Genomic DNA, 54172 nt, shown 5'->3' on the forward strand with positions numbered 1-54172 from the left:
GGGGTACCCGTATCAAGTGGTCACCCGAGCTGGACTCCTCTGCCCTGCAGCCACGCCAGCGGGTCGAGCTTCCGGCCGGCTTGGTCCCACAGCTCGAAGTGCAGGTGCGAACCGGTCGAGATGCCGCGGTTGCCCATCTCGGCGATGACCTGACCGGCGCTCACCCTTTGTCCTTCACGGACGGAATAGCTGTTGATGTGACCGTAGATCGCGGTGGTCCCGTCCGTGTGCCGCACCCGGATCCAGAGACCGAACCCGCTCGCGGGACCGGCTTCCAGCACGACACCGTCCATGGTGGACCGGATCGGCGTGCCGATCCGGTTCGCGATGTCGAGGCCGTAGTGCGTCGTTCCCCAGCGCGGGCCGTAGTTCGACGTGATCGTGCCCGTGGTCGGCGCGAACACCTTGATCTTCCGCGCCTGCTCGGCCTCGTAGGCCGCCTTGCGCCGGGCCTCCGCCTCGGCCTCCCGCTGCTCGGTCATGCGCATGCTCTTCTTGAGCTGGCCGACCTCGTCGTGCGTCGGCGCACGGGTCAGCAACAGGGTCGGAGCGACGTCGTCCCCGCCGAGGCCGGACAGGTTCGCAGCCAGTCCCACACCGGCGTTCACCTGCGGAGCCGGCTCGGGCACGTCGAGTTGCAAGGCCGAGACCGCGGCACCTGCGGCGACCCCGGCGATGACCAGGTGGGCAGACAGCCGTGGACGGGCTGCTGCGGCGTGTTTCGCCACTGGTCAGCCGACGATTCGGCGTGCGCCGATGTAGTGGCCGTCGCCGCGGAGGGCGCGCACGTCCACGAGCTGGCCTTCGGTCGGAGCGTCCACCATCTTTCCTTCGCCGACGTACATCGCCACGTGGTGGATCGCCGCGGGATTGCCGGTTCCGTCGTCGTAGAACACCAGGTCACCGGGCAGGAGTTCGTTCTGCGCGACGGGTTTGCCCACTCGGTACTGATCCACCGCCACACGCGGGATCGTGATCCCGGCCGCCGCGTACGCCCACTTCGTCAAACCCGAGCAGTCGAACGCGTTCGGACCGTTTCCGCCCCACAGGTACTGGGAGCCCCGCTTGGACAACGCGGCCTGCAGCGCCGTGTTCGCGGCACCGGGCGGCCCGAGGTAGGTGCCGGTGTCCTTGACCTGACCCATGCCCAGCGACGACTTCTGCGCGGAGGTGAGGTTTCTCACCGCCTTGCGCAACTCGCCGATGCGACCGTCGAGGTCGGACTTGCGCTGCTTGAGCTCGTCCGCGTGCTTGGCGGCCTCCTTCGCCGACTGCTCGGCACGCTGCTGCTGCTCATCCGCCTTCGCGACCGCCGCGGACAGCGAGTCGAGCGCTTCGGCGTTGTCGGCGGCCAGGAGCCGGAGTGCGGACATCCGGTTGAGGAAGTCCTGCTGGGAGTCGCTGACGAGCAGCGCGGACAACTGGTTGAACCGCGCTCCCTGGAACGTCGACTCCGTCAGCACGTCGACCCGGCCACGCAGTTGCTCCGCAGCCTGCCGCGCCGCGTTCAGGTCCGCGGTCGCCCGCGTGAGCTCCACCTGCTTCGCGTCCAGGTTCTCCTGCGCCTTGAGGACCTCGTCGTTGAGCTTCTCCGCCTGCCCGCTCAGCTCCTCGTACTGCTTGACCGGATCGGCCGCCGGCTGCGCTCCCGCCGGAACGGCTCCCGCGAGCACCAGAGCCGCGGCAGCAGCCACCGAACCTCGAAACCTGCTTCGTTGCAACATCACGTCGGCGCAAGCTACGGGAACATCACCGCCACTGTCTACTATTCGACTTAGTAGTTCACCGGGATTGAACCGATCCGGGTGCCAGACCCGTAGAACGTGTCGATGAGATCTACTAGGTACGGTAGTTGCATGGTCGCCGGCACACGTCACACAGCCACTCGGTGGCTGCTGCTGTGCGTGCTGTTCCTCGGCGTGGTCGGGATGCATCACGTCGCCACCAGCGGCGACATGAGCTCCGGCCACGACATGGCGCCCGTGACCGCACACCACCAGCACTCACCCGAGGAGCCCGCACCCTCCTCCCCCGGCCACGACATGCTGCATTTGTGCGTCGCGGTGCTCTGCGCGGTCACGTCCCTGCTTCTTCTCGCCTGGTTGCTGGTGCGCTCGACACCCCGCGAAACCGCTCGAACTCCCGGTTCCTCGGCGTGGCCGCGCGCACCCGGTCGCCCACCACCCGTCGGTGGCCGCGACCTGCTCAGCTCGGTCTGCGTGTTGAGGTTGTGATCTGCCCGGCTCCCACGCGATCACAGTCCACAAAGCACAGATGAGGAACACCGAGAATGAAGAAGTCCTTGATCGGGATCGCCGCCGCCGGGGCCGCCGTTGTCGCGCTCGTCGCAGGGTGCGGCGGGAACGACACGGCCGGCATGAACCACAGCTCGTCGACCGCTCCCGCGGCCACCGGCAGTGGTCAGGCCGCGGGCAACAACGCCGACGACGTGACGTTCGCACAGGGCATGGTGCCGCACCACCAGCAGGCGCTCGACATGGCGAAGCTCGTGCCGTCGCGCAGCACCAACGCGAAGGTGCTCGACCTCGCCAAGCGGATCGAGGGCGCACAGGATCCCGAGATCCAGAAGATGAACGCGTGGCTCAAGGGGTGGGGCGCGGCCACCTCGATGCCGGGCATGGACCACGGCTCGATGCCCGGCATGTCCGGGATGATGAGCGCCGAGGACATGAAGATGCTCGAGCAGTCCAAGGGCGGCGCGTTCGACAAGATGTGGCTCGACATGATGATCAAGCACCACGAGGGTGCGGTCGCGATGGCGAAGACGGAGTTGCAGAAGGGCAGCAACGCCGACGCCAAGAAGCTGGCCCAGGACATCATCGACGCCCAGCAGAAGGAGATCACCGAGATGCAGGGCCTGCTGAAGGCGGTCTGACGCGGTGAGCGGCGGGCGGCGGACGTGGAGGGAACCACGTCCGCCGCCCAGCCGGCATACGCCGCGAGGCAGGACATGGGTGCGCACGCCCCGATGACCTGCTACGTGCCTTCGTATGATCTGCCCAGACGGCCATCGCGTACCCTTGGCCTGCGGAAAGGGTGGGCCATGCGCGGACTGGGTGAACTGGAAGCAGCGGTGATGGACGTGCTGTGGCACGCCGGTGAGCCGCTGCGGGTGCGTCAGGTGCTCGAACGCCTCGACACCGGCAAGGACCTCGCCTACACGACCGTGATGACGGTGATGGACAACCTGCACCGCAAGGAATGGCTCACCCGTGAGCGAGACGGCAAGGCCTACCTGTACGCCGCGACCGTGACCCGCGCCGAGGCCGCGGCGAACGCGGTGCGCGAGATCCTCAGCGCCTCCGGTGACCCGCAGGCGGCCCTGCTGCACTTCGCTCAGACGGCCTCCGACGAGGAGTCCGACGTGCTGCGCAAAGCGTTGCGGAGGAAGGCCTCGAAGAATTGATCGTCGCCCTCGCACTCCTCCTCGGATCCGCTCTGGTCGGCTGGCTGGCGCCACGTCAGCTCGTTCGGCTCGCGGACCCGGTGGTGGCGCTGGTCGCGTGGCTCGTTTCCGTCGTCGCCGTGATCGCCACGGTCGCCGGCGCGATGTTCCTGCTGTTCCTGCCCGACCACGGGCTCGGGGCCCTGACGGTGTTCCACCACTGCTGGGACTCGCTGCAGCACGGCAGCGGCCCCACCGTCGAGGCGGTCAGCGGCTTGACGGGTGCGGCTCTGCTGACAGCCCTGCTCGCCCGTGTCGCCGTCGTGGGCCGCCGCACCGCACGCAGGCGGGCGCACGAGGGCCGGCAGCACCTGGACGTCCTGCGGATCGCGGCCCGCCGGGATCCGGGCCCGCACCCGACGCTCTGGCTGGAGCACGACCGCCCACTGGCGTTCAGCCTCGCCGGAAAACCCGGCGTCGTCGTCGCCACGGACGGACTGCACCGCCACCTGACCCCGGCGCAGGTCCAGGCCGTGCTGACCCACGAACGGGCGCATCTGGAGGGACGCCACCACCTCCTGGTGACCATCGGCGACGTCGTGGCCGCCACCCTGCCGTTCCTGCCGCTGTTCAAACGGGCGGCGATCGCGGTCCGCGAGTTCGTCGAGATGGCGGCCGACACCGCGGCTGTCCGCGCTCACGGTGCGGAGAACGTGCGCGTCGCGTTGCTGCGAGTCGCCGGGCACGGTGCACCTGGCGCGGCACTGGCGATGAGCAGGGACGCGGTGGAGACGAGGCTGGCGCGGCTGCAGCAGCGACGACACGCCCCGAGCGCGGTGCGGAGGCTGCTCTCGTGCGGTCTCGCCGGTGCCGCGGCCATGGCGTTGCCCGCCATCGCGGCCGTCGGCGCGTTGACGGCCCTGATGCTGCTGGTCTGCCCGTACGGCTAGAGCGGAACAGGCACCACCTACGTAGCCGGTTAGTAGATAATGCTGCTGGACGGCGACGGAGGCGTGCGATGCAAGGACTCGGCGAGCTGGAAACAGCCGTGATGGAAGTGCTGTGGCGTGATCCCGGCCCGCAGCGGGTTCGCGACGTGCTGGACGCGCTCAACACCGAACGCGACCTCGCCTACACCACGGTGATGACGGTCCTGGACAACCTGCACCGCAAGGGCTGGGTCTCCCGGGAACGAGACGGCAGGGCGTACCGCTACGTCGCCACGAGAAACCGGGAGGACGCGGTGGCCAACGCGTTGCGCGCACTGCTGGACTCCGCGAAGGATCCGGAGTCGGTGTTGCTGAGGTTCGCGCGGTCGGTCTCACCGCGCGAGTCCGAGGTCCTGCGCCGCGCCCTCGACGACACGGCGGCGGACCAGTGATCCTCGCCGTCGCGCTCCTGGCAGGCGCCGCGATCGTGGGGTTCACAGCGCCCCGTTTCCTGGAACGCATGACCGCCGGCCAGGTCGCGCCGTCCGTGGTGATCGCGTGGTGGTTCGCGACCGGTCTCAGCGTGCTGCTCACCGCGCTCAGTGGCGTCGTGCTGATCCTCGTCCCAGGTCACGGGCCCGCGCGCTGGCTGCTCGACCGGGTGCACGAGTGCTGGTCGGCCATGACCCACGGCAGCGTTCCCGCGCTCGACGACGTGCTGGGCGCGTTCGGCGCGCTGCTGATCGCCGGCGCGCTGACCAGGTTCGGCCTGGCCGCGTTCCGACGGCGGTCAGAGGCGATCAAGCTCCACCAGAGGCAACTGGGACTGCTTCGGCTCGCCGCACGGCGGGCATCCGGCGACGAGCCGCTCATGTGGCTCGACCACGGTCAGCCGCTGGCGTACAGCGTCGCCGGACGGCCGTCGTTCATCGTGGCCACCACCGGTCTCACGGATCACCTGTCCGACGACCAGGTCGCGGCCGTGCTCGCGCACGAACGGGCCCATCTCCGCGGCCGTCATCACGCTCTGACCGGCCTCGCCGACGCGGCGGCGTCGGCCATGCCGTTCGTGCCGCTGATGCGCCAGGCCCCGGCCGCCATCCGCGTGCTGGTCGAGATGGCCGCGGACTCCGCAGCGGCCGCTGCCCACGGCGCGGAGACGGTGCGCTCGGCCCTGGTGCGCGTGGCGACCGGCGGTTCACCTGCCGGGGCTCTCGGCATGGCGGACAACGGCGTCGAGCTCCGGCTCAGCAGGCTGGCACGTGCGTCACGTCCCAGGCCGTGGTTGAGCGCAGGCGCCTTGGCGGCCACGGTGGTGGCCGCACCGGCACTGCCCGCGGTGGTGGGCATCGGACTGTTCGCCGTCACCTCGACCTTCTACTGCCCCATGTGAAGCGCTCACTCCACATAGGACACGACGCTCATCATGCCCACTTCACCGTGATAGATGTTGTGGCAGTGGGTCAGCCACTGACCAGGGTTGTCGGCTTTGAAGTCCACCTCGGTGGAACGTCCCGGCAACACCAGCACGGTGTCTTTGCGCGGCCCGTCGGCTCGGACCTGGAACGTGTGTCCGTGCAGGTGCATCGGATGGAACATCCGCGACCTGTTGTCGAACCTCAGCCGGACCTGCTGCCCTTCCCGGATCGGCAACCCGTCGTTCGGGTCGTAGACCTTGCCGTTGATCGTCCACGTGTACCTGTCCCCCGGCCCTTCCAGGACGAGCTCGTGCACCACGTCAGGCTGTTTGACCGGCAGCGCGACACGTTCCGCCGCGCGAAGTGACGCCGGCATGAGGACGGGCAACGCCATCAGCTTCTTCACCAGGCCGTCCTCCACCACGACCGGCTGTGCGGCAGGAGTGCGCAGCACCACCTGGGCGTACTGGTCGCGGCCCTCCGCCACGGCGAGCACCGGGACGGAACCGGCAGGCACGGTCACGACCGCGTCGAGCCGCTCCCCCATGCCGATGAGGACGACGTCCGCCTCCTGCGCCTGCACCGGGAAGCCGTCGGTGTGGGTGATCCTGAGCCGGGAACCGGGGACGCCGACCCGGAACGCGGTGTCAGCCGCCGCGTTGATCAGCCGGAGCCGCACCCGCTGTCCTGCCTTCGCCTCGATCGCCTGCGGGTCGCGGAAGGTCCGCCCGTTGGCCAGGACGTGCGGGTAGGTGACGTCACCCGCGTCGCCGCCGAGCAGTTCCGACTTCGGCATCGTCATACCGGGCATGGAACCGTGATCCATGCCACCCATGCCGCCCATGCCGTTCTTCTTCAGCTCCTGGAGCACGGCGTCCGGTGTGCGGTCGACGCCGTCGAGCCAGTCGTCGAGGACGATCACCAGCTCGGTGTCGTAGTCCGCGCCGTCGTCGGGGTCCTCGACGATCAGGGGCGCGTACAGCCCCCGGTCGAGCTGCACACCCGAGTGCGGGTGGAAGAAGTAGGTGCCCGCGTCCGGTACGGCGAACTCGTAGGTGAAGGACGTACCGACACCGATGTCGTCCTGGGTCAGTCCGGGCACACCGTCCATGTCGTTGCGCAGCGCGATCCCGTGCCAGTGGATGCTCGTCGGCTCCGGGAGCTGGTTCTTCAGCTCGACCTTCAGGATCTCGCCTCGCCGGACCCGGATCTCCCTGCCCGGCAGCTGACCGCCGTAAGCCCACGTCTGAACCTCGACACCGCCGAGGTCCACCCGCGCGGAGACCGCGTTGAGCACGACCGATGTGCTGCGGGCCCCCGCGAGCCGCCGCGCTCGCTCCACCTCCGCCACCCGTGGCGATCCAGGCGCGATGCGCTTGCCGGCCGGATCAGCACCGGACGCACACGCCGCCAGCCCGGCCGTGGCGGCGAGACCGGCGCCGAGCCGGAGAAAGCTTCGGCGTCCGATCGGACCGCGGCTGTCAGAAGTGGTCATGCCCATCCCATCAACTCGGTTACTACTATGTTCGATAGTAGAACATGCCAGAAGTGCAGCACGTCACACGCGGACTCTGGTAAACCCCTACCCCCCTGGGGTATGTTCAACTCAGGTGCCCGCCGTTCCCCCGGTCAGTTCGGACCGGCCGCGCGGTGGACCGATCGACAGGAGCGCGACGTGCACGGCTACACCGACAACAAGGACGCCCACCTGCGCCGTCTGAAGAGGATCGAGGGCCAGGTCCGCGGACTGCAGCGGATGATCGAGAACGACGACTACTGCATCGACGTCCTCACCCAGATCTCCGCGGCCACTCGCGCGTTGCAGGCGGTGTCGCTGGGACTGCTCGACGAGCACCTCAAGCACTGTGTGAGCCAGGCCATCACCGACGGCGGTGCGGCAGCCGACGAGAAGATCGCGGAAGCCAGCAACGCCATCGCCCGCCTGGTCCGCTCCTGATCACTCCATCCCCACCCTTCTTCGAGGAGAACGACCGATGGCCGAGTCCACCTACACCGTCAAGGGCATGACCTGCGGGCACTGCGTCAGCTCGGTGACCGAAGAGGTCAGCGCGATCAGCGGCGTGCAGCAGGTCGACGTCGACCTCCCCACCGGCAAGGTCACCATCACCAGCGACGCGCCTGTCGCGGAGGACGCGGTGCGTGCCGCCGTCACCGAAGCCGGCTACGAGCTGGTCGGCTGAGACCGCTTTCGAGGGGGAAAAATCATGAAGACCGGCCAGAAAGTCGCCGCCTACGGCCTCGCGCTGGCGATCGTCTTCGGCGGGACCTGGGCGGCCGGTGCCGCGATCGGCCCGTCCGGCGGTGCACCGTCGGACGCGGCCGCCGCGGTGAACCACGGCGAGCACGAGGCCGAACCGGCGAAGATCCCACCGGGACTGTCCGTTTCGGAGAACGGCTACACGTTGCAGCTGCACGAGAAGGAGTCCTTGGGCTTCCACATCAGCGGACCGGACGGCAAGCCCGTCACGAAGTTCGCCGTGGAGCACGAGAAGCGGCTGCACCTGATCGTCGTCCGCCGGGACGGCTCACTGTTCCGCCACGTGCATCCGGAGATGACGCCGGACGGCATGTGGTCGGTGCCGCTCACGCTCGCCGAAGCCGGCACGTACCGGGTGTTCGCCGATTTCAAGCCGGAGGACGGCCAGAAGACCACCCTCGGCGCCGACCTCCAGGTCGCGGGCGCCTACCAGCCGCGCACCTACGCCGACAGCAGGACGTTCACCGTCGACGGCTACGAGGTAACCCTCAACGGTGAGCTCGAAGCGGGCAGCGCGTCGACCGTCACCATCGCCATCAGAAAGAACGGCAAGCCGGTGACGGACCTGCAGAACTACCTGGGCGCGAAGGGCCACCTGGTCGCGCTGCGTGCGGCCGACCTCGCGTACCTGCACGTGCATCCCGAGGACGGCGCCGAAGTGAAGTTCGCCGTCGAGGTTCCCACGGCCGGCCGGTACCGGCTGTTCCTGGACTTCCAGCACGAGGGCCAGGTCCGCACCGCCGAGTTCACCGTGTCGACGGTGGGCACCACGACTCCGGCCGCGCCGCAGACCCACGAGGAAGGAGAAGGTCATGGCCACTGAAACCATCGAGATCTCGATCGGCGGCATGACCTGCGCCTCCTGCGCCGCGCGCATCGAACGCAAGCTCAACAAGCTCGACGGCGTCGAAGCCTCGGTGAACTACGCGACCGAGAAGGCACGCGTCACCTTCCCCGGCGACCTGACGCCCGCCGATCTCGTGAAGGTGGTCGAGGACACCGGCTACACCGCCGAACTGCCCGCACCGCCTGCCTCGGACGCCGTCCAGGTCGAAGAGGCAGACCCGACGCGATCGTTGCGGCAACGGCTGATCACCTCCGTGGTGCTGTCGGTGCCGGTGATCGCGCTGGCGATGATCCCTGCGCTGCAGTTCACCTACTGGCAGTGGCTGTCGCTCGCGCTCGCCGGGCCGGTCGTGGTGTGGGGCGCGTGGCCGTTCCACAAGGCCGCCTGGACGAACCTGCGGCACGGCGCCGCCACCATGGACACGCTGATCTCCGTCGGCGTGGGCGCGGCGTTCCTGTGGTCGCTGTACGCGCTGTTCCTCGGGACCGCGGGCACGCCGGGCATGACGCACGGTTTCTCGCTGACGATCGAACGGATGTCCGGCGCCGGCAACATCTACCTCGAGGTCGCGGCAGGCGTCACGACGTTCATCCTGGCCGGGCGCTACTTCGAGGCGCGCTCGAAGCGGCGCGCGGGTGCTGCGTTGAGGGCACTGCTCGAGCTCGGCGCGAAGGACGTCGCCGTGCTGCGGGACGGCCGCGAGGTCCGCATCCCGACCGGCGAGCTGCGCGTCGGCGACAAGTTCGTGGTGCGGCCCGGCGAGAAGATCGCCACCGACGGCGTCGTCGAGGAAGGCAGCTCGGCGGTCGACGCGAGCATGCTCACCGGTGAGTCCGTCCCCGTCGAGGTCGGCGTGGGCGACGCGGTGGTGGGCGCGACCGTCAACGCGGGCGGCAGGCTCGTGGTGCGTGCGACCCGCGTCGGCTCCGACACGCAGCTGGCGCAGATGGCTCGGTTGGTCGAAGAGGCACAGAGCGGCAAGGCCGAGGTCCAGCGCCTGGCCGACCGGGTGTCGGCGGTGTTCGTGCCGATCGTGATCGCGCTCGCCGTGGGCACGCTGGGCTTCTGGCTCGGCACGGGCAACGGCGTGGGCGCCGCGTTCACCGCGGCCGTGGCGGTGCTGATCATCGCCTGCCCGTGCGCGTTGGGCCTGGCCACGCCGACCGCGTTGCTGGTCGGTACCGGCCGCGGCGCCCAGCTGGGCATCCTGATCAAGGGTCCGGAAGTGCTGGAGTCGACTCGCCGTGTCGACACCGTGGTGCTCGACAAGACCGGCACCGTGACCACGGGCCAGATGAGCCTGGTCAGCGTTCACACCGACGAGGACGAGGAGGAGGTGCTCCGCCTGGCCGGTGCGCTGGAGCACGCCTCGGAGCACCCGATCGCCAAGGCCATCGCCAGGGGCGCGGCCGAGCGGGTCGGCGAGCTGCCCGCCGTGGAGGAGTTCCAGAACCTGGAGGGGCTGGGCGTTCAGGGCGTTGTCGGGGAGCACGCGGTGCTCGTCGGCCGGGAACGCCTGCTCGCCGAGTGGAGCGTTCACCTCGACGCCACGCTCGCCGAGGCCAAGAAGGCGGCCGAGGAACAGGGCCGCACCGCGGTGATCGTCGCGTGGGACGGCAAGGCGCGCGGTGTGCTCGTCGTGGCCGACACCGTGAAGCCGACGTCGGTCGAGGCGATCCAGGGGTTGCGCACGCTGGGCCTGCGTCCGGTGCTGCTGACCGGTGACAACGAAGCCGCCGCTCGCGCGGTGGCGGCCGAGGTGGGCATCGACGAGGTGATCGCGGAGGTGCTGCCGGCGGACAAGGTCGACGTCGTGAAGCGTCTGCAGGACGAGGGACGCGTCGTGGCGATGGTCGGCGACGGCGTGAACGACGCCGCTGCCCTCGCCCAAGCCGATCTGGGTCTCGCGATGGGCACCGGCACCGACGTCGCGATCGAGGCCAGCGATCTCACGCTGGTGCGTGGTGACCTGCGGGCCGCCGTGGACGCGATCAGGCTGTCGCGCCGGACGCTGGCGACGATCAAGGGCAACCTGTTCTGGGCGTTCGCCTACAACGTGGCAGCGCTCCCGCTGGCCGCTCTCGGCCTGCTCAACCCGATGATCGCGGGCGCCGCGATGGCGTTCTCGTCGGTGTTCGTGGTGAGCAACAGCCTGCGTCTGCGCGGATTCCGCAGCGTCAGCAGCTGATCCACCTCACGCGGAAGCAGCGTCCTCGGCCAGTCGGTCGAGGACGTTGTCCGTGAGGGCGTCTCGCATTGCCGGCTGCCGTTGATCAGCGTATGGGGCTCGTGTGCGGGTACTCCGTGATCGTTGGATCGAGAACGGAGGAACGCGTTATGACGCAGGCGATGGAAATGCTGCGGACCTACCCGGCCGATCTGGGTGAAGTCGACCGCGACGCGCTGGCGCGCTGCATCGAAGCGTGCTTCGAGTGCTCTCAGGCCTGTACCGCGTGTGCGGACGCATGTCTGAGCGAGCAGCAGGTCGGCGAGCTCGTGAAGTGCATCCGGACAGACCTCGATTGCGCGGACATCTGCGACACCACCGGCCGCGTGCTGTCCCGGCACACCGGCTACGACGCGAACGTCACGCGAGCCATGCTCGAAGCGTGCGCCACGGCGTGCAAGACGTGCGCCGACGAGTGCGAACAGCACGCGTCCCACCACGAGCACTGCCGGGTGTGCGCCGAAGCTTGCCGTCGGTGCGAGCGCGCGTGCCGGGAGCTGATCGCCTCACTTGGCTGACTCCGCACGACGGGTGGTGGGGCCGCGCTCGGGCCCCACCACCACGACGTTCACGTCAACGAGATCCATCGACCCTCTGACGGCACCCGCCCGGCTGTGACGACGAACAGGAGGTAGGGCCCAGGAGGTGCGATGTTGCCGTTCGGTGGTGCGGTCACCTGGACCTGCGTCGCGGTCGTACCGGTGATCTCACACTCGATCAGGCGCTGAGACATGTTGAAACCGTGCGTCACCGCACCTGGACGCAGCAGCACGACCTCGGCGATACCGGCGGGATTGGTCGTGTCGACGCCGAACCCCGCGCCGTGGGCGACGCTCGCGGGCGCCGCGGTGATCACCGGGCGAGGCAAGGTGAAGTAGGACGGGAAGTAGCGCTCGTGTTGCGTGCTCTCGCCGGACTTCCACTGTCCAGGGCGGTCTCCGCCCATCAGGACGCTGCCGTCGGGAAGCAGGATCGCCGCGGAGTGGTACCCGCGCGGGATGCCCATCGTGGCGCACTGCTCCCATCCGCGCTCGGGTTCGCGCGGATCGAAGATCTCCGCGGGTCCCCCGTCCGCTCCGTCGACGCCCCCGGCCAGCAACACCCGGCCGTCCGGCAGCAGAACGGTGTTGACCTGCTGCGCTCGTGTCGCGTTGAGGTCAGGTAGCGCCTGCCACACCGGGGTCGGTGACGAGAGGTCGATCCACTCGGCTGTCTGCTGCGCCGACGCGAAGTCGCCGCCGGCGATCAGCACGCGCGGCTCGTAGCCGGGCGGTCGCAACGGCAGCAAGACCGAGGTGCCCTTCTCACCCGCGGTGCTGCGGTTGCCCGCGATCGTGGCGAACGATTCGAGGTTGGCGATTCCGGCGGCGCCCAAGTCGAACCGCTGGGTGGGCATGTGCGGCCCCGCGATGAAGATCTTGCCGTCGGGTAGCACGTACGCCCACGGGTAGTACTCGTCCTGGTTCATCGCGGCGGGGACCACGACCGGTGCCGACCACGTCCCCGCAGCCGGATCGTAGAGTTCGAACGACTTCGACGCGGAGCCGAACAACGTGATGGCGCGGCCGTCCGCGAGCGTCAGTGTCGTCGAGTAGAACCGGTCCTGCGCCGTCGGCCCCTTCCGGCTCCAGGACAACGTCGCAGGGTCGAACACGAACGTCTGCCTCGGCGTGAACCCTCCGTGCACCAGAATGGTGCCGTCCGCGAGATAGGTGTGCTCCGCGGACCAGATGTTGGCCAATGGACGGTCGTGCACCGGCTGAGTCACGTCGAACGGCTGGTTCCCGGGCAACGCCAGGGTTTCCGTGCTGTAGTCCCAGATGCGGCTGAGGTCGTCACGGGTGTCGCCGTAGCCGAAGAACATCACCTTCGTTGTGCCCGGCACCAGCGTCGCGTGCATCATGCAGACCTCCGGTGAGCCGGGCACGGTCTTCCACTCGCCGCACAGGAACTGCTCGCACCGGTCCGGGTCGACGTCGGGACAGCTGTTGTCACAGGTGCCGGCCGGCAGGCCGGTCGTCTCCCGCAGGTGGTCTGCCTGCTCGTCGGTGAGCCACACCGTCTGCTTGCTGCGCACGAGACCAGCGAGTCCCTGCATCATGTGCATCTCGACGTGGCAGTGGAACAGGAAATCGCCGCACAACTCGTACTTCTTGCACCCGTCGTGATCGTGTTGTTCCTCGATGTGGTGCGGGAGCAACAAGACCGGTGGCGCCACCGTGTCCACCACGAAGGACTCGGCGGGGCCGATGCTGCGGACGTCGACCGGCTCGCCCGCGAACTCCCAGCGCTGAGCGTGCGGATGGAAGTTGTGCCAGTTCATCCCGAGGTCGAGGTTGAAGACGTACCACCGGATCCGCTGCCCCGCCCTGGCGACGATCGTCGGAGTGTTGCCCACGAACACACGGCCGTTGAGGCACGGGCTGGGAATGCCTGCGCCGTCCTCGGTCACCGTGTGCAGCGCCGTGCCCGGCGTCCACCGGACCTTGCCGCCCGGCCTGATCTTCGCCTCGACGGGGTCGAACCGCATGTTCATCGGATCGGAATCCACAATGGACACCGTCACCTCGGCGGCCTCTCCTGCCGCCACGATCACCTTGCCCTGCATCTGCTGGTGAATCTCGCAGTGGTAGGAAAACGTCGCCTCCGCACCGAACACGGACTCGAACGGCGCCGCTGCGGGCGAGAACGGTCCGCTGTTGAACGCCGGCGTGCCGCGCCCGCGGCTCATGAGGTGCAGGAACACCGGCACGTGCAGCACATCGTCCTCGCCGTGCCGAGGATGCGCGTACTCCAGTTGGCACCACTCCTCAAGGAAGTCCAGGACTCCCTTGTGCTCGTGGTCGCGAACGTTCCGTCCGTGCCCGTGCCCGTGCCCGCCTCCTCCACCGCCGTGCGACCCGTCGTGACGTGGACGAACCACGTGGCCGGCCTCGATGTGCCCGTGATCATCCTCGTCATCGGGATGCTCACGGCAGCACCGATCCACGTACTCCTTCACCAGTGGAGGCAACTCGAAATCGCACGGCGACTCGACGTCTTCCGGCAACACCACGATGCCCCCGAACAACCCCCTGTTGACGCTCTCGCCGATGTGCCGTGAGTGGTCGTGGAACGGCCACGCGCCGACAGCGTCGTCAGGCACGTAGAACCGGTACGTCCAGTGCTGACCGGGACAGATCTCGTCAGACCGCCGTCCATCCGCGGACTGCGTGCCCATCGGCCACGAGCCGTCCGAGTCGATCCCGTACCGCAGACCGTGCAAGTGGAAGCTGTGCGGCATCGTGTCCGCGTTGAACACGTGCACGTGCAACCGCTCCCCCGGTCTGGTGTAGATCACCGTTCCAGGAACCCGATGCGTGAACACCGGTTCGTTCACGTCAGACAGCACGAGCTTGTCCGGCTTCGGGATCAGGTAGTCCGGATCGAGGTATTCGCGGTAGACCAGCGCATCCAGCCTGCGTGCGTTGACCTCGGACAAGGGAATCGAGCCGTCCTCGTGTCCCGTGTTGCGCATGCAGTCGCGCCGGTACGCCCCATGAGGGCTGGGCTCAGCGGGTGAGTAGCCGGCAATCTCTTCGATTCGCAAGTACACATGCCTGACTGCCATGACCGCACCCCTTCCGGATGCAGACCAGATCGCCAGTGCCTGTCGCCCGTTAGCACCAAGCCGACCCGCATCGCCCATCCAGCGCATCAACTCGGGCACCTCGGCCGGGTCGACCAGAGGCGAAGGTCCATCGGTTGCGCCTATGAGATGACAGTCAGCCAGGGCGACGTGCACCACACCCGATGCGCGTGCTCAACGCAGCGCAAACGCGATCAGCAGGAGGCCGCCGACGTCCGCGACGCCGAGCCGTGGAAGGAACGCCTGGACGAGCGGCTGCGCTGGGCCGACGTCCTGGTGTGCCTGGTGATGACGGCCTGCGACAGTCGGAGTGGTCGTTCCAACCACGACCACCGGCGCGATCGACCCACGTCGACGAACTCGACGACCATCGCACCGACGCCGTCGATCAGCTCGTCCGAGATCGCGCGCTGCCACGCTCCTACCGCTCGACAACGCCGACTTCGATGTCGGCGTGTCCCGCGCCTTCGCTGTCATGCACCTCGTCATCCGCCGGGTGGAGCCTGTGGTGGTTGCCACGACGACCCTGGGCAGGTTCGGTGCCGCGGTGACCGGCCGCGCCGCGCTTCACACGCTCGAGGCGTTGGGCACCAGCGCCTGATCACTCTTCATCGAGCGACACCAGTGCAACGGCGTACAGCTGCCGGCTCCTGGTGCACGAGCCAACCGGAATCCGGCTCAGTTCGCAGACCGGCGGCTCCTGCCGCGGGGCGCGGTCGCCGCGGGGGTGCGGAGGTCTTCGAGCAGTTCCATCTGACCGGTGATGACACCGGTGAGGATGAGCCTTGCGACGGCGAGCAGTTCGGCGACGTGCGGGCTGGTCAGCGAGTAGAAGACGTTCGAGCCTTCCTTGCGGGTGGTGACGAGTCCGGCGCGGCGCAGCACGGCCAGTTGCTGCGAGAGGTTGGCGGCCTCGATGCCGACCTCGGGCAGCATCTCGGCGACGGAGTGCTCGCGCTCGCTGAGCAGTTCGAGCACCCGGATGCGTGCCGGGTGACCGAGGGTTTTGAAGAACTCCGCCTTGACCTGGTACAGGGGCCTGCTCATCGGTGCCCCTTCCCTTCGACCGTCGTCATGGTGCTGATCCTCCCTGGTTGATCCCTGCGGATGCGACTCGGGATGCATTTCAACAGGGTTCAGCAGTTGCTAATCTTACCAAGTCAGCAACCCTGGTCACCTCGCACGACTGCGGGAGGGCAGGTATGAGCGAGCCCAAGACGGCGGACGTGATGTGCCGGCGGGTCATCACCGCGGCGCTCGACACCCCGTTCAAGGAACTCGTCGGCATGATGATCGCTCACGACGTGAGCGCGATCCCCGTGGTGGACCCGGCCGGCAGACCGGTGGGGATGGTGTCCGAGGAGGATCTGGCGACGAAGCTGGAGTTCCGCGGGGGTGCGGCGAGTCCTCCGGTCCTGGGAGGCGCGCACACGCGGGCGCGATGGCACAAATCTTCCGCGACTGTCGCGGCTGATCTGATGACCACCCCGGCGGCGACCGTCACGGAGGGCGTGGAGCTGTGTGCCGCGCTGCGGCAGCTCGCAGCCGGGCGTACACACGCGCTGTGCGTGGTGAACGGTGCGGGCACGCTCGTGGGGATCCTCACCCGGCGCGACACGCTGCGACTGTTCCTCCGCGGCGATGACGCGATCCGCTCTGACCTCGAACGCCGGCTCCTTCCAGCTTCGTCGGCCGTGCACCGGGTCGCGGTGCGCGTGTCCAGCGGCCTGGTGACGCTGGACGGCTCGCTGTGCCTGCGCAGCGCCACCGAGCGGGCCGAGTGGATCGCGCGTGCGGTTCCGGGGGTGATCGAGGTGCGCAACAGGCTGACCTTCGACGTGGACGACCTGATGATCACCGGCCTGTAGGGCCACTGCCTCAGTCGAGGCGATGCCGCAGCGCCTCGAGTTCGTCGTGCAGGGCGGTGGGGAGCTTGTCACCGATGGTGGCGAACCACTGTTCGATCAGCGGGAGCTCGGCGCGCCACTCGTCGTGGTCGACGGCGAGCGCCTGGCGGATGTCGAAGTGCGACGACGGGTCGAGGCCGCGCAGGTCCAGGCCCTTGGCGCCGGGAACCCAGCCGATCGGGGTCTGGAACGCGGTCGCGTGGCCTTCGATGCGGTCCACCGCCCATTTGAGGACGCGGGCGTTCTCGCTGAAGCCCGGCCACAGGAAGCGTCCGTCGTCGCCCCGGCGGAACCAGTTGACGTAGAAGATCTTCGGCAGTTTCGCGGCGTCGGCGCGCTTGCCGGTGTCGATCCAGTGCTGGAAGTAGTCCCCGGCGTGGTAGCCGATGAACGGCAGCATCGCCATCGGGTCGCGGCGCACCACGCCGACCTCACCGGCGGCCGCGGCGGTGGTCTCCGAGGAGAGGGTGGCTCCCATGAACACGCCGTGCTGCCAGTCGAACGACTCGGTGACCAGCGGGACGGTGCTGCCGCGGCGGCCGCCGAAGAAGATCGCCGAGATCGGCACGCCCTGAGGGTCGTCCCACTCGGGCGCGGTGGCAGGGCATTGGGTGATCGGGGTGCAGTAGCGGGAGTTGGGGTGGGAGGACAGGTCCTCGGAAGCCGGTGTCCAGTCGTCGCGGCGCCAGGAGGTGAGGTAGTCAGGAGGGGTGTCGGTGCAGCCCTCCCACCAGACGTCGCCGTCGTCGGTCAACGCGACGTTGGTGAAGATGGAGTTGCCCTCGGCGAGCGTGCGCATGGCGTTGGGGTTGGTGTTCCAGCCGGTGCCGGGTGCGACGCCGAAGAAACCGTTCTCCGGGTTGACGGCGTAGAGGCGTCCGTCTTCACCGAAGCGCAGCCAGGCGATGTCGTCGCCGAGGGTTTCGACCTTCCAGCCCGGAATCGACGGTTCGAGCATGGCGAGGTTGGTCTTGCCGCAGGCCGAGGGGAACGCGGCGGCGATGTAGTGGACCGTGCCGTGGGGTGAGGTGAGTTTGAGGATGAGCATGTGTTCGGCGAGCCAGCCCTCGTCCCGCGCCATCACGCTCGCGATGCGCAAGGAGTAGCACTTCTTGCCGAGCAGGGCGTTGCCGCCGTAGCCGGAGCCGTAGCTCCAGATCATCCTTTCCTCGGGGAAGTGGCTGATGTACTTGGTCCGGTCGCACGGCCACGGCACATCGGTCTGTCCAGGCTTCAACGGCGCGCCCACGGAGTGCAGGCACCGCACGAAGTCCGCGTCCTCCCCGAACAGGGCCAGGGCGTCGGAACCCGTGCGGGTCATGATGTGCATGGAGATCACCACGTACTCGGAGTCGGTGATCTCGACGCCCAGCAGGGGTTTGTCGGCCGTGAGCGGTCCCATGCAGAACGGGATGACGTACATGGTGCGGCCCGCCATGCTGCCGCGGTAGTGCTCGGTCATGATGATCTTCATGTCGAGCGGGTCCATCCAGTTGTTGGTGGGACCGGCGTCGGCTTCGTCGGCCGAGCAGATGTACGTGCGGTCCTCGACCCGCGCGACGTCGGTGGGATCCGAGGCGCACCAGAACGAGTTCGGCTTCTTGTCGAGCCGCACGAGCGTGCCCGCCCGCACCAGTCCGTCGGTCAACCGGCGCCATTCCAGCGGCGAGCCGTCGCACCACACCACCTGGTCCGGGGTGGTCAGCGCCGCGACCTCGGACACCCACTCCAGCAGCTTCTGGTGTGTGGTCGGCGCGGTCATCGTGCGGCTCCTCGGTGCAGTGCGTCGGTGGCGAAGTCGGTGATCTGGCGGGTGAGGGTGTCGTCGGCGCGCCGGGGCAGTTGTTCGCCCGGCGGGGTGGCGGCGGAGAGGGCGACGGCGCAGGCGTGCTGCACCTCCGGAGTCAGCCGCGCGTGCGGATGCCGGGTCAGCGCGTGCAGGAGACCGGGCAGGGCGAGCATCGGGTCGCGGGCGGGGTCCGGCACGATCACGGCGGGTGCGGCGTGGCGGGGCCACGCGAAGCGGCCACCTCCGCCGACCAGGTTGATCACCGCGTCGGCGTCGGCGGCGATGCGGCGCAACGGGAACGCGAGCGCGTCGACGGGGTTCCAGGTGGTGATGTCCCGGATGCCCGCGGTCAGCAGGACGGGGTTCAGCAGCGGCATGGTGTTGGCGCCCGCGATGACGACCCGGCTGGTCTCCGGCGCGCGGCCGGCTCGGGCCAGCATGGTGAGCACCGCTGCCGTCAGTGCGATGGCCGTGGTGTCCTGATCGGTGAGCACCGGGACGCCGACGACGGAGTCACGCGCTTTCTGCACGCGTTCGGGCGCGGCTCGGACGAGGAGCACAGCGCTGGTGCCGGCCGGGAGGTTGTGCAGCCCGTAGTCCGAGGCGATCACGTGTGCCTGCAGCCCTGCCTGCTCTTCGACCACCGCGGCGTAGCGGCGCAGCACGGCGGTGGTGGCGCCGATTCCACCCACCACGGCGACCACGGCGCGTTTCGCGGTCAACGTCCGAGTCCCGAGTTCTCCAGCAGCGCCGGGTCGAACCAGCGGGTGGTGTCGATGCCGTGCTGGGTGGCCCGGTCGAGCAGGTCGCGGATCCGGGCGCTGTGCAGGTGGATCTCGTACTCGTGGCCGGCTTCCACCGCCTGCTTCAGCATCTCCTCGGCCTCGGAGACCTTGCTTCGCAGCTCTGCTTCGAACTCGTTCATCATCTTCGACATCTCCCTCGTCCGCAGACTCCATAATCTGCGGACTTAAAGAACTATGCAACTCTTTGGGTGCAGCGTCACTACAGGTCGTTGCCGGCGTACGACAGGTTGAAGCTCTTGTTGGTCAACGGGAAGTCGGGAACGATCGTGTCGGCCAGCGCGACCGGCAGCGCGGGCCAGTTGAAGAAGCTCGGGTCCACGATCTTCACCCGGCTCAGCCGCCCGTCGCCGGTCAGCTCGACGCGGTGCACGATCGTGCCGCGCCAGCCCTCGACGATGCCGACCCCGGAGCCACCTGTGCCGCTGGTGACCGGCCCTGTCGCGGTGGTGCGGCCGCCGAGCATGTCGGCGAGGCTGGTGATCATGGCGATGGACGTCGTGATCTCCTCTGCGCGCACGAGGAAGCGCGACAGCACGTCACCGTCGGTGCGGGAGTGCCTGGTGCGCGGGAACTCCGCGGACAGGAACGGGTGGTCGTGCCGGGCGTCGACGTCCAGGCCGCTCGCGCGCGCGACGACGCCGAGCGTGCCGAGGTCGGCGGCCTGGTCGCGCCCCAGCGGTGCGGTGCCGGTGAACCGGTCGGCGACCACGGTGTTCGACAGGGCCAGGTCGACGATCTCGGCGGCGTCGGCCCCGACGGCGGCCAGCACCCGCGGGTCGGGCAGGGCGGTGATCGTGGCGCCACCGGGGTGGACGGCGTCGCGCAGCAGCCGGTGTCCGGTGACGGTGTCGTTGAGGCGCAGGAGACGTTCGCGGACGCGTTGGCAGTGGGCGTTGAGCACGCCGTAGGCGACGTCGTTGCACAGGGCGCCGATGTCGGTGATGTGGTTGTAGAGGCGTTCGAGCTCCAGCAGGATCGCGCGGATGCGTTGCGCGTCCTCAGGTACCGGCCACCGATGAGCGTCCTCGACCGCCAGGCAGTACGCGAGGGTGTGACCGACGGTGGTGTCGCCGCTGACCCGTTCCGCGAGTTCGATCCCCTCCCCCGGGGTGCGCCCGTGGAACAGCTTTTCGAGTCCTCGGTGGACGAACCAGAGGCGGGCCTTGAGGTTGAGGATCGTCTCGCCGACCACGGAGAAGCGGAAGTGGCCTGGGCCGATCATGCCGGCGTGCACCGGGCCGACCGGGATCTCGTACACGCCAGGACCTTCGACCGTGCGGAACGGGTACGGGCCGTCGACGCTGCCGAACTCGGGCGGGTCGCCCGCCTCCGTGAGCATGGGATACCAGCCTCGGGGCCAGTGGAAGTGGCGCACCAGTCGTTGCGGCAGCGGGTGGCCGGTGGGCACGATGCCGAACAGGTCGTGCATCTCTCGTTCGAACCGTCCGGCGGCGAACGACAACCCGGCCAGGCTCGGCACTTCCGGGGTGTCCTGGTCGAGCGGCACGTGCAGCTCGACCCTGCGGTCCGGCGCGGCGGCGGTGAACAGGTACACCGCGCGCAACCGGTCCCCGTCGTCGTGACCGGCGACCAGCGCGAGCCGGAAACCCTCCTCCAGCAGGGAAGCGGCCTGGCCGGGCAGCTGCGCCGAGGTGAGGGTTCTCGTGATCATCGAGTCACCGCCAGAGGCTGGGTGGCCAGGTCGAGCAGGACGGGCAGTGGCCCGGCGAAGATGCCGAGCACGGCACAGGCGAGCAGCCCGCCGGCCAGAGCGACCGGAACAGGCGATGCGACCCGAGTGTCCGAGGTGGACGGTGCTCCGAGCAGCATCCGGCTGGTGCGGGAGATCAGCGCGGCGGCGATCACCAGCACCAGCAGCAGCGCGGCAGCGGTGAACCAGCCGAGACCGGCGGTGAAACCTGCGCGGGCGATGCCGAGCTCGCTCGCGAACAGGCTGAACGGGGGCAGGCCGATCAGGGCGAGCACACCGAACCCGAACGTCGTGGCCACCGCGGGGTGGCGGGCGACCAGGCCGCTAACCCCCTCGATCCGACTGGTTCCGGTGAGCTGCAGGATGCGGCCCGCGCTGAGGAAGAGGACCGCCTTGGCCAGCCCGTGTCCGAGGACGTGCAGCAGCGCCGCGGTCAGTGCCAGAGGGCTGCCGATCGCAGCGCCGAAAGCGACCAGGCCGAGGTGTTCGATGCTCGAGTAGGCCAGCATCCGTTTGTAGTCGCGCTGTCCGATCAGCAACGACGCGGCCAGCGCGAGCGAGGCCAGCGCCATCACCACGAGCAGGGTGCGGGCGAACCCGGGGCCCAACGCACCGTCACTGATCACCTTGACGCGCAGGATCGCGTAGAACGCCACCGACAGCAGCACTCCGGACATCAGCGCCGACACCGGCGCCGGGGCCTGGGAATGCGCGTCGGGCAACCACGCGTGCAACGGCGCCAAGCCTGCCTTGGTGCCGAACCCGAGCACCAGCAACACCACCGCGATCCGAGTCACGCCGGGATCGAGCCCCGGCGCGTGCGCGGCGAGCGTGGCGAGATCCAGCCCCGCGGGGCCGGGAGCGTGCGCAGCGGCGAAGTTGAGCACGATGGTGCCCAGCAGCGCGAGGGCGATCCCGGTGGAGCAGATCACCACGTACTTCCACGCCGCCTCCACCGAGGCGCGGGTGCGGCGCTGCCCGACGAGGAACGCGGTGACGATCGTGGTGGCCTCGACCGCCACCCACACCACACCGAGGTTCGCGGCGAGCACCGCGAGCGCCATCGTGGCGAGGAACAGCTGCACGAGCAGGCTGTGCCGCGCGGCCGTGCGGACCGTTGCCCTGCCCGCCTCGATCTCGCCGCGGAAGTACGCGGGTGTCGCGGCGGTCGCGATCAACCCGACCGCACCGATCACCAGCACCATGAACGCCGACAACGCGTCGGCGCGCAGCAGCCCGGCCACCGTGCTCACCGGGCCGGATCGGCTCACCTGCACGGCCAGCGCGACCGCGGCGGCCAGCACGACACCCGCGGATCCGGCGCTGACCCAGGTGGTGGCGCGGCGCCATCCGAAGACGAGATGGACGAGCGCACCGAACACGGGCACCCCTATGGGAACGAGCAGAGTCATCAGTCGCGCAACTCCCTCAGTTCGTCGAGGTCGGTGCCGCCGAAGGTCTCCCGCATCCGGGTCGTGAGCACCTGCAGAACCAGCACGGCCAGCAGCACGTCCAGCGAGACGCCCAGCTCCACCACGAGGCCGACACCCGTGGTGGTGAGGAAGCCGACCGCGGTGATCCCGTTGTCCATCAACAGGAACCCGACCAGCTGCGACAGCGCTCGCCGCCGGGTGACCAGTACGAAGAACCCGATCAGCACCACCGTCACGCCGACCGGGATCGCCTGAGTCGCCGCCGACGGCGCCAGCTCCACCAGCGGCTGCGACACCGCGTAGGCCAGCAGCGTCAACACAGCGGCGGCCAGCAACGACGCCGAGACGTTCACCAACGGCCTGGTCTCGCGCTGCGCCTCCCCCGCGCCCGCCAGCGCCCGGCGCAACAAGTACGGCAACACGCCCGCGCGCAGCACGAGCACCCCGGCGGCGACGGCCCACAGCTCAGCGGAGTTCTCCTGTGCCGCAAGCACTCCCACGAGCACGGCGAGTGCCGCGCCCTGCAGTGCGAACACCCGGATGATCACCGAGAGCTCGCGGCGCCACAACACCAGCACCGCGGTCAGCAGCAAGGCTCCGCAAGCCAGGTACAAGGGCTCCACGGTTCCCCTTTCAGGCCCAAGAGGAGTTCAAACGAGGAAGAACGACGCCGCGACGGCCAGCAGCGCGAGCAGGAACGATCCGGCGAGCAGCTCGGGCACCCGGAACAGCCGCAGCTTGGCGACGAACACCTCGGCGGCCGCGAGCAGCCCGCCCAGCACACCGACCTTCACGACCAGGGCCAGCACTCCGATCAGCACCGCCAGCGGGGTGGCCTCGGTAGCGATTCCCCACGGTGCGAACAGGTTCGCCAGCAACCCGAGGAACACCGACAGCCGCATGGCGGACGCCAGTTCCACCAACGCCAGATCAGGGCCCGCATACTCCAGCACCATCGCCTCGTGGACCATCGTGAGCTCGAGGTGCGTCGACGGGTTGTCCACCGGGATCCTCCCCGTCTCCGCCACGATCACCACGATCAGCGCGACCGCGGCCAGCAGGCTCGCCGGCGAGATCACCCGCGCCGGGTCGTGCAGCGTCGACGAGACGATCGCGCCCAGGTTGGTCGACCCGACCCGCACCGAGAGCGCGAAGATCGCCACCAGCAGGGTGGGCTCGACCAGGGCCAGGATCGTCATCTCCCGGCTCGCGCCCATCCCGCCGAACGCGGTGCCGGTGTCCAGGCCCGCCAGCGCGAGCGCCACCGCGCCCAGTGCCAGCAGCGCCACCACCGCGAACAGGTCCGCCACCGGGTCCAGCGCGGACTCCGTGGCGATGAACGGCACCACGACCGCGACCACCAGCGTCGTGGCCACCAGCACCAGCGGTGCGAACCGGAACACCTCGCTCGTGCCGCGCGGCGCGATCCGCTCCTTGCGCAGCAACTTGCGCAGGTCACGCCACGGCTGCCCGGCACCCGCACCGGCGCGTCCCTCCAGCCGGGCCCGCACCTGCCGCATGAGCCCGACCAGCAACGGCGAACCGGCAACGATCAGCACCGGCTGCACCACTCCGCCGACCACCCCGAGCGCGCTCATCGCGTCACCGCCAACAGGATCAGCACGCCGCACACCGCGTAGAAGCCGTAGCCGAGGTAGCGGTGCACGCTCCCCGGCGCGAGCACACGCCCGGCCTCGCCCCACGCGGTGATCACACTCAGCACCGGCCGGTAGAGACGCCGCTCGATCCGGTCGGGCATCTTCCGCCGGTACTCCACGGCCTGCACGAGATAGCGGGACTCCTGGTGGTGCGACACGTCCACGTCCAGCTCCGGCTGCACCACGTCGTCGAAGACCCGCTGCAACGGCTCCGCGAACGACGTCGCCGTGTACTCCATCCGCGCCGACATCGGTCCCCCGCCGCAGTCCCACAACCGCGCTTCCCGGCGCACTCGCCGTGCGACGACGGCCCGGACCACGCCGGCCACCACGATCACAGCGGCGACGAGCCCGAGGGTCAGCAGGAGCGGTGACAACGCGCCCGTGGCCTGATCCAGCCGCAGTGTCACGTCACCGGACACTGCGACCCCACCGGCCGCGGCCTGGACCGCGGGCAGGATCCCGGCCGGCCACAGCGCGAGCACCACGCAGACCACCGCCGCGACGCCCATTCCGGCGAGCATCGTGAACGGGCTTTCGTGCGCGTTCGACGCGGCGTCGCTGCGCGGTCTGGCCAGGAACCCGACCCCGAACGCCTTCACGAACGTGGCCACCGCCAAGCCGGCGGTGAGCGCCACCGCCGCCACCGCGACCGGCATCGCGATCGCCGCCGTCACCCCGCCCGCGGGCAGACCGTGGATCAACGCCTGCAGCAACAGCCACTCCGACACGAACGCCGTCCCAGGCGGTAACGCCGACGCCGCCAGCGCCCCCAGCCCGAACGCCGCCGTGGTCACCGGCATCACCGGCCGCAACCCGCCCAGCGCGTCCAGATCACGGCTACCGGTCGCGTGCAGCACCGATCCCGCCGCGAGGAACAGCAACGTCTTGAACGCCGCGTGCCCGACCACGTGCAGCAGCGCCGCGGTCAACGCCAGTGCCGCCAGGGTGTGATCACCGAAGGAGGCGAACAACCCTGCCGCACCGACTCCGATGAGCACCAGGCCCATGTTCTCGGTCGTCGACTGACCCAGCAGTCGCTTCAGGTCCGAGCTCATCGCGGCCTGCAGGATCCCGTACACCGCCGACAGCGCGCCCAGCGCGAGCACCAGCAGCCACCACCACGCCGCACCGCCACCGAGCAGATCGACCCCGACCCGCACCAGCCCGTAGACGCCCAGGTTCACCATCGCCGCCGACATCAACGCCGACACGTGACTCGGTGCCTCCGGGTGCGCCCGCGGCAGCCACGCGTGTAACGGCACGATGCCCGCCTTCGACCCGAAACCCGCCAGCGCCGCCACGAACACCACGCCCGCCACCGCCGGCGACAGATGCCGTCCCGCCTCGCGCAACGCGGTGAACGAGTCGTCCGGAGCGTGCGCGACGAACACCATCAGTCCAATCAGGACCGACATGAACCCCAGGTGCGTCATCACCGCGTACCACCGGCCCGCCGACGCCACCTGCGGGCCGCGCCGGTGCTCGGCGACCACCAGCACCAGCGACGCCAGCGCCATCAGCTCCCAGCACACCAGCAACGTGGCCACGTTCGCCGCCGCCGGCACCAGCACCATCGCCACGACGAACACGGGCAACGCCACCTGCACGCCGCGTGCCCGCAGATCCGGAGTGTCCGCGTAGGACACCGCGTAGATCCCCGTCGCCACCGCGACGCCACCGGTCACGGCCACGAACAACCCGCCCAGCGGATCGAGCGTCAGCGCCACGCCCGACAGTGGCAACACTCCAGGCAGAACAAGGGAAAACGATCCACCGGCCAGCGCCGCGGCACCCGCGAACACCGCGGCCGCGCCCGTCAGCGCGGTGCCCGCACCGATCACCGCCGTCCGCGCGCGGATCACGGCCAGCAGCGCCGTCACCAGTCCGACGGCCACGGCCGCGGCCATTCCCGTCGCGGAGAGGTTCATCGGCCGGTCAGCTTTCGCAGTCCTTCGACGATCGCCTCGGGCCGCGGCGGACAGCCCGGGATCTCCACGTCGACCGGCACGACGTCGCGCACGGCACCAGCCACCCCGTAGGCGCCTGCGAACACCCCGCAGTTGCGGGCGCAGTCCCCGACCGCCACGACCAGCTTCGGTGCGGGCACGGCGTCGAACGTCCGCCGCAACGGCTCGGCCATGTTCCGCGTCACGACCCCGGTCACCAGCAACGCGTCGGCGTGCCGCGGCGAGGCCACCAGCCGCGCTCCGTACCGCTCGCCGTCGTGGACCGGCCCGAACGCCGACCCGATCTCGATCTCGCACCCGTTGCACGACCCCGCGTCGACGTGCCGGATCTGCACCGACCCGCCCAGCACCGCCGCCCCCTCGGGCCGGTCGCCCTCCGGCAGCGGCGGCGGAGGTTCAGCCACTCGCCCGGTCCGGAGGATCTTGCGCCACAGACTCAGCACGATCTCGCTCCCGCGATGGAGTCGGTCGGATCAGAGAAGCAGGTGCGGTCACCCCGCCGTCGGGGGAGGGACACGGGGTGACCGCGGCTCAACCGGTGCGCGACACCGGCGGACTCGTGGCGCGGAGATCCTCGAGCAGCTCGGCCTGCCCGGACAGCACCCCCGACAGGATCAGGCGCGCCGCGACCAGCAACTCGGCCACGTGCGGGCTGGTCAGCGAGTAGTGGACGGCCGCGCCTTCCTTCCGGGTGGCGACCAGGCCGGCCCGGCGCAGCACCGCGAGCTGCTGCGACAGGTTCGCGGGTTCGACGCCCACCTGCGGCACCATCTCCGCGACCGCGTGCTCACGCAGGCTCAGCAGCTCCAGCACCCGGATCCGCGCCGGATGCCCGAGCGTTTTGAAGAACTCCGCCTTGAGCTGGTACAGCGGCTTGCTCATCCGCGCACCCCTTCCCGCTCACGCGTCACCCGTCACCTGGTCGCACGCTTCAACACTTGCTAACCTTAGCAAGTCCGAAACAACACAACTCGACAGGACCAAGCCCGTGCCCGGAACTCCCGCCCAGCTGCGAGTTCTCGTCGCCGACGGATCGTCGTTGTTCCGCGACACGCTCCGGGAGGTCCTTCGCGACGCGGCTGACATCGATGTCGTCGCCGTCGCGGGCTCAGCGGACGACGCGATCCGCCTGGCCCAACAGCACGAGCCCGAGGTCGCCGTCGTGGACGTCCATCTGCCCGGCGACGGCCTGCACGCCATCCGCCGCATCCATCAGAAGACACCCGCGGTGAAGGTCGTCGCGTTGTGCGGCTTCATCGACGCGCCGTCCGAGACCGAACTCCGCGAGCTCGGCGTCGTCGAGTACGTGATCAAAGGCGTGCCGAACCGCAAGATCCTGGCGGCCGTCCGCCGAGCAGCCGAGGAAGGCGCCACCCTGTGACACTGCGCGGAACCAGACCCAACCCGTTCCAATGGCTGTGGTACGCGGTGGGCGGGCGACTCCCTCAGCGATGCAACCCGTGGGTCCTGCACGACGTCACGTGCCGCACCTGGGCGGTGCGGCACTTCATCCGCGCCTTCTTCCAGATGTCGCCGATCCTGCTGCTGCTCCTGCTGCCGGGCCCGCTCTACATCAGGATCCTGTCGATCCTGCTCGGCATGTTCGTCGGCTACTTCTACTCCATGACCTACATGTGGCACACCACCGAGCAACGCCTGGTCAAACAGGGGTTCGCGCGTGGCCTCGGCGAGCAGACCCGCCGGGCCAGACACGCTGAAGCCGACGCACGCGCCAAAGCCGCCTATGAACGGCTTTACCGCAGCAACACCTGAACGACGCGCGAAGCACCGCTACGGCGCGGGGGACGCTGAACCGTCTGAACGTGGCGGCTGTTGCTGCCCGCCCCGGCCGAGCACCGTCACGAGGCTCAGTGCTGACGGCAGCCGTTCTCATGCCGGCCGCGCTCGCACCCGCGGAGGCCGCCGACAACACGGTGGTTTGTGCTGCCACCGGTCGGTCCGCCGACTCCGCGACCGGATCAGGCCAGTGCCAGGAAGAGCTTCTCCAGTTGAGCCCGGTCGGCCACCGCCTGCTCGGAGTCGTCCGAGACGCACTTCTCCAGTCCGCTGGCGATCAGTTTGAAACCTGCCCGGTCCAGCGCTCTCGACGCGGCGGCCAGCTGCGTGATCACGTCCTTGCAGTCCCGGCCGGACTCGATCATCTGCACGAGACCGCCGACCTGGCCCTGGACTCGCCGCAGCCGCTTGACCACATCCGCGAGGACGTCTTCGTTCAGCTCCACCGCTACCTCCTTCGGTACCCCCCAGGGTACCTGAGCCCAGGAACAACCGGCCGGCCCGCGGCGCTGGAACAAATACCCGCGGGGGTATGCAACCGGAGGCCGGAGATGAACGACGACGGCGAGGCAAAGGTGATCACGACCAGATGCGGTCGCCGCATCGTCGTGAGCCACGCGGCAATTCCCGCGACACCGATCCGCTGGGTGACCGTGCGGGTCTCGTCCGGACAACCGGAGGACCACAGCGAGTGGATCAGCTTGAACCCCGCCGAGGCGGCCGAGCTGGGTGCGGCCCTGATCGCGCGTGCCACCACCGACTGAGAAGGAGACCGATGTGGCCACGATCGAACTGAACAGAACCAACTTCAACGAGATCGCGAGCCGGCCGGGCACCGTCCTGGTCGACTTCTGGGCGTCGTGGTGCGGCCCGTGCTGGATGTTCGCCCCGGTCTTCGAGCAGGCCTCGACCCGGCACGGCGACATCACGTTCGGCAAGGTGAACACCGAGACCGAGACGGAACTCGCCCAGGCGTTCGGCATCTCGTCGATCCCGACGCTGATGGCCATCCGCGACGGCGTCGTCGTCTACGCACAGCCCGGCGCACTTCCCGCTGCCGCACTCGAGCAGCTGATCACCAAGATCGGTGAGCTCGACATGGACCAGGTGCGCGCCACCGCCCAACCACGCCGCTGAGAGGACCCACGACCGTGAAGTACGACCTGACCATCACGCTCGACCTGTCCTACGAGGACGCCGTGCCCGCCGTCCGCGCGGCGCTGAAAGAGCAGGGTTTCGGTGTGCTGACCGAGATCGACGTCCGGGCGACCATGCGGGAGAAGCTCGACGCCGAGGTCGAGCCGTATGTGATCCTCGGCGCGTGCAACCCACCGCTGGCACACCGGGCGCTGGAGAGCGACCGGACGATCGGCCTGCTGCTCCCGTGCAACGTCGTCGTTCGCGCTGACAACAGAGGCACTCTCGTGCAGGCACTCGACCCCAACGTGATGACCGAGCTGACCGGGCGGGAGGAGCTGCGGCCGGTCGCCGAGGAGGCCGGCAAGCGCCTTCGAGCCGCACTGGACTCGCTGACCTCACAGGTCACCACGGCAGGCTGATCGCGAAATCGGTCGCGAGCCTGGTGTGCACCTCCAGACCGGCCACGCGGAGGTGCGCCTCGACTGCCGCCCTGGCCACCTCGGCGAGGTCGATCTCCCGACGCTGCAACGACAACGCGGCAGCCTCCGCCTCGGAGAGCTCGGTGAGGTCCTGCACGATCTGGCCGGCCACGTGGCCGAACGCCGCCGCAAGATCGCCGAGTCCTCCTGGTGCGTTCGCGGTCAGCGACGCCCGAACGGCCACCACGACCTGCCCTGCCGGGGCTGTGCCGCGCAGGAGCAACGCTGTGCACGCGGCACGTCACCCAGCACTTGCTCCACGTGATTCCCGCAGCCCTCGTAAGTCGGCTTGCCACAGCGCGAGCACGTGACTCGTTGACACATGGTGGATCCCTTCGTCTCACAGCGTTCTTCCAGCATACCCCCAGGGGTACCTGGTCAGTTTGCCCACATACCCCTGGGGGTAGTCAAGCGGACGCGCTATGGTGGGTTCAGATACCCCTGGGGGTACTTGGAGGAGACAATGACGCACATCGTCCCCATCGACACGCCGAGCCTGGGTGACCGCAGCTACCTCGTGAGCGACGGCTCCGTCGCGTTCGTCGTCGATCCCCAACGCGACATCGACCGGGTGATCGCCCTCGCCGAGCAGCACGGGGCGCGGATCACCGATGTCTTCGAGACGCACATCCACAACGACTACGTCACCGGCGGACTCGCGCTCGCCCGCGCCACCGGCGCGGCGTACCACGTCAACGCGGCCGACCCCGTGACGTTCGACCACACCCCGATCCACGACGGCCAGGTCGTGCAGGTGGGTTCCGAGATGCGGGTGCGCGCCGTTGCCACGCCAGGACACACGTTCACCCACCTGTCCTACGTGCTCGAGACGCCTGATCGCGCATCGGCGGTGTTCACCGGCGGATCCCTGTTGTTCGGCTCCACCGGCCGCCCCGACCTGCTCGGCCCGGACCACACGGACGAGCTGGTGCGAGCGCAGTACGCCTCCGCGCACCGGTTGGCCGACCTGCTGCCCGACGACGCCGAGGTGTTCCCGACACACGGGTTCGGCAGTTTCTGCTCCGCCACCCAGTCCGAAGGCGAACGATCGACCATCGGCAGGGAGAAGAAGACCAACCCCGCGCTGACCGGCGATGAGAAGTCCTACGTGGATGCTCTGGTCGCCGGCCTCGACGCCTTCCCCGCCTACTACGCCCACATGGGGCCCGCCAACACGGCGGGACCGGACGCCGTCACCCTCGTCGAGCCGAAGACAGCCGATCCGGCGGAGCTGCGCGCACGCATCGACGCGGGTGAGTGGGTCGTGGATCTGCGCTCTCGCACGGCGTTCGCGGCAGGACATGTCGTCGGCAGTCTGAACTTCGGTCTGGACGGCAGCTTCGCCACCTATCTGGGCTGGCTGATCCCTTGGGGTACACCCGTTTCCCTGCTCGGGAGCAGTGCCGAGCAGGTCGCGGAAGCACAGCGAGAACTCGTGCGCATCGGCATCGACCGCATCGAGTCCTCCGCGACCGGGACCCCCGAAGAGTGGTCCGGCACAGCACCTCTGGGGGCGTTCCCACGCGCGAGCTTCGCCGATCTCGCCGACGTGCGGCACCACCGCCCGGTCACCGTCCTCGACGTCCGGCGCGAACTCGAATGGGCGGACGCGCACGTCGCCGGTGCCGTGCACGTGCCGCTGCACGACCTGCTGCACCGCCTCGACGAGGTGCCACCGGGCGAGGTGTGGGTGCACTGCAAGTCCGGCTACCGCGCCTCCATCGCCGCCTCCGTGCTCGCCGCCGCGGGCCATCGCGTGGTCGCGATCGACGACGAGTTCGACCGGGCCGGGCAGGCCGGTCTGCCCATGGCGGTCTGATGCTGCCGGCAGCGCTCTTCGGACTGGTCATCGGCGCCGTGCTGGGCACACTCGGCGCCGGTGGCTCGATCCTCGCCGTGCCCGCGCTGGTCTACGGCGTCGGCATGCCGCTCGCCACCGCCATCCCGACCTCCCTGGTCGTGGTCGCGGCGTCCGCGCTGGGTGGCCTGGCCGTCCGTTTGCGCACCGGGACCGTTCGCTGGCCGGTGGCACTGGTGTTCGCCGCGACGAGCATCCCCGCTGCCTTCGCGGGCACCGCTCTCGGACGCCTGATCCCCGAGCGCTGGTCACTGCTCGCCTTCAGCGTGCTGATGGCGGGGGTGGCGGCGCGCATGTTCGCCGCCCCCTCCGATTCGGGCGGAGCGTGCCGCACGCGCAGCGGGAAGGTGAACTGGCGAAGCTGCCTACCCAAAGCACTCGCCGCCGGAGCCGTGGTCGGAGTGCTGACCGGGCTGTTCGGCGTCGGTGGCGGGTTCGTCATCGTGCCGGTGCTGACCGTGCTGCTCGGCCTGACCGCCGCCGAAGCCGTCGCCACCTCACTGGTCGTCATCACCATCACCGCGCTGGCCGGCCTCACCGCCCACGGCCTCGCCGGCGCGCACGTCGACCCCGGCATCACGGCGGTGTTCGCGGGCGCGGCACTGCTCGCCGCCGTGATCACCGGGCGCCTGGCCAGGCGGCTGCCCGCAACCACCCTGCACCGCGCGTTCGCCTGGGTCGTCGTCACCGTCGCCGCGGGCGTGGCCACCTCCGCCCTGTTCTTCCCAGCCGGGCTGAACAGCGTCTGACGGTCACGCGACTGCGACGGTGAAAACGGCCATGAGCAGCCGACGCCAGATCACCGGCCGGTCCTCACACCACGCGGTTCACGCCCGGTACCAGCGTCGCCAGGTGTCCGACCACGAAGCAGACCGGCACGCCGATGGCCGCGACCAGCACGAACTTCGCCTCCGGCGGCCAGGGCAGCGGCCGCGCGGTGAGCGACAACAGCACCAGTACAAGCGGATGCAGCACGTAGGCCGCGTAAGAACCTCGTGCCGCTCGAACGGTCACCCTGCCCGCCACACCGTTCCAACGCGAGGCGAACCACCACACCAGCCAGATCGAGACGAGGATCGCGATCACGCCGTCCAGCAGGGCGAAAGCCACCACGCTCCAGTGCCATCCACCGGTGATCGCGCGTGGCCCGTCGTCGGTCAGAGTCAGCGCCCACGTGGCGCTGAGCGTGACGACCATCGCCAACGCCACCCATGCACAGAACCGGGCGAAGCGCCGTGGAACGGTGCCCAGATCCACCATCGCGCCGAGCGCGAACATCCCCGCTGCCTGTGGCCAATGCGCCAGCTGCAGGTTCCACAACGTCGGACTCGCGTACCCCACCCGTTGCCACAACGCCAGGTCCGCCGCCGCGATGACCGCGGCGAGCACCACGACGGGGCGGGCGCTGATCTTCGTGCGCGGCAACGGCACCAGCGCGTACAGCGCCGAGAACACCAGCAGGGCGACCACGAACCACATCGGACCGAAGTCGCGCTCGCCGAACGGGTCGGCGAGGTGGCTTCCCAGCGTTCTCCCGGTGCCGCCCAGCCAGTCCGTGAACGGATCGAGGAACAGCAGGAACACCAACGCGGGCACACCCAGCCGGAGCACCCGTGTCCTCAGGAACGACATCGCACCGTGCCGGGAAACCGAGAGGCGCGCGAGCCGGCCCGAGATCAGGAACAACGGTGCGAGGCCGTAAACCGCGCCGAGGGCCAGCGGCAGACCCGCGACCTCCGTCACCAACGCGGAAGTCGTCCGCTCCTCGTAGTACCACCCCGCCAGGTCCGACAGGTACGCGGTGGCCACGTGCACGACGACAACACCGGCGATGACAGCGATCCTCAGCCGGTCGATCCAGGCGAGCCGCGTGATCACGTCCGGCCCGCCGGCCTGCGGTGGGGCGGTCAACGCGATGTCCAGCCGGGTGCGATCCGCTCCCACTCCCGTGCCCAGCGGCGCAGGCGGATCCTCTGGTGCACGGACCGCACGACCAAGTAGAGCAGGATCATCACGACCGCCACCGCGGTCCAGAGCAGCACCGCGATCGTGATCGCGTTGAAGGCAACACCTTCTGCCGTGAGGGGCGCCTTGGCCAGGGCACCACTGCGGTCGATCCAGATCGGGACGGTGGTCCCCGCCTTGGTGTCGTAGTTCGCCTGCACCGTGCCGTGCCGCTCCGTCCCGTCGGACGCTCGCCACGTCGCCGGCACCCGCGGGGACTCCGCCGTCCTGCCGCGTCCAGCGGCTCCGACCAACTGAGGCGCGTCCTCGATCAGCACCGCCTCGGCTCGGTGCCGGTTCTGTTGTTCGCTCGCCGCCTGGACCTTCTGCGTCGCGTACCACTCCGATCCGGTCGCTGCGGCCACCGGTACGGCGAGCAGCGCGATCAGCACGGCCAGAACGAGGGCAGCACCTTCGAGCCGATCACCTGGTGCGGCGAGCTGGTTGCGGCCGGGAAACGCCCGTCGAGCCATCCGCGAGATCGGCTTCGTGTCCATGGTCCACCTCCGCCGTCAAGGGTTCCTCGCCGCGGCCGCGCCACCCAGGGCCCTTCGTCGTCGTCCCGGTGAGCCCCTGTGCTCACCGGAGATGAGACCCTCGTCGGCCGCGGATCACCGGGAGGCCGCCCACCGGTGCCGCACCCCCTCCGCGCGTTCCTGTTCCTCCAGTTCCAGCTCGGTGCGCGCGAGCGCGTCGCGCAGCCGGGGAACCCAGTGCCGCCGCAGCACCCGCACGCGTTGCCGGGTCGCGTCGGCTTCGGCGGACACCCGTCGCAGTGCCGTGACGGCGACAGCGTGCTGAACGGCCGCGTCGAGTGCCCGGCGTTGTTCCTCGGCCGCGCGCGTGATCGCCGTGCCACCGGGCAGTGCGGACTCCGAGTCCGGTGGGGTGCAGGTCGCCGCGGCCGGGTAACGCACGCCCAGCGTCGCCGTCCACGAGATGGTGACCTCCGCCTCCGCGGCTGTGCCCGCCAGACGGATGCCACGCCTGCCTCCCACCAGCGCGGCGCGCAGCATCCAGGTTCGCGCCTCGGTGAGGCGTGCGGTCCACTCGGCGCCGCTGCGGCCGACGGCCGCTTCGAGACGTCGCTGTTCCGCGTGCAACGCCCGCAGTTTCTGTTCCAGCAGCTCGGCCGCGCGCTCCGCGCCGGCCAGGCGGCGGCGCAGCCACGAGCGGCCGGACCGGCCGGGTGGTATCCGGATCGCGGTCATCGCTGCTCCAGCAAGGCGGTGGGCAGCATCACGAGTTCGGAGCGGGGCAGCCGCAGGAGCACCCTCCACGCCCGCTCGAGGGTGTCGTCCAGCGAGCGGGTCTCGCCGCGGCGCTGGCCGATCAGGTCGTCGCGGAAAGCCTGTTCGAACTCCAGATACGCCCGGTCGGTGCGGCCGAGTCCACTCAAGCCGATCAGCTCGGCGAGGTCGCGGACTTGCCTGGCACGTGCCAGGGCGGCCAGCAGCTGCGCGGCGACGTCGAGGTGGTCGGCGCGAGTGCGGCCGGGTCCCGCGCCGTTGCGCATCAGCCTCGACAACGACGCGAGCGGGTCGACCGGCGGGTACACACCGCGCGCGTGCGCCTCGGCGGAGAACACGATCTGTCCTTCGGTGATGTAGCCGGTGAGATCGGGCACGGGATGGGTGATGTCGCCGCCCGGCATGGTGAGGACCGGCAGCACCGTCACCGAGCCCGGTCTGCCGCGGATCCGGCCGCAGCGCTCGAACAACGTGGCGAGGTCGCTGTAGAGGTAGCCCGGATACGACCGTCTGGCCGGGATCTCCCCACGTGCCGCGGACACCTCGCGCAACGCTTCGGCGTAGCTGGTCATGTCGGTCATCACCACCAGCACGTGCCTGCCGCCGCGGAAGGCCAGTTCCTCGGCGATGGTCAGCGCGATCCGCGGGGTGAGGATCCGTTCGACCACCGGGTCGTCCGCGGTGTTGAGCAGCAGCACCAGTTCTCCCGCGGCCGAGCGTTCCTCCAGCGCGTCGCGCGCGAACGCGGCGTCGGCGTGGGTGAGGCCGATGCCAGCGAACACCACGCAGAACTGTTCTCCCTCCGCTGTGGACTGTGCGGCGATCTGCGTGGCGAGTTCCAGGTGAGGCAGTCCCGGCAGGGAGAACAGCGGCAGTTTCTGGCCGCGCACGAGCGTGGTCAACGCGTCGATCGCCGACACACCGGTGAACACGGGCTCCGCGGGCGGTTCGCGCCAGGTCGGGTTCAGCGGGGCTCCGGTCACCGGCTCCCGGCGCGTGCCGAACACCGGCGGGCCGCCGTCGATCGGCTGGCCGCGGCCCCCGCACACCCGGCCGAGCCACCCGGTGCCGACCGGAACGTCCAGCGGGCTTCCGGTGAACTCCAGGGACGTGCCCGAGCAGCTCATCCCGGCGGTGCCCTCCAGCACCTGCACGACGGCGAGGTCGTCGTCGACCTCCAGGACCAGTCCGTGCCGCAGTTCGCCGGACGACAGCCGGATGCGCACGAACTCGTCCCAGCCGACGCCGGTGACGCCCGCGACCACGACCAGCGGTCCGCGCAGTTCCCGCACCCCGGTGAACTCGACGCGCCTTCCCACGTCCTCTGTCACATCAGCCTCCGCAACCCGGCGAGCACCACGTCCCGGCACTGCCCGATGAGCTCCACGTCCCGCGGCCCTGCCCGTTCACGCAGCCGGACCAACTCGGTGAAGTCGAACTCCTCGACGTCCTCGACGGCGACGCCCGCGCCGACGAGCCGTCGGCACTCGTCCACCACCGCCAGCACGGCGTCGACGAGCGCGGCCGCCTTCTCGTCACCACCCGGAGCGTCCACTGAGGACAGTGCGCTCTGCTGCAGCACACCGTCGCGCAGCAGCCGTCCGCCGAGCAGCACGACCCGTTCGGGGGCCGAGAGCGTGGCGGCGCCGACCAGTTCGGCGAGTGCGGACAGCCGGTCCGCCTCGGCCAGCAACCCGATCACGCGGTCGCGCCGGGCCGGCCAGTCCGGGTCGTTCTCGCGCGCGTGGTGGCCGCCGATCGCGGGCGCGTCGCGGGAGAACGAGCCGGACCACGACACCGCCGGGTAGTGCCTGGAGTAGGCGAGGTCGCGGTCGAGCGTCCACCTCGCGCGCACGAACCGTTCGGTGTGCGCGGTGACCGGCTCGGTCATGTCTCCGCCCGGTGGCGACACGGCGCCGATGATCGTGACCGAGCCGGTCGACCCGCCCAGTGTTTCCACCGAACCGGCGCGTTCGTAGAACGCCGCGAGTGCGGAGGCGAGGTCGGCGGGATAGCCCTCCTCGGCGGGCAGTGCGCCGGTCCGGGAGGCGAACTCGCGCAGCGCCTCCGCCCAGCGCGAGGTGGAGTCGGCGATGACGACCGCGTGGTAGCCCATGTCCCGGTAGAATTCGGCCACGGCGACACCGGTGTAGATGCTCGCCTCGCGCGCCATCATCGGCATGTTGGAGGTGTTGGCGATGACCACCGTTCGGTCGGCCAGCCGTCCGCCCGTGCGCGGGTCCGTGAGCTCGAACAGCTCCGCGACGACCTCGGCGAGCTCGTTGCCGCGTTCACCGCATCCGATGTAGACGATCACGTCCGCGTCGCACCACTTCGCGAGTTGCTGCAGCAGCACGGTCTTCCCGGTGCCGAAGCCGCCCGGCACCGCGGCGGCACTGCCGCGTGCGATGGGGAACAGCAGGTCCACCACGCGCTGACCGGTGCGCAGCGGCTCGACCGCGGTCCGGCGGGCGCGGTGCGGCCGCGGCACCCGCACCGGCCAGTTCGCGATCAGGCCGACCGGCGCGCCACCCACGGTCGCGATCACCGCGTCAGGCTCGCACTTCCCGTCCGCCAACGACTCCACGACACCAGCGGTGCCCGGCGGCACGAGCACGCGGTGCTCCAACGCACCGGCGTCGGCCACCACGCCGAGCATCTGCCCCGGCTCCACGACCTCGCCCTCGCTGACGCGCGCCTCGAACCGCCACGACTGGTCGCCGTCCTTGATGGCGGCACCCGGCGTGAGGAAGGCGGGAGCCGCCGACAACGGGCGCAGCAGTCCGTCGAACACCCTGCCGAGCAGGCCGGGGCCGAGCCGCACCGACAACGGTCTGCCCGCCGGCACGGCCGCGGCACCGGGGCCGAGACCGCCCGTGTACTCATAAGCCTGCAGACTCACCAAACCGTCACGAATCGCCACGACCTCACCGGGTATGGCCGACGGGCCGAGGGCGACCAGGTCGTGCATCGCCACCGGGCCGACATCGCGCACTTCGACCAGAGGACCGGCTACCCGGACGACGCGACCCGCGGTCACGACGCCCACAGCTCTCGCACCTCGTCGCCGAGTGCCTCGACTGCTCGTGCGGTGACGGCCTGGACGCCGAGATCGAGTCGTTTGCCCGGCGCCACGCCGAGCACGCCCCCGCCGTCGCCGTCGCACACCGACGCATCGGGTCCCAGTTCGGCCCGCACCGACGCGACGAGCCGCGTGCGCATCAGCGGATCTGTGAAGGCCCGCGAGACGGCGGCGGCGACCCGGTGTGCGAAGTCGTCGTAGATTTCGCGCTGTACGGCCAGTTCCAGCGCACGGGCCTCGCGGCGGGCGCGTTGGTGCTCGGCGGCGATCGACTCCGCCGCGGCGGCCCTGCCCGCGGCGGCGGCCTCGGCCAGAATCCGCCGTGCTTCCGCTCGGGCGTCCGCGAGCGTGCTGTCGGCCTCACGGCGCGCGTCCGCGAGCTCCTGCTCCGCCTCGGTTCGCGCCCGCGCCAGGAGTGCCGCGATCACCGGCGCCAGCGCGTCCAGCTGAGCGTTCACGGCGGCATCACCACCACGAGCGGCCAGGACGTGGCCGTGAGCTCGATGCTCAGCACGCGGGCCGCCTCTTCGGTGAGCAGCACGACCGAGACGTCGTCCTCCAAAGAGCTCCACGCCTGGCGCACCGACGCGTCGTCGCCCGCGTCGTGAACACGTGCCCCGGCGAGCGCCCAGCCGTCCACTCCGGCCCCGATCACGGCCACGGCCCCCACGACTCACGCCTGCCCGATGAGGATCACGGCGACGATGAGGCCGTAGATCGCGATGCCCTCGGCGAGACCGACGATCACCATGGCCCGCCCGAACAGCTCCGGACGCTCACTCAGCGCGGCCAGCGCGGCCGCTCCGGTGTACGCCACGGCGATCGCCGCGCCGATGGACGATCCGGCGACCGAGATCGCCGCGCCGATGAGCGCGGCCCAGTTCGCCGTGGGCGAAGCTCCCTGGGCGACGGTCAGCGGTGAAGCGGCCGCGTCGACGCCGCTCAGCGCCACGACCAGCACGATCGCCGCGCCCACCAGAAGAAGCCCGTTCAGCCCGAGGAACACGGTGAGAACGGCGCGTCCCTTGCGCCGCACCAGCAGCACCGCTCCCGCGCAGGCGGCGACGAGCACCGGCAAGCCTGCCAACCAGACCATCATCGTGCCTCCCCGTGCCACGGGCGGAAGGGCCGGCCCTCGATCTCGAAGACCCGCGAGAACAGTTCGTAGAACTCCAGGCGCAACGCCTGGATCGCGGCGACCAGCGCCTCGAGGGAGAACGCCAGGGCGTTGCCGAGCAGGAAGAGGAAGACCGCCGCGCCGATCCCCGCCACCCCGTGGCCGGCCAGCGCGGTCGTGCCCAGCCACACCACGGAACCGATCGCCGCGTGCACCAGGCCGAACGCCGCGAGCCGGGCGAAGGACACCAGGTTCGACCCGGTTCTGATCACGATGTCGAACAACTGCACCACGGCCTGCGCCACGCCCGCCGCACCACCACCGGACGCGGCCGCGAAACCCACTCCGGCCAGCACCAGCCCGGCCACCGCCGTGACGGCGCCACCCACGACGACGAGATCGGCGTGGAGCAACAGACCACCGGCCACGCCGGCGATCCCCAGGAACAGCGTGGCCCCGGCGATCCCCGACGCCGCGTACACCGCGAGCCGCGGACCGCCTTCCCGCCACCGGTTGACGATGGCGACGGCGTAAGCGGCGGCGAGCAGCACCGCCCCCGCCGCGACACCCGCCCCCAGCAGCAGAACGGGGTCCTCCAGTGGATCGACCCACAACACCGGGACGACGCCGGTCGGTCCGAAGAACTCCCCGTAGAGAACGCCGAAGAAGGTGCTGGCCACGCCCGCACCGGCCACGAACGGCCAGGCGGAGCGCCAGCGGGCGAGCCGGGGCCAGGTGCGCACCAGCGCCGCGACCGCGACCAGCAGCAGTCCCTGGCCGGCGTCGCCGAACATCATCCCGAACATCAGCACGTAGGCGGCGCCGGCCAGCAACGTCGGATCGACGTCCTGGTACGGCACGGTGCCGTACGTGCTGACGAGCGGCGTGAAGGAACGCCGCACAGTCCCGGTTCCGCGCAACAGGGTCGGTGGGTCCACTCCACGCGGCGCGCGCATGGGCACCAGCGCGGCGCCCACCTCCGCGAGAGCAGCCGCGACGGCCGGCCGTTCCACCGCTGGGCACCATCCCACCAGCGCCGCGACCTCACCGCGCCGGACCGCGCCGGCGACCACCTTCTCCAGCTCCTCGTCGGTGCGGTCGATGTCGACCAGACCCGACAGCTTCATCACCGCGTCGCGCAGCACGGCCTCGGGCGCGACGATCGCCACCCGTTCCATCCGGACCGGGGCCACTGCCTCAGGCAAGGGCATCGAAGACCTCCACCGGCCGGCCGCCGTGTGCGGTGAGCTCGAGCGCGGCACGCACCCGCCGGGCGTCCAGCGCGAGCAGGGCGGCGCAGCCCACCACCGGCCCCGGACCGAAGCCCGGACCGCGCAGCAGCGTGTGCGCGTCGTTCTCGACCCGCGTCCACCACCGCTCCTCGGCACGCCAGAGATCCGCGGGTTCCTGGACGTCCACGAGCGCCCAGGCCGCCTCACCGGGCAGAGCACCGGCGAACGCCACCAGGTCGCCGGGCACCTCCGGTCCGAGCAGCGCCGACTCCGGTGCCGGTCGGCCGAGCAGGAACCGCGCCCGCGCGACCAGCAACGCCGCCGCACCCGCGGCCCACGCCGAAGCCTGTGACACGCCACCCGCCACTCGCGCCGCCCAGCCGAGCTGCACGCCGCACGCGATCCGCCACGGGTCGGCAGCACCGGGATCGCCCCAGGGCGAGGCGGCGAGTGCGTCTCGCAGTTCGGCGAGCGAGGTGGTGGCGGCGAGCCGGGGCCAGGCGGTGGCCAGGGTGCCGAGCCGGTACAGCTCACCCGTGCTCTCCCCGGTCAGGGACCGCACGTGCTCCAGCACGTTCGCGACCTCGAACCACCCGGCCAGCAGCCTCACCAGCTCGGCCCCCGCCCGCGGCTGCCACCCGGCGAGCACCCGCAGGTGCCACAACAGGGTCGCGGCGACCGCGTGCTCCGTCTGCTCCAACGACTGTCCCACCCGCAGATGGCGCTGATAGGGACCGGCGCTCAGCAACCGTTGCGCCTCTGCCAGCGAGGCACAGCTCGCCACCTCACGCGCGCCGACGGCGCCCGCTCGCCGGCGCAGCAGCGCCCGCGCCCGCACACCGCCCGCGGTCCACGCCGCGCTCACGGCACGACCTCCGCGAGCGCCGACAGGGCCGACGCCACCGCCCGGTCCACCAGCTGAGGCGCGCGAGCCGCGGCGCGCGCCCGCGTCTGTTCGGAGCGCTCCCGAGCGGCCGCGACGAGTTGCTCGCCGTCCGGGGCCGCTTCCGCCCGCGCACGGGCGGCGGCGCGCGCACGCACCGTCGCGGCACGATCGACCGCCTCGGCGCGGAAGTTCTCGGCGTGACGGGCCGCCTGCTCACGAATCCCGGCCGCTTCGGCACGCGCCTCGCGCCGGATGCGCTCCGCCTGTGCCTCCGCCTCGGCCAGCAGGGCGAGCACCGGTTCGAGCTCGGTCGCCAGTTCGGCCGCCCGGTCCGCGGGCACTCCCGGCCGCGCCGCCGCACCCGGCGTCCCCGCCGGGCGGTAGCGCTGCAAGAGATCGCGGAGCCTCGTCACTCCTCCATGGTCGCGACGGGCCGCCACGCACGGCAGTGACGCTCATCCCCGTTCCGCAGGGACCTCTGCCCCTTGGGCACCGAGGAACCGCCGCGCCACGGCCGAACTGCCCTGTCCCGCCAGCTCGGCCCGCAGGATCCTCGACGGGTCAGCACACCGTGAGGAGGCGGGCATGCCGGCGGAACGCGTCGCCGAGGACGTGTACGTGATCGCGCTCGGGCGGGGCCTCATGGCCACGAACGCCTACCTGGTGCGCGCGGACGAGGGCTGGGTCCTGATCGACACCGGCTGGCGACGCGACGCCGACACCGTCTCCAACGCCACCCTGGCGTTGCTCGGCAAGGGAACGCGCCCGACCGCGATCCTGCTCACCCACCTGCACCCGGACCACTCCGGAGCCGCCCCCGCCCTGGCTCACCGGTGGGACATGCCGGTGCACGTGCATCCGGCGGAACTCCCTCAAGCCGCGGGGAAACTGATGCCCCAGTACGCCAACCCGCTCGACCGCCGGCTGATCGGACCACTCATGAGGTTGCTGCCCGCGAAAACCCGCGCCCGCCTCGTCGCGGCAGGAGACCTGACCGGCACCGCGCGCGGCCTCGACCCGCTCTCCAGCCCACCCGGTCTGCCCGGCTGGGAAGCCGTGCCGACACCCGGTCACACCCCGGGCCACATCGCCTACCTCCGTCGCCGCGACCGCGTGTTGATCACCGGTGACGCGCTGCTGACCATCGACCTCAACGCGTTCGGCCGACGACGGCTCGCAGGCCCGCCGTGGTACACCACGTGGCACCGGCCCACAGCCGAAGAATCGATCCGAACACTGGCGACACTGCAACCCGAGGTCATCGCGCCCGGACACGGCGAACCCCTCAGCGCCGACGCCGCCACCCGCCTGCGCGAGTTCGCGGACCAGCTCCGCACGCGCTGACGAGCCGGATTCAGACTTCAAGCGCGGCAAGGACTCTCGCTCTGCGCCGTACCAGCGTCACCCGCACGTGCCTCTCTGACAGCCGGATGCGGTCTTGTCCCGAAACCTCTGGGCTCGCCGGCCCAGGGCCCCGCCGTGGATGAGAGCGCTCACTCCGCCTGACGTGTCACGAACAGAAGTGCTCAAGGCTCCAGATCGATCGTCTGCACATGCCCGTAGCCGGTGAGCCTGTTCGCAGGACGCCGGTACGAGCCGAAGGTCCCTGGTGCGCTGCCTGCACGTGACGCAAGGTGGACGTGGCGCCGGCACGCCGGGACGCGGATGTCACAGTCGAACACCTGCGTGTCGGCACCGCGTGAACCAGCCGGACGGACGCGCGCTGAAGGGCATCGGCCGTCACCGCTGCGGCCGGACCACCGCGAGGGGGCACGGCGCGTGGTGCACGAGCGTCGCGGCCGTGGAACCGAGCAACGTCGATGTGGCCGGCGGCGGCTCCCAGGTCGGCGCGGCTCGGCATCGGTGGCAGATAGGCGTGTGCCAGGCGCAACGGCGCGTTGTGGCGCACACACTCGTCCGCTGCCCACGCGACGGCGTCGAGCGCCGACACCGATCCGTCGACGCCGGCGACGACCGGTGCTCCAGGTCCCTTGCTCGTGAAACGAACGTCCTCTTCGCCGGGCACGGACGACAGGGCGGACCGACTCGGTTCGCGCGGGGCCTTCGGCCTTCCCGTCACAGGAAGACCGCGGACGAGATCATCCGCGGGAGCCGACCGCGAACGCGACCCGCTTGGCAACGGACACCGCGTGGTCGGCGAACCGCTCGTAATAGCGGCCGAGCAGCGTGAGGTCCATCGCCGTCTCGACATTCCACCGGTGCTCGAAGACCAGCGTGCCGTACAGCGACCTGAGCAAGGTGTCCATCTCGGCGTCGGCTCGTTCCAGGGCCACTGCGGCATCGGCGTTCTCCGTCGTCATCGCCTCCTGAGCGGCCGCGGCCATCCTGGCCGCCACCGCTCCCATCTCGACGATCGTCGGACGCACCGCCGACGGGACCACCGGCCGGGGATGCCGCTGCCTCACCAGTTCGGCCACATGACGGGCCAGCGTGGCCATGCGCTTGAGGTCCGCGCTCGTCCGCAGGCCTGCGATGATCGTGCGAAGATCACCTGCCACGGGCTGCTGCCGGGCCAGCAACGTGAGAGCCTGCTGATCGATCCGGTGGTGCGCCTCGACCAGTCCGGCGTCGTCGTTGATCACCTCGGCGGCTCCGCTGAGCGATACGTCGAGCACGGCGGTGGTGGCGCGGGTCATCGCGTCCTGGGTGCGCTGGGCCAGATCGGCCAGCTGCCGGCGGAACCCGGCCAGCTCGGCGTCGAACGCCTCACGCATGACGATCACCTCTCCACGGTCAGCCGAACATCCCGGCCCGGCGGGGACGCAGGGTGTGGTCCCACTCGTACTCCAGCTCGTTCTCCAAGCCGACGACGCCCGGCAGCGCGCGGACGAAGTAGGCGGCGAGGTCCACATCGCTGCGCCGCTCCAGCAGTCCTCGCATCGTCACCACGCCGTCGTGCACAGTGATGTCCACCGTGGCCGGGTTGAGCCAGGTCGAGCTGCTGAACACCTCGTCCTGGATCTCTGCCCGCAGCGCCTCGTCGTCCTTCACGAACACCTTGAGCAGGTCTCGCCGCGACAGCACCCCGACCAGAGCGCCCTCCACGTCGACCACGAACAGCCTGCGCACGCCGGCCTTGGCCAGTTCCACCGCCGCGGTGCTCGCGGAGGCGTCCATGCGGATGGTGCGGACCGGCGTCGTCATCACCTCACGCGCGGTGCCGCCGAGCGCCCGCCGCCAGCGCCGCTTCTCCGCCCGGCTCGACAGAACGGCGGGCCTGGTTCCGCCGCGGAACTCCTCCTTCGCCAGCAGGTCGGCCTCGGAGACCACGCCCACGGCGTAGTCCCCCTCGACCACCGGCACCGCGCTGATGCCGTGCTCCTTCATCAGCAGCGCCAGGTCCTTGAACGGCGTCTCGGGGTGCGCGGTGATCACCTCGCTGGTCATCAGCGAAGCAACGGAAAGCCGGTGCATGGCGTTCTCCTCCCGTTGGGTGGTGAGTGTCCGCGACACCCTCAAGGCTTCTCCCCGACGGCTGCGTGCCACAGGGACCTTCGTCGCCACAGATCTGAGCCACTGTGCTCGTCGCACCACGACGAAACCCGGTGAGCTGCGGCGAGATCACGCCAGGCGTGGCGCCATCCGATACGGCTGCACGACTCCGGTGCGCCACGCCGCCGGGTCGGGTTCGACCTCCGGATCGCTGAAGTAGATCTCCCAGGCGTCGCCCGCGATGTCGCCGCCCCGTGCCCGCACCCACGACGTCAGCGCGCCGTACGCCGACTCCATCGCCTCGTAGGGCCCGAGGTGCACCGTCCTGGCGGCCGGGCCACCGGGAAGTGCTGAGGGGTGCACACCGTCCGCGCGGTCGATCGCCACGCCGACCGGGTATCCCGCCTCCACCCGGAACCGGCCGTCCTCCAGCCGGTGGTAACGGGCGAACGGTGCGCCCGTCGGCTCGATCCCGCAGCCCGCCAGGACGGCGGCGATGTCGTTGTACGTCTTCGTCAGCCACGGACCGATCTCCGGTACCGCCAAGGTCGTCTCGGCGACCGCTGTCGGCTGCTCGGAGAGGATCTGGGGGTGGATGTCGTATCGCTGCACCATCACGTCAGCGTCCGTCGCCGCACGTCCGCGTCGACAGGGTCGTGCGTTCGCGGCCCTGCGGCACCCCGGAGCACATCTGGCGGGACCTTCGCCTCTACCGGGACCGCGGACGCCGCCGCCCGCAGCGTCAACCGCTTGAGAGCCAGCGCGTTGGCAACGACGATCAAGCTGGAACCGGACATCGACAGTGCGGCGATCTCGGGACGGAGGACGAACCCGAAGAGCGGTTCGAGCACGCCCGCGGCGATCGGCAACGCGATGGTGTTGTAGCCGATGGCCCAGCCCAGGTTCTGGCGCATCTTGCGCAGGGTGTCCCGTCCGATGCGCAAGGCGGCCGGTACGTCGAGCGGGTCGGAGCGCATGAGCACGACGTCGGTGGTCTCGACGGCGACGTCGGTTCCCGCTCCGAAGGCGATGCCGAGGTCGGCTCGGGCGAGCGCGGGAGCGTCGTTCACGCCGTCACCGACCACCGCGACCCGGCGGCCGCCGCGTTGCAGCTCGGCGACCTTCGCCTCCGGCAGCACCTCGGCGACAACGGTGTCGATCCCGATTTCGTGCAGCGCTCGCACGGCGGCGGCCGAGGTTTCCCGTGGTGCGTCGGCGATGCCGATGAGACCGACCGCCCTGCCGTCCACGGCGGCGAGGACCGCGGTGCGGCCTGTGGCGGCGAGCTCGTCACGGCGGGCCGCCATCCGCCCCGGGTCGACGCCCTCGCGTTCGAGCAGTTCTCCGTCTCCGACGACCACCCGGTGCCCGGCCACGTCGGCGACGGCACCGTGGCCGGGAACGTTCTCGACCCGCTCGGCCCCTGTCCCGCCGAGTCCGCGTGCGCGGCGGACGACGGCTGCCGCGAGCGGGTGTTCCGACTCCCGCTCGACCGTCGCGACGAGCCGCAGCAGTTCCTCCTCGCCGACACCATCCGTGATCACGTCCGTGACCTCTGGCTCCCCCTTGGTGAGCGTGCCGGTCGCGGCCATCACGACGACATCGATCCGGGCCGACATCTCCAGGCCCGCGGTGTTCCTGAACAACACACCTCGCTTCGCCCCAAGCCCGGTGCCGACCACCACCGCGACCGGGGTGGCGAGCGCGAGCGCGTCGGGACTGGCGACCACCACGACGGTGATCGCGAACAGGACGGCCGTCGCGAACGAGGCACCGGACGACAACCAGGCCGTCAGCGTCAGTCCTCCGCCCGCGAGCGCCACGAGGACCAGCCAGAACGCCGCGCGATCGGCGAGCCGCTGCCCCGGTGGCTTCGAGTTCTGCGCTTCCTGGACGAGTTTCACGATCTGCGCCAAGGCGGTGTCCGAACCGACCCTGGTGGCCCGGACGCGGAGAGTGCTGGAGGAGTTGGTGGTCCCGCCGGCCACCGTCGATCCGGGCGCTTTGTGCACCGGCAGGCTCTCACCGGTGACCATCGACTCGTCGACCTCCGAGTCACCGTCCTCGACAACACCGTCCACGGCGATCTTCGCCCCCGGCCGGACCAGCAGCAGCTCGCCGACCGCCACCTCGGCCGTCGGCACCTCGGCGGCCTCACCGTGCCGCAGCACCACGGCCGTGGGCGGCGCCACGTCCAGCAGCGCACGGATGGCGTCGTCGACACCTCCACGGGCACGCATCTCGAACCAGTGTCCCAACAGGACGAACGCGGCCGGTGCGGTCGCGGCCTCGTAGAAGACCTCTCCCCCGCCGGTCAGCGTGATCACCGCCGAGCACCCCCAGCCCGCGCCCACCGCGACAGCGACCAGCACCGTCCCGTCGAGCGTCCGGGCCCGCAACGCCCGCCAGGCCCCGTCGAAGAAGGTCCAGCACGAGTAGAAGATCACCGGCAGGCTCAGCGACAACGACCACACGTCCGCGCGCATCCCGAACGGCGTCGGCAAGAGCAGCCCGAACGCCGCGGTGCCGACAGATGACCACAGCACGACCGGAATCGAGAACAGCAGCGCTACCAGGAACCGGTTGCGCAGGTCAGCGGCCATCGACATCGCGCCGTGGCCGGTCTTCTCGTGCGGGGAGTGCTCAGCGCCCGGTTCCGCAATGGGGTCGCAGGTCCGCCACGGAGGTCACGGCCGGGTCGAAGTGCACGGTCGCCGTCTGCGCGGCCGGGTTGACCTCGACCAGGTGCACGCCGGGTTGCCTGCCGAGCTCGGCGTTCACGACGTTCTGCTCGGAGGCCCAGCGCAGGCCGCTGACGTCCAGCACCACGGTGTTCATCGCGGCTCCTCGTCACCGAGCCGTGTCGCCGGCCCGGGCCTCGGCACAGCAGGGGTCCTCGCACGAGCATCGCCTTCCGGGCCAGGTGTCCATCAGGGACGTTCGGTGCCATCGCCGGAATCCGAAGGTCCCGTCCTGGTCGGCCGGGCGTGTGGCGCCCGATCGCACAGCGCGGGCGGTGGAGGTGTCCGGCACCGCCTTCCGGCCCCGGCGGAAGGGGACCTCCTGCCCGGTTCGGCGCACCCTCCAGCCACGACCCTGGACGGTGGAGGTGAGTGCGGTGAAGGCATGGATCACGGCACACCGACCCCTTGTGGCCGGCGCGGCGGTGTTGGTGCTCGGTGGTGTGGTGGTACTGATCTTCGCGCTGCTCCGGCCGGCTCCCGAACCACCGGTCGCGGCGCCACCGAGCACGTCGGCCGCTCGGACGACCACCACCAGCACGACCACACCCACGAACGCTCCGCCGGCGACGACGGCACCGACGACGACCCGGACGACGACCGTTCCTCCGGGTAGCCCTTTCCCGGAGTCGTTGCGCGGCCAGGACGTCTCCAGACTGCCGACCGATCGCAAGGTCGTCGCGCTCACCTTCGACGCGGGCGCCAACGCCGCGGGACTGCCCAGCATCCTGCGCACGCTGGCGGACCAGCGGGTGCACGCGACGTTCTTCCTCACCGGTGACTTCGCGCAGGCCGATCCGGGTCACGTCCAGGCGATCCTCGCCGCCGGGCACCGCGTCGGCAACCACTCGATGACGCACCCGTACCTGACCCGGTTGCCGGACAACGAGATCGCCGGCGAACTGACCAAGGCCGAGCAGGTTCTGCTGCGCACCGGCGCCGATCCCCGGCCGCTGTTCCGCTTCCCCTACGGTGATCGCGACGCACGGACGATCGCAGCCGTGAACGCGCGGGGCTACGTCGCGGTGCGGTGGACCGTCGACACGCTCGGCTGGCAGGGCACGGCTGCCGGTGGTAGCGCGCGGCGAGTGGTCGATCGCACGATCGAGGCGTTGCAGCCCGGTGAGATCGTGTTGATGCACATCGGATCTCACCCCGACGACAGATCCACTTTGGACGCTGACGCGCTGCCGGACGTGATCGCCGCCGCGCGGGCACGCGGCTACGAGTTCGTCACGCTCGACGCGCTGCTCGGTGACGGCCCGGCCGGCTGAGCACCCAGGACAACGCCCTCGTCAGGCGGGACCGCGCACACCCGCCGCGTAAGCGGCCCGGCAACCTCCTCGCAGCAGCTTGCCGCTGGAGCTGCGCGGCAACGTACCCGGCGCGAGCAGCACGACGTCGTCGACCCTCACCCCGTGTCCGGTGTGGACGGTGCGGCGCACTGCGGTCGCGATCTCGTTCACGTCGACGTCGCCGACCACTTCCGCCAGCACGACGACCTGTTCCCGTTGCCCGTCTTCGACGCCGAGCACGCAACAGGCCAGCACAGCCGGATGCGAGGTTTCCGCGGTGGCCTCGAGGTCGTGCGGATGGTGGTTGGCGCCCGCGACGATGATCACCTCTTTCGCCCTTCCGGTGACGAACAGCTCGCCGTCCCAGCGGAAGCCCGTGTCACCGGTGCGCAGGAACGTGCCGCGCCTGCCGGGCAGCTCGGCGTGGAACACCTCGTCGGGGCGGTTCCAGTAGCCGGTGCCCACGCTCGGGCCCTGCACGAAGATCTCTCCCACCTCGCCCTCCGCGCACTCCTGCAGCGTGCCGGGATCGGCGATCACGAGCGTGACCGACGGCGGGACGGGACCGCAGCTGACCAGCCTCCTGCCACCGGGAGGATCGACCGGCAGGGCGCGCCCCCTGGTCAGCGCATCGGCGTCACAGCGCAGGATCACCGGCCCTTCTCCCACCAGGGCGCTGGTGACCATGACGGTCGACTCCGCGAGGCCGTAGCCCGGCACGAGCGTGCCCCGGCGCAGACCCACCGGGACGAACACCTCGAGGAAACGCTCGAGCGTGCCGGCCCTGACCGGCTCACCGCCGATCAGGGCCATCTCCCAGCCGCTCAGGTCGAGCCTTGCCCGCTGGGCCTCGGAGACGCGTCGCACGCACAGGTCCAGCGCGAAGTTCGGCGCGCAGCTGTCGGCCCTGCCGAGCTGCGAGATGAGCCGCAGCCAGCTGACGGGGCTGCGGACGAAGATCCCGGCCGGGAACAGCACCGCCGGCCGCCCCGCGTACAGCGGGTCCAGCACACCGCCGATCAGGCCCATGTTGTAGTGCGAGGGCAGCCACGAGACGCTCGGCGGGCGGAGCAGTCCTTCCTCGTCGGACGGGCGGTACAGGTTGTCGTGGATCAGCGCGAGGTTGTGCAGGACGTTGCCGTGGGTCAGCGTCACGCCTTTGGGCTCGCCGGTCGATCCGGAGGAGTACTGCAGGTAGGCCGGAGTGTTGATGCCGATGCCGGGCGGCGTCCACCGGTCGGCGAGCGCGGGGTCGGTCTCGTCGACCGCGACGCGCACCAGGCCGGACAGTGCAGGCGACTCCTCGACCAGCGCGAGACACTTGGCGAAGGTGAGGCCGGTGGAGAGCAGCAGTTCCGGCCCGCAACTCTCGACGATCGACGAGATCCGGCTCACCTTCAGGCTCGTCCTGGTGCCGTCGAGCGGCGCGACCGGCACGGCGATCAGCCCGGCGTACAGGCAGCCGAGGAACGCGATGTGGAAGTCCAGGCCGGGCTCGAAGCACAGCAGCGCTCGGGTGCCGCGGGGTGCGAGCTCACCGAGCCGGGTGGCCAGCGCCCGCGCCCGGCGGTCCAGGTCGGCCAGCGTCAGCGCGTCCCACTCGGTTCGTCCGTCGGCGTAGAAGGAGTAGGTGCGCAGATCGGGTTCGGCCGCACTGCGGGCCCGGCACAGGTCGACCAGCGTGGTGAACTTCCGCCGGCCACCCGCGACCCCCTTCGGCAGCCGCACTCCGTCGCGGAGCTGCATCACTTGCCTCCCAGCACGAGCGCACGACAGGCGGCACGGCGCAGCTTTCCGCTCGTGGTGAGCGGCAGCGCGCCCGGTGACAGCAGTGCCACCCGGCTGAGCACCACTCCGTTCTCCGCGTGCACCGCTGTGGAGACGGCGTACCGGATCTCGTCCTGGGACGTGGTCCGGTGCCGGTGGTCGACTTCGACGAACATCACGACGTCCGAGCCGTCCATCACCGCGCACGCCATCCGCACCGCTGCGTGGCTGTCCGCCGCGGTCGCCTCGACGTCGTACGGGTAGAGCTGGCGTCCGTCCACCTCGAGCAGGTCGGGGATCCGGCAGGTCACGAAGAGCTGACCTTCGAAGAGGAATCCCAGATTTCCGGTGCGCAGGAACCGGCGTCCGTCCACCAGTGCGCCGAACGTCTGCTCGGTGCCGATCGGGTCGTTCCAGTACCCCGCACCGATGCTCGGACCGGACACGAGGATCTCGCCGACCTCGCCGGGTCCGAGAGGCGTGCACGTCTCCGGGTCGGCGATCACCACGTCCAGCGAGGGATCCGGTTCGCCGCAGCCCACCAGGCTTCGCGCACCGGCGCCGCTGGACGCCCGTTCGACCCTGCCCCGCTCCAGCGCGGCCGAGTCGAACGGGCGCACCACCGGCTGCCCGTCGAGCGGACCGCCGCTGATCAGCACGGTCGACTCGGCCATGCCGTAGCTGGGGAAGAACGTCTCGCGGCGGAACCCGCACCTGGCGAAGCGCGCGGTGAACCGGTCGATCGTCGACGCGTGCAGCGGCTCGTCGCTGATCGCGGCGATCCGCCAGCGACTCAGGTCGAGTCCGTCCCGCTGGTCGTCGGTGACCCGGCGCAGGCACAGTTCGTACCCCAGGCTCGGTGCGGCCGCGATCTCCGCTCCGTAGCGCGAGATCGCCCGCAGCCAGTTCGCGGGCACCCGTGCGAAGGACTGCGCCGACATCAGCACGGACAGCTGTCCGAGGAAGAGCGGTTGCAACACGCCGCCGACGAGCCCCATGTCGTGGAACACCGGGAGCCACGACACCGTCGGCGCGACCCGCCTGTAGTCCTCGTCCGGCCGGGAGCCGCCCCGGACGATGAGCTCGAGGTTGTGCAGCACGCCCGCATGGGTGAGCACGACGCCTTTGGGCCTGCCCGTGGTGCCGGAGGTGTACTGCAGGTAGGCGATCTCGTGCTGTTCGTCCGTGTCGTTCCACTCGGATCCACCGTCGGTCACGGTATCGGTGGCGAGCGGGATCAACGGCCGTTGGCCGAGGATCGCCTGCAGTCCGGCCAAAGTATCCTTTGTGGACAGCAGGAGGGCAGGTTCGCAGTCGTCGGCGATGGCCGTCAACCGGGTGTGCCGCGCGTCGCCCGACGCCCTGCGCACCGGCGGCGCCGGCACCGCGATGATGCCGGCGTACAGACACCCCAGGAAGGCCGCCACGAACTCCAGCCCGGGCGGATGGCACAGCAGCGCGCGAGATCCCGGCTGCGCGAGTGACCGCAGTCGTACGGCGATCGCCCGTGCGCGGACATCCAGTTCCGCGTAGGTGAGTGCGGCCGACTCCACGACGCCGCTCTCCAGGAACACGAACGCGCGTTCCTCGCCTCTGCGTGCCACCTGCCTGCGACACAGTTCCGCCAGGTTCGCCACGTCGGCCGTCGTTTCCGCTGACACCGCGCATCAACTCCCGTTTCCGGAGATTTCCGTTGCGGTGCAGACGTTACGGAGAGCCGCCGGCATTGTGATCAGTCGCGAGACGGAGCCGGGAATCAGTCTCGCGACCGCTGCCGCCGGAGCAGCCGCGGTGTTCTCCTCGACACATGCCTCATGAACACACGTTCCTCGACTTCGCCCTGTCACATCCTTCGTTGCCTCCGCTGCCGCGAGAAGAGGAGGAAATCGTGATCACCGGCCTCGGCATGACGACCCCTCAGGGCGGTGACGTCCCGTCCACTTGGGACGCACTGCTCGCGGGCACCTCCGGCGTGCGCGTGCTCGACGCTCCGTGGGCCGCCGACCTGCCGGTGCGGCTCGGCGCGCCGGTGCGCGAGGACCCCGGGTCTTTGCTCGACCGCGTGGCACGCCGCCGGATGGACCGGTGCCAGCAGCTCGCCGTCGTCGCGGCACGGCAGGCGTGGGCGGACGCGGGAGCACCGGAGGTGGAGCCCGAGCGGCTGGCGGTGGTGTTCGGCACCGGGCTGGGTGGCGGTGGCACGCTGGTCGAGCAGTACGACCGGTGTCAGGAGCTCGGTCCCGACCGCGTCTCGCCGTTCACCGTCACGATGCTGATGCCGAACGGCCCGGCTGCCGCCGTCAGCATGGATCTCGGTGCACGAGGTGGTGCGCACGCCCCCACGAGCGCGTGCGCCTCCGGTGCGGAAGCCATCGCGCTCGGCGCCGCGCTGCTGCGCCGCGGGCTCGCGGACGTGGTCGTCGCCGGTGGCACCGAGGCGTGCCTCGGCCGGCTGTCGATCGCGGCGTTCGCCCGGATGGGAGCGTTGTCCCGCAACCACGACGACCCCTCGGCCGCATCGCGTCCGTTCGACGCGAGACGTGACGGGTTCGTCATGGCCGAGGGTGCGGGCGCTCTCGTGCTGGAACGCGCCTCGTTCGCCCGCGCACGAGGCGCTCGCGTCACCGCCCGGCTCGCCGGCGTCGGCATGACCTCCGACGCGCACGACATGACCGCGCCGTCACCGGACGGCCAGATCCGCGCCATCCGGCAGGCGCTGCGGTCGGCGGCGCTGAGCCCGTACGACGTCACGCACGTGAACGCGCACGCGCCGGGCACCCAGGTCGGCGACCGCGTCGAAGCCGCCGCGGTGCTGGAGGCCCTGGGCCCGCACCCGCTGGTCACCGCGACCAAGTCCGTGACCGGTCACCTCATCGGCGGCGCGGGTGCGGTCGAGGCGATCTTCACCGTGCTGGCCGTGCGCGACGGTGTCGTCCCGCCGACGCGCAACCTCGACGACCAGGACTCCGACGTGAAGCTGGAGATCGTCGCGGACCGGCCGCGGCACGCGCGGGTCGTCGCCGCGATCTCCAACTCGTTCGGATTCGGCGGGCACAACGTCGTGCTCGCGTTCACCCGGCCCGGGTGAGCAGTCCCAGCCGCTGGGCGAGCAGTGCCGCGTGCATCCGGTTGGGCTGACCGAGTTTCGCGAGGATGTGCGAGACGTGGGACTTCACCGTGGCGCAGGTCAGGTAGAGCTCTCGCGCGATCTCGTCGTTGCTGCGGCCGCGCGCGATCCTGACCAGGACCTGACGTTCGCGATCGCTGAGCAGTCCCAGCCCGCGGTCGGCCTCCTCGGGCGGGGGCAGTATCTCGAACCGGTCCAGCAGGCGTCCCGCCACCTCAGCGCCGAGGTGGGCGTGGCCCTGTGCCACGGCACGCACCGCGGCCACGAGTTCCTCGCGGCTCGCGCGCTTCAGGAGAAGCCCTCTCGCGCCGGCGGTGAGCACCCGGTGGAGCCGCTCGTCCGTGCACTCCCAGGCCAGCACGATGACGCCACCCGTGACACACGTCCTCAGGCGCGGCAGGTCGGTGACGTCCGCGGTGAGCACCACCTCGGGCTGATGTCGTCGTGCGAGGCACAGTCCCTCGGCCGCACGACTGGCCTCACCCACCACCACGACATCCGCCGTTTCTTCCAGGGCGTTGCGGAACCCTTGGCGCACGAGGACTTCGTCGTCGATCAACAACACGGAGACCGGCATCAGTGCCCCATCCCCAGCCCGCCGTCGACCGGGATCACGGCCCCTGTCACGTACCGCGCCGAGTCGCCCGCGAGCCACACGACCGCGGCCGCGACCTCCTCGGGTTCGGCGAAGCGCCGCAACGGAATCGACTCCCGGTACAGCTTGCCGTACTGCTCGGGCAGCGCCGCGGTCATGTCGGTGTCGACGTACCCCGGCGCGACGACGTTCGAGGTCACACCGCGGCTGCCCAGTTCGCGGGCGAGCGAGCGGGCGAGTCCGATCAGCCCCGCCTTGCTCGCGGCGTAGTTCGTCAGACCGGCGCTGCCGTACATCGCGACCACCGAGGAGATGAAGATCATCCGGCCGTTCCGGGCACGG

At 70.3% G+C, this 54172-nt stretch carries 62 protein-coding genes and 1 pseudogene (1 of these 63 running past the window's edge); 23 read left to right on the forward strand and 40 right to left on the reverse strand.

The window, feature by feature from the left end; translation table 11 throughout:
* Positions 1-20 precede the first annotated feature (20 nt).
* The gene (locus tag AOM45_RS39600; RefSeq protein WP_030469940.1) at positions 21-728 is read right to left on the reverse strand and encodes a M23 family metallopeptidase; all 708 of its coding nucleotides are present in this window, start codon (positions 726-728) and stop codon (positions 21-23) included.
* Between the two features lie 3 nt (positions 729-731).
* Positions 732-1694, reverse strand: a complete 963-nt coding sequence (locus tag AOM45_RS39605) for an NlpC/P60 family protein (protein ID WP_236704001.1) — start codon at positions 1692-1694, stop codon at positions 732-734.
* A gap of 162 nt (positions 1695-1856) precedes the next feature.
* Between AOM45_RS39605 and AOM45_RS39610 the strand changes: the two genes are divergently transcribed.
* The 6 genes from AOM45_RS39610 (at position 1857) to AOM45_RS39635 (ending at position 5728) form a co-directional block, all read left to right on the forward strand.
* Positions 1857-2234 carry a DUF6153 family protein gene (locus AOM45_RS39610; RefSeq protein WP_030469938.1) on the forward strand — a complete coding sequence of 126 codons (378 nt, stop codon included), beginning with the start codon at positions 1857-1859 and terminating at the stop codon, positions 2232-2234.
* Positions 2235-2290: 56 nt separating this feature from the next.
* Entirely contained in the window at positions 2291-2896 is a 606-nt protein-coding gene (locus tag AOM45_RS39615; RefSeq protein WP_030469937.1) for a DUF305 domain-containing protein, read from the forward strand.
* Positions 2897-3064: 168 nt separating this feature from the next.
* Positions 3065-3427, forward strand: coding sequence for a BlaI/MecI/CopY family transcriptional regulator (locus AOM45_RS39620; RefSeq protein WP_030469936.1), 363 nt, complete (start codon positions 3065-3067; stop codon positions 3425-3427).
* A complete protein-coding gene (locus tag AOM45_RS39625; protein WP_030469935.1) occupies positions 3424-4356 on the forward strand; it encodes a M56 family metallopeptidase in 933 nt (310 codons plus the stop codon). Before AOM45_RS39620 ends, AOM45_RS39625 begins: the two co-directional genes overlap by 4 nt.
* A 68-nt stretch (positions 4357-4424) precedes the next feature.
* Positions 4425-4787, forward strand: a complete 363-nt coding sequence (locus AOM45_RS39630; RefSeq protein ID WP_030469934.1) for a BlaI/MecI/CopY family transcriptional regulator — start codon at positions 4425-4427, stop codon at positions 4785-4787.
* A 68-nt stretch (positions 4788-4855) separates the two neighbouring features.
* Positions 4856-5728: a M56 family metallopeptidase gene (locus AOM45_RS39635; protein WP_156094061.1), complete on the forward strand. Its 873-nt coding sequence runs from the start codon at positions 4856-4858 to the stop codon at positions 5726-5728.
* 5 nt (positions 5729-5733) lie between these two features.
* Here the strand turns inward: AOM45_RS39635 and AOM45_RS54055 are convergent, their stop codons facing one another.
* Positions 5734-6129 carry a multicopper oxidase domain-containing protein gene (locus AOM45_RS54055; protein ID WP_372497479.1) on the reverse strand — a complete coding sequence of 132 codons (396 nt, stop codon included), beginning with the start codon at positions 6127-6129 and terminating at the stop codon, positions 5734-5736.
* 147 nt (positions 6130-6276) lie between these two features.
* Positions 6277-7254, reverse strand: a pseudogene (locus tag AOM45_RS54060) (multicopper oxidase family protein); the annotation flags it as partial.
* 174 nt (positions 7255-7428) lie between these two features.
* Here AOM45_RS54060 and AOM45_RS39645 point away from each other — a divergent pair.
* The 5 genes from AOM45_RS39645 to AOM45_RS39665 all read left to right on the forward strand — a co-directional run bounded on the left by AOM45_RS39645 (position 7429) and on the right by AOM45_RS39665 (position 11623).
* Positions 7429-7710 (forward strand): metal-sensitive transcriptional regulator, encoded by a 282-nt coding sequence (locus tag AOM45_RS39645; RefSeq protein WP_030469931.1) that lies wholly within the window; start codon positions 7429-7431, stop codon positions 7708-7710.
* Positions 7711-7747: 37 nt separating this feature from the next.
* A complete protein-coding gene (locus AOM45_RS39650) occupies positions 7748-7954 on the forward strand; it encodes a heavy-metal-associated domain-containing protein (RefSeq protein ID WP_030469930.1) in 207 nt (68 codons plus the stop codon).
* 24 nt (positions 7955-7978) lie between these two features.
* On the forward strand, positions 7979-8854 hold the full coding sequence (locus tag AOM45_RS39655) for a DUF8832 domain-containing protein (RefSeq protein ID WP_030469929.1): 876 nt from the start codon (positions 7979-7981) through the stop codon (positions 8852-8854).
* Entirely contained in the window at positions 8844-11066 is a 2223-nt protein-coding gene (locus AOM45_RS39660; protein ID WP_030469928.1) for a heavy metal translocating P-type ATPase, read from the forward strand. Before AOM45_RS39655 ends, AOM45_RS39660 begins: the two co-directional genes overlap by 11 nt.
* Before the next feature lie 149 nt (positions 11067-11215).
* Complete coding sequence (locus tag AOM45_RS39665) at positions 11216-11623, forward strand: four-helix bundle copper-binding protein (RefSeq protein WP_030469927.1); 408 nt, start codon at positions 11216-11218, stop codon at positions 11621-11623.
* Positions 11624-11673: 50 nt separating this feature from the next.
* Here the strand turns inward: AOM45_RS39665 and AOM45_RS39670 are convergent, their stop codons facing one another.
* Positions 11674-14622 carry a galactose oxidase-like domain-containing protein gene (locus tag AOM45_RS39670; RefSeq protein ID WP_030469926.1) on the reverse strand — a complete coding sequence of 983 codons (2949 nt, stop codon included), beginning with the start codon at positions 14620-14622 and terminating at the stop codon, positions 11674-11676.
* Between the two features lie 565 nt (positions 14623-15187).
* Between AOM45_RS39670 and AOM45_RS51375 the strand changes: the two genes are divergently transcribed.
* Positions 15188-15334: a hypothetical protein gene (locus AOM45_RS51375; RefSeq protein ID WP_156094059.1), complete on the forward strand. Its 147-nt coding sequence runs from the start codon at positions 15188-15190 to the stop codon at positions 15332-15334.
* A 77-nt stretch (positions 15335-15411) separates the two neighbouring features.
* Here the strand turns inward: AOM45_RS51375 and AOM45_RS39675 are convergent, their stop codons facing one another.
* Positions 15412-15780, reverse strand: coding sequence for an ArsR/SmtB family transcription factor (locus AOM45_RS39675; protein ID WP_030469925.1), 369 nt, complete (start codon positions 15778-15780; stop codon positions 15412-15414).
* Between the two features lie 155 nt (positions 15781-15935).
* Between AOM45_RS39675 and AOM45_RS39680 the strand changes: the two genes are divergently transcribed.
* On the forward strand, positions 15936-16601 hold the full coding sequence (locus AOM45_RS39680) for a CBS domain-containing protein (RefSeq protein WP_051784065.1): 666 nt from the start codon (positions 15936-15938) through the stop codon (positions 16599-16601).
* Between the two features lie 10 nt (positions 16602-16611).
* Here AOM45_RS39680 and AOM45_RS39685 read toward each other — a convergent pair whose 3' ends face one another.
* From AOM45_RS39685 to AOM45_RS39730, 10 genes are all read right to left on the reverse strand, one after another.
* A complete protein-coding gene (locus AOM45_RS39685; RefSeq protein ID WP_030469923.1) occupies positions 16612-18402 on the reverse strand; it encodes a phosphoenolpyruvate carboxykinase (GTP) in 1791 nt (596 codons plus the stop codon).
* Positions 18399-19151: a hypothetical protein gene (locus AOM45_RS39690; protein WP_051784064.1), complete on the reverse strand. Its 753-nt coding sequence runs from the start codon at positions 19149-19151 to the stop codon at positions 18399-18401. The genes AOM45_RS39685 and AOM45_RS39690 overlap by 4 nt, the downstream gene beginning before the upstream one ends.
* Positions 19148-19366 carry a hypothetical protein gene (locus AOM45_RS39695; RefSeq protein ID WP_051784063.1) on the reverse strand — a complete coding sequence of 73 codons (219 nt, stop codon included), beginning with the start codon at positions 19364-19366 and terminating at the stop codon, positions 19148-19150. Before AOM45_RS39695 ends, AOM45_RS39690 begins: the two co-directional genes overlap by 4 nt.
* Before the next feature lie 68 nt (positions 19367-19434).
* On the reverse strand, positions 19435-20907 hold the full coding sequence (locus AOM45_RS39700; protein ID WP_030469920.1) for a hydrogenase large subunit: 1473 nt from the start codon (positions 20905-20907) through the stop codon (positions 19435-19437).
* Positions 20904-22358 (reverse strand): proton-conducting transporter transmembrane domain-containing protein, encoded by a 1455-nt coding sequence (locus AOM45_RS39705; protein ID WP_035911620.1) that lies wholly within the window; start codon positions 22356-22358, stop codon positions 20904-20906. The genes AOM45_RS39700 and AOM45_RS39705 overlap by 4 nt, the downstream gene beginning before the upstream one ends.
* The gene (locus tag AOM45_RS39710; protein ID WP_030469984.1) at positions 22358-23002 is read right to left on the reverse strand and encodes a hypothetical protein; all 645 of its coding nucleotides are present in this window, start codon (positions 23000-23002) and stop codon (positions 22358-22360) included. Before AOM45_RS39710 ends, AOM45_RS39705 begins: the two co-directional genes overlap by 1 nt.
* Before the next feature lie 27 nt (positions 23003-23029).
* Positions 23030-23977 carry a respiratory chain complex I subunit 1 family protein gene (locus tag AOM45_RS39715; protein WP_030469918.1) on the reverse strand — a complete coding sequence of 316 codons (948 nt, stop codon included), beginning with the start codon at positions 23975-23977 and terminating at the stop codon, positions 23030-23032.
* The gene (locus AOM45_RS39720) at positions 23974-25968 is read right to left on the reverse strand and encodes a proton-conducting transporter transmembrane domain-containing protein (RefSeq protein ID WP_030469917.1); all 1995 of its coding nucleotides are present in this window, start codon (positions 25966-25968) and stop codon (positions 23974-23976) included. Before AOM45_RS39720 ends, AOM45_RS39715 begins: the two co-directional genes overlap by 4 nt.
* On the reverse strand, positions 25965-26450 hold the full coding sequence (locus AOM45_RS39725) for an NADH-quinone oxidoreductase subunit B family protein (protein ID WP_201780159.1): 486 nt from the start codon (positions 26448-26450) through the stop codon (positions 25965-25967). Before AOM45_RS39725 ends, AOM45_RS39720 begins: the two co-directional genes overlap by 4 nt.
* Before the next feature lie 88 nt (positions 26451-26538).
* Positions 26539-26889: an ArsR/SmtB family transcription factor gene (locus tag AOM45_RS39730; RefSeq protein WP_030469915.1), complete on the reverse strand. Its 351-nt coding sequence runs from the start codon at positions 26887-26889 to the stop codon at positions 26539-26541.
* Positions 26890-26995: 106 nt separating this feature from the next.
* Between AOM45_RS39730 and AOM45_RS51995 the strand changes: the two genes are divergently transcribed.
* Positions 26996-27388 (forward strand): response regulator, encoded by a 393-nt coding sequence (locus AOM45_RS51995; protein WP_030469914.1) that lies wholly within the window; start codon positions 26996-26998, stop codon positions 27386-27388.
* A complete protein-coding gene (locus AOM45_RS39740; protein WP_051784062.1) occupies positions 27385-27780 on the forward strand; it encodes a DUF5313 family protein in 396 nt (131 codons plus the stop codon). The genes AOM45_RS51995 and AOM45_RS39740 overlap by 4 nt, the downstream gene beginning before the upstream one ends.
* Positions 27781-27986: 206 nt before the next feature.
* Here the strand turns inward: AOM45_RS39740 and AOM45_RS39745 are convergent, their stop codons facing one another.
* Positions 27987-28250 (reverse strand): metal-sensitive transcriptional regulator, encoded by a 264-nt coding sequence (locus AOM45_RS39745; protein WP_030469912.1) that lies wholly within the window; start codon positions 28248-28250, stop codon positions 27987-27989.
* A 105-nt stretch (positions 28251-28355) separates the two neighbouring features.
* Here AOM45_RS39745 and AOM45_RS39750 point away from each other — a divergent pair, with 105 nt between their 5' ends.
* The 3 genes from AOM45_RS39750 to AOM45_RS39760 are packed head-to-tail and all read left to right on the forward strand — an operon-like array spanning position 28356 to position 29363.
* On the forward strand, positions 28356-28568 hold the full coding sequence (locus AOM45_RS39750) for a hypothetical protein (RefSeq protein WP_030469911.1): 213 nt from the start codon (positions 28356-28358) through the stop codon (positions 28566-28568).
* A gap of 13 nt (positions 28569-28581) precedes the next feature.
* Positions 28582-28941, forward strand: coding sequence for a thioredoxin (gene trxA / locus AOM45_RS39755; RefSeq protein ID WP_030469910.1), 360 nt, complete (start codon positions 28582-28584; stop codon positions 28939-28941).
* A gap of 14 nt (positions 28942-28955) precedes the next feature.
* A complete protein-coding gene (locus tag AOM45_RS39760; protein ID WP_030469909.1) occupies positions 28956-29363 on the forward strand; it encodes a DUF302 domain-containing protein in 408 nt (135 codons plus the stop codon).
* On the opposite strand, the gene AOM45_RS39765 is transcribed toward AOM45_RS39760, so the two are convergent.
* Both AOM45_RS39765 and AOM45_RS54110 read right to left on the reverse strand, forming a co-directional pair.
* A complete protein-coding gene (locus AOM45_RS39765) occupies positions 29347-29607 on the reverse strand; it encodes a hypothetical protein (RefSeq protein ID WP_081902362.1) in 261 nt (86 codons plus the stop codon). The two genes, AOM45_RS39760 and AOM45_RS39765, sit on opposite strands and share 17 nt — an antisense overlap.
* Entirely contained in the window at positions 29586-29783 is a 198-nt protein-coding gene (locus AOM45_RS54110; RefSeq protein WP_081902361.1) for a DUF8730 family Cys-rich protein, read from the reverse strand. Before AOM45_RS54110 ends, AOM45_RS39765 begins: the two co-directional genes overlap by 22 nt.
* Positions 29784-29886: 103 nt before the next feature.
* On the opposite strand from AOM45_RS54110, the gene AOM45_RS39770 reads away from it, so the two are divergent.
* Complete coding sequence (locus AOM45_RS39770; RefSeq protein WP_030469907.1) at positions 29887-31242, forward strand: MBL fold metallo-hydrolase; 1356 nt, start codon at positions 29887-29889, stop codon at positions 31240-31242.
* Complete coding sequence (locus tag AOM45_RS39775) at positions 31242-32030, forward strand: sulfite exporter TauE/SafE family protein (protein WP_030469906.1); 789 nt, start codon at positions 31242-31244, stop codon at positions 32028-32030. Before AOM45_RS39770 ends, AOM45_RS39775 begins: the two co-directional genes overlap by 1 nt.
* Positions 32031-32094: 64 nt before the next feature.
* On the opposite strand, the gene AOM45_RS39780 is transcribed toward AOM45_RS39775, so the two are convergent.
* The 11 genes from AOM45_RS39780 to AOM45_RS39830 form a co-directional block, all read right to left on the reverse strand.
* On the reverse strand, positions 32095-33225 hold the full coding sequence (locus tag AOM45_RS39780; RefSeq protein ID WP_030469905.1) for an acyltransferase family protein: 1131 nt from the start codon (positions 33223-33225) through the stop codon (positions 32095-32097).
* Positions 33189-33782: an Rv1733c family protein gene (locus tag AOM45_RS52000; protein ID WP_030469904.1), complete on the reverse strand. Its 594-nt coding sequence runs from the start codon at positions 33780-33782 to the stop codon at positions 33189-33191. Before AOM45_RS52000 ends, AOM45_RS39780 begins: the two co-directional genes overlap by 37 nt.
* A gap of 114 nt (positions 33783-33896) precedes the next feature.
* Positions 33897-34496: a V-type ATP synthase subunit D gene (locus tag AOM45_RS39790; protein WP_030469903.1), complete on the reverse strand. Its 600-nt coding sequence runs from the start codon at positions 34494-34496 to the stop codon at positions 33897-33899.
* A complete protein-coding gene (locus AOM45_RS39795) occupies positions 34493-35866 on the reverse strand; it encodes a V-type ATP synthase subunit B (RefSeq protein WP_030469902.1) in 1374 nt (457 codons plus the stop codon). Before AOM45_RS39795 ends, AOM45_RS39790 begins: the two co-directional genes overlap by 4 nt.
* Positions 35863-37584 (reverse strand): V-type ATP synthase subunit A, encoded by a 1722-nt coding sequence (locus AOM45_RS39800; protein WP_156094057.1) that lies wholly within the window; start codon positions 37582-37584, stop codon positions 35863-35865. Before AOM45_RS39800 ends, AOM45_RS39795 begins: the two co-directional genes overlap by 4 nt.
* Entirely contained in the window at positions 37572-38075 is a 504-nt protein-coding gene (locus AOM45_RS39805; RefSeq protein ID WP_030469900.1) for a V-type ATP synthase subunit E family protein, read from the reverse strand. Before AOM45_RS39805 ends, AOM45_RS39800 begins: the two co-directional genes overlap by 13 nt.
* Positions 38072-38287, reverse strand: coding sequence for a V-type proton ATPase subunit F family protein (locus AOM45_RS39810; protein ID WP_030469899.1), 216 nt, complete (start codon positions 38285-38287; stop codon positions 38072-38074). The genes AOM45_RS39805 and AOM45_RS39810 overlap by 4 nt, the downstream gene beginning before the upstream one ends.
* Positions 38288-38290: 3 nt before the next feature.
* Positions 38291-38716 carry an ATP synthase subunit C gene (locus AOM45_RS39815; RefSeq protein ID WP_030469898.1) on the reverse strand — a complete coding sequence of 142 codons (426 nt, stop codon included), beginning with the start codon at positions 38714-38716 and terminating at the stop codon, positions 38291-38293.
* Positions 38713-39945: a V-type ATPase 116kDa subunit family protein gene (locus AOM45_RS39820; RefSeq protein ID WP_030469897.1), complete on the reverse strand. Its 1233-nt coding sequence runs from the start codon at positions 39943-39945 to the stop codon at positions 38713-38715. The genes AOM45_RS39815 and AOM45_RS39820 overlap by 4 nt, the downstream gene beginning before the upstream one ends.
* Positions 39932-40831 carry a V-type ATPase subunit gene (locus AOM45_RS39825; RefSeq protein WP_030469896.1) on the reverse strand — a complete coding sequence of 300 codons (900 nt, stop codon included), beginning with the start codon at positions 40829-40831 and terminating at the stop codon, positions 39932-39934. Before AOM45_RS39825 ends, AOM45_RS39820 begins: the two co-directional genes overlap by 14 nt.
* Entirely contained in the window at positions 40828-41265 is a 438-nt protein-coding gene (locus AOM45_RS39830) for a hypothetical protein (RefSeq protein WP_051784061.1), read from the reverse strand. Before AOM45_RS39830 ends, AOM45_RS39825 begins: the two co-directional genes overlap by 4 nt.
* Positions 41266-41437: 172 nt before the next feature.
* Here AOM45_RS39830 and AOM45_RS39835 point away from each other — a divergent pair, with 172 nt between their 5' ends.
* Positions 41438-42196: an MBL fold metallo-hydrolase gene (locus AOM45_RS39835; protein WP_030469894.1), complete on the forward strand. Its 759-nt coding sequence runs from the start codon at positions 41438-41440 to the stop codon at positions 42194-42196.
* 166 nt (positions 42197-42362) lie between these two features.
* On the opposite strand, the gene AOM45_RS53915 is transcribed toward AOM45_RS39835, so the two are convergent.
* The 6 genes from AOM45_RS53915 to AOM45_RS53250 all read right to left on the reverse strand — a co-directional run bounded on the left by AOM45_RS53915 (position 42363) and on the right by AOM45_RS53250 (position 47143).
* Positions 42363-43064, reverse strand: coding sequence for a universal stress protein (locus AOM45_RS53915; protein WP_346004600.1), 702 nt, complete (start codon positions 43062-43064; stop codon positions 42363-42365).
* Entirely contained in the window at positions 42952-43587 is a 636-nt protein-coding gene (gene phoU / locus AOM45_RS39840) for a phosphate signaling complex protein PhoU (RefSeq protein WP_035911645.1), read from the reverse strand. The genes AOM45_RS53915 and phoU overlap by 113 nt, the downstream gene beginning before the upstream one ends.
* 19 nt (positions 43588-43606) lie before the next feature.
* Complete coding sequence (locus AOM45_RS39845; protein ID WP_236704002.1) at positions 43607-44326, reverse strand: CBS domain-containing protein; 720 nt, start codon at positions 44324-44326, stop codon at positions 43607-43609.
* A 108-nt stretch (positions 44327-44434) separates the two neighbouring features.
* Complete coding sequence (locus AOM45_RS39850) at positions 44435-44920, reverse strand: GyrI-like domain-containing protein (RefSeq protein ID WP_156094054.1); 486 nt, start codon at positions 44918-44920, stop codon at positions 44435-44437.
* Positions 44920-46908 (reverse strand): heavy metal translocating P-type ATPase, encoded by a 1989-nt coding sequence (locus AOM45_RS39855; protein WP_236704003.1) that lies wholly within the window; start codon positions 46906-46908, stop codon positions 44920-44922. Before AOM45_RS39855 ends, AOM45_RS39850 begins: the two co-directional genes overlap by 1 nt.
* Before the next feature lie 40 nt (positions 46909-46948).
* Entirely contained in the window at positions 46949-47143 is a 195-nt protein-coding gene (locus AOM45_RS53250; protein ID WP_063757105.1) for a heavy-metal-associated domain-containing protein, read from the reverse strand.
* A gap of 280 nt (positions 47144-47423) precedes the next feature.
* On the opposite strand from AOM45_RS53250, the gene AOM45_RS39860 reads away from it, so the two are divergent.
* The gene (locus AOM45_RS39860) at positions 47424-48320 is read left to right on the forward strand and encodes a polysaccharide deacetylase family protein (RefSeq protein WP_063757107.1); all 897 of its coding nucleotides are present in this window, start codon (positions 47424-47426) and stop codon (positions 48318-48320) included.
* A gap of 21 nt (positions 48321-48341) precedes the next feature.
* On the opposite strand, the gene AOM45_RS39865 is transcribed toward AOM45_RS39860, so the two are convergent.
* Together AOM45_RS39865 and AOM45_RS39870 are read right to left on the reverse strand one after the other, a co-directional pair.
* Positions 48342-50087 (reverse strand): fatty acyl-AMP ligase, encoded by a 1746-nt coding sequence (locus AOM45_RS39865; protein WP_156094053.1) that lies wholly within the window; start codon positions 50085-50087, stop codon positions 48342-48344.
* Entirely contained in the window at positions 50087-51769 is a 1683-nt protein-coding gene (locus tag AOM45_RS39870; protein ID WP_051784059.1) for a fatty acyl-AMP ligase, read from the reverse strand. Before AOM45_RS39870 ends, AOM45_RS39865 begins: the two co-directional genes overlap by 1 nt.
* A 146-nt stretch (positions 51770-51915) precedes the next feature.
* Here AOM45_RS39870 and AOM45_RS39875 point away from each other — a divergent pair, with 146 nt between their 5' ends.
* Entirely contained in the window at positions 51916-53196 is a 1281-nt protein-coding gene (locus AOM45_RS39875) for a beta-ketoacyl-[acyl-carrier-protein] synthase family protein (protein ID WP_081902358.1), read from the forward strand.
* Here the strand turns inward: AOM45_RS39875 and AOM45_RS39880 are convergent.
* Together AOM45_RS39880 and fabG are read right to left on the reverse strand one after the other, a co-directional pair.
* Complete coding sequence (locus tag AOM45_RS39880) at positions 53180-53812, reverse strand: LuxR C-terminal-related transcriptional regulator (protein ID WP_030469886.1); 633 nt, start codon at positions 53810-53812, stop codon at positions 53180-53182. The genes AOM45_RS39875 and AOM45_RS39880 overlap by 17 nt on opposite strands.
* Positions 53812-54172, reverse strand: the 3' portion of a protein-coding gene (gene fabG, locus AOM45_RS39885) for a 3-oxoacyl-ACP reductase FabG (RefSeq protein WP_030469885.1). The gene runs 344 nt beyond the window's last position; 361 of the gene's 705 nt are visible here — the last part of the coding sequence; its start codon lies off the right edge, out of view — the gene reads right to left on this strand; its stop codon occupies positions 53812-53814. Before fabG ends, AOM45_RS39880 begins: the two co-directional genes overlap by 1 nt.

Origin of the sequence: Lentzea aerocolonigenes, assembly GCF_000974445.1 — a bacterium.
Lineage (GTDB): Bacteria > Actinomycetota > Actinomycetes > Mycobacteriales > Pseudonocardiaceae > Lentzea > Lentzea aerocolonigenes.

Excerpts from the sequence above, each read along its gene's own strand:
- AOM45_RS39610 (WP_030469938.1), top strand. The coding sequence starts at position 1,857 with ATGGTCGCCGGCACACGTCACACAGCCACTCGGTGGCTGCTGCTGTGC.
- AOM45_RS39615 (WP_030469937.1), top strand. The coding sequence starts at position 2,291 with ATGAAGAAGTCCTTGATCGGGATCGCCGCCGCCGGGGCCGCCGTTGTC.
- AOM45_RS39620 (WP_030469936.1), top strand. The coding sequence starts at position 3,065 with ATGCGCGGACTGGGTGAACTGGAAGCAGCGGTGATGGACGTGCTGTGG.
- AOM45_RS39630 (WP_030469934.1), top strand. The coding sequence starts at position 4,425 with ATGCAAGGACTCGGCGAGCTGGAAACAGCCGTGATGGAAGTGCTGTGG.
- AOM45_RS39635 (WP_156094061.1), top strand. The coding sequence starts at position 4,856 with ATGACCGCCGGCCAGGTCGCGCCGTCCGTGGTGATCGCGTGGTGGTTC.
- AOM45_RS54055 (WP_372497479.1), bottom strand. The coding sequence starts at position 6,129 with ATGCCGGCGTCACTTCGCGCGGCGGAACGTGTCGCGCTGCCGGTCAAA.
- AOM45_RS39650 (WP_030469930.1), top strand. The coding sequence starts at position 7,748 with ATGGCCGAGTCCACCTACACCGTCAAGGGCATGACCTGCGGGCACTGC.
- AOM45_RS39655 (WP_030469929.1), top strand. The coding sequence starts at position 7,979 with ATGAAGACCGGCCAGAAAGTCGCCGCCTACGGCCTCGCGCTGGCGATC.
- AOM45_RS39660 (WP_030469928.1), top strand. The coding sequence starts at position 8,844 with ATGGCCACTGAAACCATCGAGATCTCGATCGGCGGCATGACCTGCGCC.
- AOM45_RS39665 (WP_030469927.1), top strand. The coding sequence starts at position 11,216 with ATGACGCAGGCGATGGAAATGCTGCGGACCTACCCGGCCGATCTGGGT.
- AOM45_RS39670 (WP_030469926.1), bottom strand. The coding sequence starts at position 14,622 with ATGCGCAACACGGGACACGAGGACGGCTCGATTCCCTTGTCCGAGGTC.
- AOM45_RS39675 (WP_030469925.1), bottom strand. The coding sequence starts at position 15,780 with ATGAGCAGGCCCCTGTACCAGGTCAAGGCGGAGTTCTTCAAAACCCTC.
- AOM45_RS39680 (WP_051784065.1), top strand. The coding sequence starts at position 15,936 with ATGAGCGAGCCCAAGACGGCGGACGTGATGTGCCGGCGGGTCATCACC.
- AOM45_RS39685 (WP_030469923.1), bottom strand. The coding sequence starts at position 18,402 with ATGACCGCGCCGACCACACACCAGAAGCTGCTGGAGTGGGTGTCCGAG.
- AOM45_RS39695 (WP_051784063.1), bottom strand. The coding sequence starts at position 19,366 with ATGTCGAAGATGATGAACGAGTTCGAAGCAGAGCTGCGAAGCAAGGTC.
- AOM45_RS39700 (WP_030469920.1), bottom strand. The coding sequence starts at position 20,907 with ATGATCACGAGAACCCTCACCTCGGCGCAGCTGCCCGGCCAGGCCGCT.
- AOM45_RS39705 (WP_035911620.1), bottom strand. The coding sequence starts at position 22,358 with ATGACTCTGCTCGTTCCCATAGGGGTGCCCGTGTTCGGTGCGCTCGTC.
- AOM45_RS39715 (WP_030469918.1), bottom strand. The coding sequence starts at position 23,977 with ATGAGCGCGCTCGGGGTGGTCGGCGGAGTGGTGCAGCCGGTGCTGATC.
- AOM45_RS39720 (WP_030469917.1), bottom strand. The coding sequence starts at position 25,968 with ATGAACCTCTCCGCGACGGGAATGGCCGCGGCCGTGGCCGTCGGACTG.
- AOM45_RS39730 (WP_030469915.1), bottom strand. The coding sequence starts at position 26,889 with ATGAGCAAGCCGCTGTACCAGCTCAAGGCGGAGTTCTTCAAAACGCTC.
- AOM45_RS39750 (WP_030469911.1), top strand. The coding sequence starts at position 28,356 with ATGAACGACGACGGCGAGGCAAAGGTGATCACGACCAGATGCGGTCGC.
- AOM45_RS54110 (WP_081902361.1), bottom strand. The coding sequence starts at position 29,783 with ATGCTGGAAGAACGCTGTGAGACGAAGGGATCCACCATGTGTCAACGA.
- AOM45_RS39770 (WP_030469907.1), top strand. The coding sequence starts at position 29,887 with ATGACGCACATCGTCCCCATCGACACGCCGAGCCTGGGTGACCGCAGC.
- AOM45_RS39775 (WP_030469906.1), top strand. The coding sequence starts at position 31,242 with ATGCTGCCGGCAGCGCTCTTCGGACTGGTCATCGGCGCCGTGCTGGGC.
- AOM45_RS52000 (WP_030469904.1), bottom strand. The coding sequence starts at position 33,782 with ATGGACACGAAGCCGATCTCGCGGATGGCTCGACGGGCGTTTCCCGGC.
- AOM45_RS39790 (WP_030469903.1), bottom strand. The coding sequence starts at position 34,496 with ATGACCGCGATCCGGATACCACCCGGCCGGTCCGGCCGCTCGTGGCTG.
- AOM45_RS39815 (WP_030469898.1), bottom strand. The coding sequence starts at position 38,716 with ATGATGGTCTGGTTGGCAGGCTTGCCGGTGCTCGTCGCCGCCTGCGCG.
- AOM45_RS39820 (WP_030469897.1), bottom strand. The coding sequence starts at position 39,945 with ATGCCCTTGCCTGAGGCAGTGGCCCCGGTCCGGATGGAACGGGTGGCG.
- AOM45_RS39835 (WP_030469894.1), top strand. The coding sequence starts at position 41,438 with ATGCCGGCGGAACGCGTCGCCGAGGACGTGTACGTGATCGCGCTCGGG.
- AOM45_RS53915 (WP_346004600.1), bottom strand. The coding sequence starts at position 43,064 with ATGTCGAGACGGCGATGGACCTCACGCTGCTCGGCCGCTATTACGAGC.
- phoU (WP_035911645.1), bottom strand. The coding sequence starts at position 43,587 with ATGCGTGAGGCGTTCGACGCCGAGCTGGCCGGGTTCCGCCGGCAGCTG.
- AOM45_RS39850 (WP_156094054.1), bottom strand. The coding sequence starts at position 44,920 with ATGGTGCAGCGATACGACATCCACCCCCAGATCCTCTCCGAGCAGCCG.
- AOM45_RS39855 (WP_236704003.1), bottom strand. The coding sequence starts at position 46,908 with ATGGCCGCTGACCTGCGCAACCGGTTCCTGGTAGCGCTGCTGTTCTCG.
- AOM45_RS53250 (WP_063757105.1), bottom strand. The coding sequence starts at position 47,143 with ATGAACACCGTGGTGCTGGACGTCAGCGGCCTGCGCTGGGCCTCCGAG.
- AOM45_RS39865 (WP_156094053.1), bottom strand. The coding sequence starts at position 50,087 with ATGCAGCTCCGCGACGGAGTGCGGCTGCCGAAGGGGGTCGCGGGTGGC.
- AOM45_RS39875 (WP_081902358.1), top strand. The coding sequence starts at position 51,916 with ATGCCTCATGAACACACGTTCCTCGACTTCGCCCTGTCACATCCTTCG.
- AOM45_RS39880 (WP_030469886.1), bottom strand. The coding sequence starts at position 53,812 with ATGCCGGTCTCCGTGTTGTTGATCGACGACGAAGTCCTCGTGCGCCAA.